This is a genomic window from Amycolatopsis sp. NPDC023774, from assembly GCF_040639695.1.
Lineage (GTDB): Bacteria > Actinomycetota > Actinomycetes > Mycobacteriales > Pseudonocardiaceae > Amycolatopsis.
Map to the genome: position 1 here is coordinate 1 of NZ_JBFAAJ010000026.1, position 56,325 is coordinate 56,325.

Below are 56,325 nucleotides of genomic sequence, written 5' to 3' on the forward strand. Positions count from 1 at the left end.
CCAGAGCTCATCCGGCACCAGCCGCAGCGACAACCGATCCACCATAGTCAAGATCATCGCTCACGAGCGACCGATCACCACGTAAGACACGCTCTTATAAGGCCGCGGCGGAACTTGACCGCTGGAACCACAAGCGTCTCAACAAAGCACAAACCAGGCCGGATTGGACAGCGCTCCAGGTTCACGAATCCACCCAACCCGCGACCCGAGTGGCCGAGGGTCAAACGACACCCCAATGACGCTCAGGAGGAGCGATGGACGAGCAGCCCAGGTCCACGATCCACGAACTCCACGAACTGGTCGACCTCGAACTTGCCGAGGTCGTCAACAGCGTCGACCCCGACTGCGATGACGTGCCAGAACGTGAAGTCTACGAGGCGGAACTACGCAGCTTCCATGACGCTGTTGTGGTCGAGGAGAAGGCGGAGGAGGAACACAACTCCGAAAGTTGATCGTGCGGCACCTACGTTGCCTCCGACCACGCCGCCGCGACCACCGGCGGTGCCCTGCGCGTCGCCGGTGGGGTCGCGAATTCGATTGTTCCACGAGTTTTTTCGTTCGTACAGAAGGGTTTGTGAGTTGACCAGCGTTCCTGTCACCAAGTTGAACAACGGCGTGGAGATGCCGCAGCTCGGCTTCGGCGTCTTCCAGGTGCCGCCCGCCGAGACGAAGGCCGCGGTGAAAACCGCGCTCGACGCCGGCTACCGCAGCATCGACACCGCCACCGCGTACGGAAACGAAGCGGCCGTCGGCGAGGCGCTCGCCGAGTCGGGCATCGCGGCCGACGAGCTGTTCATCACCACCAAACTGTGGAACAGCGACCAGGGCTACGACCAGACGCTGCGCGCCTTCGACGCCAGCATCGCGGCCCTGGGGCTCGACCGGCTCGACCTCTACCTCATCCACTGGCCGCTGCCCGCGCGCGACAAGTACATCGACACGTGGAAGGCACTGGAGAAGCTCTACGCCGACGGTCGTGTGCGCGCCATCGGCGTGTCCAACTTCCAGCCGTCGCACCTGCGCCGCGTGCTCGACGAGGGCAGCGTGGTGCCGGCCGTGAACCAGATCGAGCTGCACCCCTACCTCGTCCAGCAGGAACTGCGTGCCTTCCACGCCGACCACGGCATCGTCACCGAAGCCTGGAGCCCTCTCGCCAAGGGCGGCGACCTCCTGGGCGAATCCGTCGTCACCGACGTGGCCGCACGGCACAGGCGCACGCCCGCCCAAGTGGTGCTGCGGTGGCACCTGCAACTGGGCAACGTGGTGATCCCGAAATCCGTCACACCCTCACGCGTGGCCGAGAACTTCGACGTCTTCGGCTTCACCCTCACCGACACCGAGGTGGCGAGCCTGTCGTCCCTCGACCGTGGCCTGCGCACCGGGCCGGACCCCGACACCTTCGACCTGGTGTGAGGTCTCTTGCCGAAGGGCGGCTCCCCGGCCGTGCCCCTCTTCGCCTCCATCCGCAGAGGGGCCCGGCCATGCAGGCACGCGGAGTGGCTGCTGTTTCTTGATGAAGCCACCCTTCGTGCCGCTGTCTGTACAAGTTGGCCGTGGGGCCGCGCGCACCTGCTCACTGGGGCTTTCCTTCGACGCGCTCTGGCTCGCCCTCACCATCACCGCGACCTTCGCGGCCATCCTGGTGTTCTTCGAAGTCCGGTGTAATCACCTGCAGCTGCAGCTCTTCACCGCCGCGCTGATGACGGTCACACTGGCCTGCACCTTCCGGTACGCGCCCGGCGCATTTTCCGACGCCGACCTCGTCGACCCCATCGACAACCTGATCTACATGGTCGCTATGCGTGCCGTGAGGACGATTGCGGGCAAGATGGCGGGCGCAATAATGCCGCCGTCGAGCGCGAACACGGGGAAGCCGCGAGCGCAACGACGACCCCGGAGGTCAAACCAGCCGCGGCACCGGCGATCGCGATCGACCATGCCTTGAGTCTTCGCCCCAGTTTCAAGTGGAACGGTTTCAATGATCGGAGCTGCGCCGGAGAAGAGCATGAAGTTCCACGCCAGCCCCAACAAGACCAGCGCGACTGCGAACAATGCGATGGACTGCGGGGCATGTCGGGATTGCAAGTTCGTCGCCGTGCCCGCGCCGTAGACTGTCGCGACCTCCGTGCTGCCCGGCATTCCTGTCCGCGCTCGTCCGACTGTTTGTAGACGACGTCGGGTGCTTCCGGTGCCGACCACACAGGAAGCAGGTAGTTCTCCACGGGTTGCTGGACGTTGAGCGTGACGCAGAGCGTTCCGTCTTGGTCCGGAGAAACACGACGCCGGGGCCAGGATCGGACTTCTGGCAGGTCGATGCCTTCGGCACCGGTGGACCCTCGGTCGTGGTTGGGCCCAGGACCAGAACGTCGGCACCTGACGACTCGACCACGTGCTACGGGGCCTGCCCGAAATTCGCAAGGTAGGCCTTCGCGTCCGCGTAACGGGGCAGGCAGGGAACCTGCGATGTCCGCAAACCGGCTCGTCCGGCGTGCGCTGGTGGCGAAGACCCCGTCAGCCGAGACGTCAGGCAGCTGAGCGGCAGGCGACCGTGTCACCCTCGGCGTCCGAGCGGCAGCCCCACGGCGGCCCGGACGCCGGCCGCGAGGGGTCACACCCGGTCCCTCCGCTCGCGGTCGGCCTCGTCGAGCAGTTCCGGGGTGACGTTCTCGTCGTAGCGGTGCAGGGCGAGCGCCCGGGCGTAGCGTTGCGCGATCCGGGTCATCACCGGCTCACTCGGCGCCTCCGTCACACCGAAGACGGTGCCCGGGTAGTTGAGCGGTTCCATCACCGCGGCGATGCGATCCCACTGCTGCGGTGGGACCAGCTGCACCGGATCACCCCCGGCGAACCAGCCGATCGGCACCGCCGTTCCCGGCGGTACCACGGTGTTCACGTGCACCACGGCCCCGAACTCGACATCGGCGCCAGACCCGATGCGGGCGCCGTTGTAGATCATCGCTCCGGTCGCGATTCGCGCATCGCCGTCGATGACACACCCACTGAGGTGGGCGTTGGGCCCGACCAGGACGTGATCGCCGAGCCGAACCGAATGGCGCCGGGAACCGCGCAGCACGGCGTGTTCCATGATCACACAGTGGGCGCCGATCTCGACGGGCCGGCCCTCTGCGGTGAGTACGGCGCCGAAGAGGATCCGGCTGTGCGGGCCGACGGTGACATCCCCGCACAGCACGGCTGTCGGGGCGATGTACGCGGACTTGTCGACCCGCGGGTGCCGGTGCTGGTGTTCGATGAAGACCGCGCCGCGGCCCACGGGATGCAGGTAGTCCTCGGGAAAGGTCATCGCGGCCTCCGATCAGCGGGCACGATCGGTACCGGCGGCAGCGGCGCTGCCGCGCCGGACCCGCACCACAGGGCGACGCTACGCCCGACGTTCACTCAAGACCAGGCCGTGCGGCGGTGCTCGAGGTGGATCGAGGACGCACCTCACTCACCGACCGCCGAGCTCACCTCCAGCACGCGGTTGCCCAGCGGCCGCGGGTCGTCAGCTTCGTCACCCCTCACACGTCGTAGTACAAAGCGAATTCGTACGGGTGCGGGCGCAACCGCAACGGGTCGATTTCGTGCTCCCGCTTGAATTCGACCCACGTCTCGATCACATCCGGGGTGAACACGTCACCTTTGAGGAGGAACTCGTGGTCGGTTTCCAACCGGTCGATCACCGCCTCCAGCGAGCCGGGAACCTGGGCGACATCACGAGCTTCCTCGGGCGGGAGTTCGTAGAGGTCCTTGTCGATCGGGGCCGCCGGCTCGATCTTGTTGCGGATCCCGTCGAGCCCGGCCATCACCATCGCGGCGAACGCGAGGTAGGGGTTGCCGGAGGAGTCGGGGCAGCGGAACTCGATGCGTTTGGCCTGGGGACTGCTGCCGGTGATCGGGATGCGGACGCAGGCGGAGCGGTTGCGCTGGGAGTACACGAGGTTGATCGGCGCCTCGTAACCCGGGACGAGGCGGTGGTAGGAATTCACCGTCGGATTGGTGAAAGCCAGCAGGCTCGGCGCGTGGTGCAGAATGCCGCCGACGTAATGGCGCCCGATGTCGGAAAGGCCGCCGTAACCGGTCTCGTCGTAGAACAGGGGCCCGTTCTCATCCCACAGGGATTGGTGGCAGTGCATGCCGGAACCGTTGTCGCCGAAGAGCGGTTTGGGCATGAAAGTGACAGTCTTGCCGGTCGCCCAGGCAGTGTTCTTCACGATGAACTTGAACAGCTGCAGGTCGTCGGCGGCGTGCAGGAGAGTGTTGAACTTGTAGTTGACCTCGGCTTGGCCGCCGCTGCCGACCTCGTGGTGGGCCTTCTCGACCTCGATTCCGACGCCGGCCAGATTGCGCACGATCTCATCGCGCAGGTCGGCGAAGTGATCACGTGGTGGGACCGGGAAGTAGCCGCCCTTGTAAGGGGTTTTGTAACCCTGGTTCCCGCCGGGTTCGTCGGCACCGGTGTTCCACCAGCCCTCGATCGAGTCGACCTCGTGGAAGGCGCCGTTCTCCGCGGAGTCGAACCGGACGGAGTCGAAGATGTAGAACTCGGCCTCCGGCCCGAAGAACGCACGGTCCGCGATGCTGGATTCAGCGAGGTACTGCTCGGCCTTGCGGGCGATGTTGCGCGGGTCGCGGCTGTACGCCTCACGAGTGAACGGGTCGTGCACGAAGAAGTTCATGGCGAGCGTCTTCTGGACGCGGAACGGGTCGACGCGGGCGGTGACCGGGTCGGGAAGCAACAGCATGTCCGACTCGTGAATGGACTGGAACCCGCGGACCGAGGAGCCGTCGAAGGCGAGCCCGTCGGTGAAGGAGTCCGCGTCGAAGGAGGCCGCCGGAACGGTGAAGTGCTGCATGATGCCGGGCAGGTCGCAGAACTGGACGTCGATGAACCGGACGTCCTCGTCGGCGACGAAGCTCAGGATCTCGTCGGCGTTGGTGAACATGTTCCCCTCTCCTTCGCGGGTATCGATGACGAACAACGGCGAGCTCAGGACATGCCGAGGACGCTGATCGCGATGGGCCGAGACCGCGGTTCGGGTCCGGCGAGACTTACCACTGGGCGCAGATCTGGTGCCGAAGGAGTTTACTGCATTTCGGCGACGTCTTCGGTGCGCTCGGCGAACCGGAACCTGCTGGCCCGCCCACCTGCCGGGACGACGCCTTGCCGCCGCCGGCGACGCTCACGTTCGAGCGAGCGACGCCGGCCGCACGAGGTTGGGTCAGAGGAGCACGATGCCGCTGGCGCAGATCGCGGTGTAGCCGCACGCGAAAAACATGTACGTGATGTGTTCGGCTGGCGGGCCGGAGCCGAGGCCGCCAAAGCCGGGTATTTCCAGCAGCTGGCTTACCGAAACTCGAAGAACCGTCGACGCGACTCCCGGAGCGACAAGTGACCGCGAGCTGCCAGACCAGACTTAACCCGACCAGCCCGGTAACCAGCAAGCCCTCTGCCAGAGCAGTCCCGACGCCAGGTTCAACCCCTGTGATGGGCAGCTTGTGCGCGTTCGTCAGCGGCTGAGGGCCACGTAGCGTTCGATCATCTGCCTGCTGCGCCATCCCGCTGTCCTCATCATGTCCTCGTCGCTCATTCCTGCCACCTTGTTGCGGTGAGTCCAGGCGTGGCGACACAGGTGTGGGAACATACGGGCGATCCCGACCTCCTCGACACGGCGATCGAGCATCGCCCTGATCCCCCACTCGTTCAGCGGCGGAAGTAACGACGCAACGCCTCCCCCACGGCGGGGTTTAACGGACAGGACGTGCACGACGCCCCTTGCCCGAGGCCCCCATCGAACAGAGCTCGAACATGATCGCGCGATCACGAAGCTGCACGAACGACTTGCCCACTGTCGTCGCCAGCAGCGCCTTCAATCCGTGGTCACGCAAGATCGCCGGCGGGCACTTCCATTTTGCAGAAGGGCGAGATCTCGATGATGTCTTCGACGTCGTCGAGCCAGAGTGACTCCCCGGTGCGAAAGTTCGGACGTACCCGCAAATATTCGCAGTAGCGCTGAGTTCTCGCCGGTCGACGTTGGGGGCCGGCATCGATTTGTTCTCGTCGTCGAGGTGGTTCACCGGCATGACGACGTTGCCGAGGTACGCATCGATCGTGGGGTCAGCGCGGTTCTCGGCCCTCAGATGCGCTGTCCAGTCTCCGCGGACCGATGCATCTCGAGGTCCAGCACCTCCCCGGGTGCCACTGCGGCGATCATGAGATGTGTCGTACCCGCATGATCCCTTGGACTCCCAGCGCTGCGCTAGTTGTTGACACTTCGCCAAGAGGCCTGCCAAGATCAACTAATTGCCACGTTCATGCAGGCCAGAGCCACAATGCAAGCTTGAAGAGTGGGCCGGGTCGGGCTCGAACCGACGGCCAAGGGATTATGAGTCCCCTGCTCTAACCAACTGAGCTACCGGCCCCTCACTGACACTCGGTTTGCATAAGCACATGAGCCCCAGTTCGATCCAAAATATCACAGGGCCCCGGGGGGGACCGGCCGAGTAGTCAGATCAGGTTGTAGTTGTCCCGTGGAGCGGGACGCGTCGTCCAGGTGGCAAGGACGTCGCCGCCACGGCCGGGCCCTGGAAGGTTGGGCAATGGGCGCCGCGGCGACGTCCGCCGAGGCCGTGGCTGGTTCGCCGGGCGCTGGTGGACGCGTTGGCCGCCGGGATCGCTGGGGGTTCCTGGCGCGGCACTGACGGGACGTGCTGGTGGTGCCCGCCGCGGGGTCGTGGTGCGGAACTTGAGGCGGGCTCCGGGCGGCTGGATGCGACTCTCGTGGACGAGCTGCCGCGGCGGCTGTCGCCTCGGCCGCGTGGAGAACCGCGCGGAGAACGCAGCCTAGGCGAGACTGTGCGTGACCGTGCAACCGCCGTTACCGTCCATGACGTACTCGGCTTCGGCGGCTTTCGCGAGCGCGGCGGACGACGGCCGCGCAAAGCCCGCCGCGATTCTTCTACCCGACATGCCGAAATTGCCTTCGGGAGAAGCGGAACCGGTACGTCGCCGCTCCACCACTGGATGTCAGCTGGGCCCGCGAAACTCACCCGAACATCGACGCCGCTGAAAAAGCCGCGCCCCGGGGAAAATCACGGGACTTGGTGCATGGAAACGACGTCGAGCCCCAGGACGCGGAACAGGCTCAGCAACCGGTGCAGGCGTTCCTCGTCGGTGACGTGGCAGTAGATGATCGTTTCCGGTGGGGCGGCGGCGACTTCCAGCTCGCCGAAGTCGACGACGGCGTCGGCGGCGCGCTCGGACAGGCGGCCCGAAACGCGGAACACGTAGCTGGACTCCGACACCTGAGCCTCCCGTCTGGCCCTTCGAGCGCCCCTCGCCGCAACGGTCGCGCGTGCACGGGTGGGCGTCCTCGCCCGTGCTGGATGAGCTCGTGTTCGGGCCGCAGGCGTGCGACAGTGGGTAACTGCGGGACCGGAGGGAGAAGAGGGTGTCCCACAACGAAAAGCCGCGCGTGCCGCGGCGCAAGAGGACTGTGCCCGAGCTGCCGGACGGGTACGTGTCCCGGCAGCGGCTGCTGAACGCGCTCGATCGAGCCGCGCCGGAAGCCGCCATGATGGTGTGCGCGCCCGCGGGATCCGGCAAGACCTTGGTCCTCGCGGAATGGCTGCGCAGCGGCGGACTCGGTTCCGCGGCCTGGCTTTCACTCGACGCCGCAGACAACGACCAGTACCGGTTCCGCTCCGCCCTCCTCGATGCGCTCACCCCGGCGGCGCCGGACGTGCACGACTTCGACGCGGCCAGCCCGAGTTTCCTGGCCGACCTCGTCGACGCCCTCGACACCCTGCCCGAACCGCTGCGTTTCGTGCTCGACGACGCGCACGAGCTCGTGGCGACTGAACCGTTGCGCGACGTGGAACAGCTGCTTCGCCTGCGCCCACGCGGGTTGCGGCTCGTGCTGTCGACGCGCTGGGACCCACCGCTCCCCCTCGCTCGGCTGCGGTTGTCCGGCCGGCTCGCCGACTTGCGTTCCGACCACCTGCGCTTCCAACCGGACGAAGCCGCGGCACTGCTCACGTCCGAGGGCGTCCCGATTGGCCCCGAGCAGGTCGACCGGCTCGTCGCGCGCACGGAAGGCTGGGCGAGCGGGCTGCGCCTGGCGGCCGAGACCCTCAGGGGCGGCGCGGAGTTCACCGGCACCGATCCGACGGTGAGCGCCTACCTCGTCGACGAGGTCCTCGCGCCACTGTCCGAAGAGGAGCGTCAGTTCCTCCGCGAGATCAGCGTCTGCGAAAGCGTTTCCGCCTCGCTCGCCACCGCGCTCTCCGATCGCTCCGATGCCGGCGAGCTGCTGGCGCACCTGGAACACCGCACGGCGATGCTGTTCCGCACCGGCGCCGGCCGCCGGATCTACCGCCTGCACACGCTGCTGCGCGCCCACCTGCTCGCCGACCTCATGCTGCGCACGCCCCGCCGGGTGCCCGCGCTGCACCGCCGCGCCGCCGAGTGGCTGCGCGCGCGCCACCAGGCCGGCGACGCCGTCTCGCACGCACTCGAGGCCGGTGACGCCGCGCTCGTCGCGGACCTCCTGCGCCGCCACGCGCTCGACCTGCTGCTCGCCGGCGAACACGACGTGCTGCGCCGGGCCCGCGCCGCGCTCAGCGACGACGTGGTCGGCGACGATCCGTGGCTCGCCCTCACCGGCGCCCTCGAGCACCTCGACGCCGCCCGCCCCGGTGCCGCGCGCGCCCAGGTCACGCTCGCCGAACGCGCGTGGCCCCGCGAGCCGTCGCGCGAGCTGCACGCGCTGCGCGGGCTCGTCGACTCCCGTTTCGCCCACGCCGCGGGCTCCCTCGCAGGCGACATCGACGCCGTGGCCGAGCAGGGTTCCGCGCTCAGCGCCATGACACTGCTGGAGTCCGGCCAGGCGCTGCTCGCCTCGGGCCGCGCCGTCGAGGCCCGCCGGCCCGTGGAGTCGACGCTGGCCTTCGCCCGCGCGCACGGTCACGGGCACCTGGAACAGCAATGCCTCACCGCGCTGGCCGGCGTCGCCGCGGCCACGGGCGACTTCCGCGCCATGGCCGCCCTCGCCCACGACGCCGACGAGCTCGCCGAAACCCACGGCTGGCGCGACACCGTCACCGGCGCGAAAACCTCGCTGATCCTGGCCTCCGGAGCGCTGCTTCGTGCCGACACCTCCGTCTGCCTGGCCGAGGTCGACCGCGCCTCGCGCGTGCTCGCCACGACCGACGGCCTCGGCGACCTCACGCTGCTGGCTGCGACGCTCGAAGGAGCCGCGCGCTTCGACGGCGGGCAACGCTCGGCCGGGCTGCGCCGCATGACCGACGCTCGCGTCGCCGAGGGTCCCGCTCCCCTGCCCGACGGCATCGTCGCCCTCGCCGCCGTGTGCGAGCACGACGCCGCCACGCGCCTCGGCCGCGGCGAAACGGCCCGTGACGTGCTGGCCTGGGCGCGCGAACGGATCCCCTCGGCCGCCGAGATCCTCCTGGTCCGCGCGAGCACGCAGGTCGTGCTCGGCCGCGACGGCCACGCGCGCAACCTGCTGCGCCCCCTGCTCGACGGCGCGGTCGACCCGGTGCTGGCGTGGACACCGGTCACGGCCTGGCTACTCGAAGCGGAGATCGCCCTGCGCTGCGGCGAGGACGTCCGCGCACGGCGCGCCGTCGCGAAGGCGCTCGGCCCGGCCGAACGGCAGGGCGTGCTGCGCCCGCTCGTCACCGCGGCTCCGGAGGTGCTCGACCTGGCGTTGCTCGACGTGCCGGGCGGCCACCGCTTCACCACCGACCTGCGCCAGGCCCGCGCCGTGCGCGGAAGGCAGCCCGACGCCGTCGCGCTGACCGAGCGTGAGCGGACGGTCCTGCGCCTCCTGCCGACGGTCCGCTCGCTCGACGAGATCGCCGGAGACCTCATGGTGTCGCCCAACACCGTGAAAACACACGTCCGCGCTCTGTACCGCAAGCTCGGCGTCGGCTCGCGACGGGAGGCCGTGCGTTCGGCCGTCCGGCGCGGTCTCGTGGACAGTTAGTTGGGACGTTCGGCCCTTACTTCGCCACGGCGACGTCCTACGGTCAAAGGCATGGGTGGAGCCGGCCGGTCGGGGACCAACCGGTGGCGGGTGCCGGGCGCTAAGGTGACAATGCCCTTGCTGCCACCGGATTTCGTGACGCGCCCACGATTGCTCCACGCCCTCGACGCGGCCGCCGGCAGCCCCGTCACGGCCGTCTGCGCGCCCGCCGGCTTCGGCAAGACCGCGCTGCTGGCCGAGTGGGCCACGACCCGCCCCGTCGCGTGGGTCTCGCTCGACGCGGAGGACAACGACCCGCGCCGCTTCTGGTCGGCGATCCTCTGCGCGCTCGACAAAACCGTGCCCGCCGACAGCCGGGTGCACGGCGTCGCGGCACCGGAAGGCGACAGCCGCGCCGATTTCCTCGCCGAGCTGGTCGACGCCCTCGACGCGTTGCCCGCGCCGGTGTGCCTGGTGCTCGACGACTTCCAGGAGATCGTGGACGCCGGCCTGCTGCACGACATGACCGCGCTCATCCGCACCCCGCCCGCCGGGCTGCGCCTCACGCTCGCGGCGCGCGCCGACCCCCGGTTGCAGCTCGCCCGCCTACGGGTGCAGGGCGACCTCGCCCGCGTCGGCGCGGACGACCTCCGCTTCACCACCGCGGAAACCACCCAGCTGCTGCGGGTCACGGGCGTGCGCTGTGGCGAGGACGACATCCGCCGGCTGGTCGAGCGCACGGCGGGCTGGACCGCGGCCGTGCACTGGGCCGCGGTGTCGCTGCGGACCGGGGCAGACGTCGACGCCTTCCTCACCCAGCTCGACGGCGACGACCGATCCGTGGCGGGGTTCCTGGCCGACGAAGTGCTCGCCCGCCTACCGGAAGGGGCGCCCGAGCTGCTGCGCCGCATCAGCGTGTGCGACGCCGTGCCGGCCGCGCTGGCCCGCGAGCTGGCCGAGCGCGAGGACGCCGGTGCCGTGCTTGCCGAGCTGGAGCGACGCACGTTCCTCGTCGCGCGCATCGACGACCCCAGCGCCTCCTACCGCGTGCAGCCGCTGCTGCGCTCCTACCTGCGCGCCGACCTCGACCTGCGCTACCCCGGCCTCGCGAGCGAGCTGCACGCGACCGCCGCGCGCTGGTTCGCGAGCGAGGACCGCATCGGCGAAGCCCTCGAACACGCCGTCGCCGGCCTCGACCGCGACGGCATCGTCAAGCTCCTGCACGCCCACGCCATCCCGTGCCTGCTGGCCGGCGACGACCACGCCGTGCGGGAAACCCTGGCGCACCTGGGTGACGACGTCGATCCCGGCCTGCGCGCGGCCCGCACGCTCGCCGCCGTCCAGAGCGGCGATCCGACCGAACCGCCGGACGACCGCGTGCTCGCCCGCCACCACGCACTGGCCGAGGGCCGCTGTCCCGACGGGCCCCGACCGACCGTGCCGGGCACCTGGGCGGACCTCGACCGCGCGTGGTCCTCGCTCTACCGCGGCGCGTGGCGCGACGCCGCCACGCGCGTCCGCGACGCCCTCGGCACCGCGCGCCGCGACGGCCAGGACTACCTCGTGCTCCACGGCCTGGCGGCGCTCGCCGTGGCCGGCGCCTTCGGCGGCAACCAGGACGTGGCTCGCACGGCCTGCCAGGAAGCCGTCGAGCTCGCCACCCGGCACGGCTGGCCGCGTTCGCCGTGGCTGGCGGTCTGCCGGCTCGTGCTCGCGTGCGACCACCTGCTGCGGCTCGATCCGGCGGCCGCCGCCCGCGAAGCGCGCGACGCGGCGACGTCGCTGGGCGCCTTCCTCGACGGCGCGGCGCAGTTCGACGGCGAGGACCGCCGCGATGGGCTCGAGACCATGCGCCGCGCCCGCCACGAGCTCGGCGAGCTCGCCGCCGGCCCAGCCGCGCTCGTCGCCGTGCTGGAGCACCACGCGGCCGTGTTCCTCGGGGAAGCCCTGCACGCCAACGAAGTGCTGCTGTGGGCCCGCGACCACCTCCCCCACACGCGTGAGCTGGACCTGATGCAGGCGTGGACCCATCTCGCCGCCGGCCGGCCCGACGAGGCGGCGGCCGCGGTGCGCACCCGCCGCGCGGCGATCCTGCCGACCACCCCCGTCGACCTCGAGCTCATCGAAGCCGCGCTCGCCCTGCGCGCCGGGCGCCGCACCGAGGCGCTGCGGACGCTGGAACACGCGCTGGGCCTGGCGATCGGCGGTGACTTCGTGCGGCCGTTCGCGCTGGCCGACCCGGCCGTGCGGCACCTGCTCGTGGACCACTCGGGCGGCTTCGGCCGGCTCGACGGCTTCGCGGCCTCGGTCCGCGACCGCCTGCGCCGCTTCGACCCCGCGCCCGTGGACGACCGCCTTACCGAGCGCGAGCAGGTCGTGCTGCAGCGGCTGCCGTCACAACGCTCACTCGACGAGATCGCGGCGGACCTGACCGTGTCCGTCAACACCGTCAAGACCCACGTGCGCGCGATCTACGTGAAGCTCGGCGTGACCAACCGCCGCGACGCAGTGCTCGTGGCCCGCGAACACGGTCTCGCGTGAGGCTTCATCCGCGACAGATGAGGCCGGACCCGCGCCGGAGTCCGACGCTTTCCGCAAGCCCGGCACGGGCACGGATCCCGCGGACACGAGAGGACTCTCACCATGACCGACACGGGAGCACGAGCGCCGCACACCGAGGCCGGCGGAACCACCGGCCGTCCCCCGGACTCCCAGTCGATACCGAGCGGCTGGACCGGGTGGGTCGCCTTCGCCGCGACCATGATGATGCTGCTGGGCGCGTTCCAGGTGATCGAAGGGCTGGTCGCCCTGCTCAACACCCGGTACTTCGTGGTCGACGAGACGGGCCTCGTCATCTCGGTCAACTACACCACGTGGGGCTGGGTGCACCTCGCGCTCGGCGCGCTCCTGATCGTCGTCGGCATCGGCGTCTTCATGGGCAACCGGGCGGCGCAGATCACCGGCATCGTCCTCGCGGGCCTGAGCGCGATCGTGAACCTCGCGTTCCTGCCGGCGTACCCGCTGTGGTCGATCATCATCATCGCCGTCGACGTGCTCGTGATCTACGCGCTCGCGGTGCACGGCAAGGAGATGCAGAAGATCTGACCGGGGCGCTCAGGCGGGTGCGGGCCCCGGTTCCCCGGGGTCCGCACCGGTGTCCGTCCGCGTTTTCGTCGGCGCTTCGGGCTCCTCGGCCGTCTCTTCGCGGGCCGCCGTCGGGCGGCCGGGGCGCTTGGCGATCATGCGGATGAGCGCGTCGGCCGAGCCCGCCGTCGGGTCGATGTCCACGAACAGCGCCTTGATCAGCAGTGTCGCGGGCACGGCGAGGATCGCGCCCAGCGGGCCGAGCAGCCACGACCAGAAGACCAGGGCGAGCACTGTCACCAGCGTCGACAATCCGACCGAGCCGCCCACGAACCGCGGCTGGATGAGCGACTGCACCACGAAGTTCAGCGCGCAGTAGACCACCACGACGATGATCATCTTCTCCCAGCCGCCGTCGAGCAGGCTCAGCAGCGCCGGCGGGATCACGCCGATCACGAATCCGACATTCGGGATGTAGTTGGTGACGAACGCCAGCAGCCCCCACAGGATCGGCACGGGGACGCCGAGAATCGCCAGCGCGGCCCCGTCGAGCACCGCCACGATGAAACCGAACACGGTGGTCACGAGGATGTAGCTGCGGGTGCCCTCGGCGAAGCGGTGGAACGCGGCGGTGAGCCACGGCCGGTCGGTGTCGATGGCGTCCAGCCGCTGGTCGGCCCAGGTGGCCTCGGTGCTGAGGAACAGCAGCAGCGCCAGCAGGAACACAAGGTTGGTGAGCACGCCGCCGACACCTGTGAGCAGAGAGCCGACGAGGTTCGCGAGCTTGCCGAGATCGAGCGAGGACGCCAAATCCCGCAGCTGCTGCGGTCCCACACCGAACTGGGCGAGCTGGTCGGTGGCGGACCGCAGCAGGTCGCTGGCCTTCGCCGCGTAGGTTGGTAGCAACGTCGCGAGCTGCGCCAGCGACACGATCACCACGAACACCAAGCTCAGGATCACCAGGTAGACCACCGCGACCAGCGCGACCGTCGTGAGCCAGCGCGGCCAGCCCTTGCGCTGCAGCCAGGTCTGCACGGGGCTCGCGGTGACCACGATGACCATCGCCAGGAACACGGGCCCGACGATGAACGCGATCGCCCGCAGGCCGGCCAGCGTGATGACCACCGACGCGGCGCCCACCATGATCACGAGCACCCGCGGCAGCATGCTCCCGGGCGGGAAGGTCGGCGCGACGGGCACCGGGCCGGAGCGCTTGCCCTTCGTGGCACCGCTTCGTCCGCGCAGCTTCACGAGACCACCTCACCCTCGTCCGGGTTGGGGGTACTGCGGCGGTGCCCCGCGTCGACGGGCGACTCCCCGATGTCACTCCGGTGTGGCCGGACCTGCGCGGCGGCTCCGGCCGGTGGGTCCCGGGGATACGGTCACCGTCCGCACACGGCTCGCGCTTCACCCGCGCCGGATGAGACCTGGCCAGCTCGGCGGGAGCGGCGGCGGCGGGGCTTCCGCGCGGGTTCGCGAGGAGACGACGCGCGGGGCGGGCCGTGGAGACGCCGTCATTCGCGCCGGTGGGTCCGTCCACAGGGGACAGTCGTGGCCTCAGCCGGCCAGCTCGCCGGATCCGCCGCCGTAGGTGGCCTGATCACCCGTCCGCCCGGGCCGGGGACACCGGCCGAGGCACGGGATCTGCGCCCACACCGTCTTGCGCTCGAACTCGGTCTCGGGCAACACGCCCCACGTCACCGACAAGCGGTCGACCAGCAGGAGCCCGCGGCCGCGCGGGCCGGGCAGGCGAGACAGGCCCATGGTCGGCTGCACGAGGTTGCGGTCGGCCACCTCGACCCGCACGGTGCACGGGCGCAGGCTGTGCCACAGCTGCAGGTGGCGCGGTCCGTCGCCGTGGTCGTGGGCGTTGGCGAGCAGTTCGGTGGCGACGAGGAGCACGTCGTCGCGGTGCTCGTCACCCAAGGTGTCCAGGTGCTGCGACACCCACCTGCGCATGGTCCGCACCGTCGCCGCCGTGGTGCCGTGCAGCGGCAGCACCCAGGTACCCGGACGGCCGGTGCTTCGGGCCCCGGTCAACGCCACCACCTCCCCGATCCGCGGTAAGCGCACTTCCTGCCGACTTACCCGATCGGGTCACGAATGAATCACCGGGGGTGGACCCGGTCCCAGTGCGGCCAGAGTCCGCAGTCGCCCCGAAGGTCAGCTCGCCGGCACGTTTCCCCTGGCCGGGCGTTCGTGGACCGTTGCGTGGTGCCCGTTCCGGGGTGGGATGTACGTGAAAAATTTCTGCCGGAGTGCGGCTGGGGAGGCCAGGTGCTCGGCGCAGAGCTTCGCTCGACGCCGACCGAGTGGAACACGCGCTTCGTCGAGTGCGGGCCGCCTCCACCCGGTGGTCGCCCGCACGCGGCGGAACAGCGGCTGGTCGCGGAGAGCTCGGCCACCACGCGCGGTGCCCGCGGGTCCTCGGGATCGCGGCCGAGGGCGAGAGCGAGGGCGAGACGCAGCATGCCGACGATCTCCTCGCCGATGCCCGCCCAGTCGTCGTGCCGGACGCGGGCGGACTCGTGGCCCAATGGCCACCGCACGATCACGCGGTTGCGCGCTTGCATGCCGGGGTAGTCCGCGAACACCAGGCACACGACCTGTCGGCGGCGAGCACCCCGGTGTCGCGGCCGAGGAGGATCACGGGCACGCGGCCCAAGCTCGTCGAGCAGGCCGCGCATGCGGGGCCTGCTCGACGAGGGCGTCCGGCGGGGGGCGCTGCTGCGCGCGGGACACGCGCACCAGGCGTCGAGCACCTCGTGCGACGCGGTGAGTCGGTGGCCCTGCTCCAGGCGCGCGTAATAGCCGGCGCTGAGCCCGGCCGGCGCCGCGACCTCCTCGCGCCGCCGCGCGCGCACCCGGCGGCGGGCCGTCTGCGGCAGCCCGACCTGGGCGACGTCGACGCGGGCACGGCGTGCCCACAGGAACTCGCCGAGCTCGGAGCTCCTCGTCGCCATCCGTCTTTTCCTGGTCACAGCGTGCGTCGGCCGGGGCACGGGGCCGTCCGGTGCGGACCGGCGCACCCGCACAGCTGGCCCGGCCGAGGAACGGCGACTCCTGGCTGAGCCCTCTTCTACCCGCGTGGGTCTGGCTTCAGGGCCGTGGGCACCCCGAGGTGCCCGTCGAGGAGGGACACCCGAGCGATGAAGTACGACTGGTGGGCGGGGCACGGCCGGTTCGGTCCTCGCCGCGCGGCTGAGCGAAGACGCGACGACCGTCCTGCTGCTGGAGGCCGGTCCCGCCACCGGGCGGGACGTGATGGGGTGCCGCCCGGTGGCCGGCCTGCAGGGCGACTCGGTCGACCGGAACTTCCACACCACCCCGCCCGCAGCCGGGCCCGCACGGCGTCGAGCTGCCGTACCCGCGCGGGCGCACGCTCGGCGGGTCGAGCTCGATCCACGCCATGGCGCACCTGCGGGGCCACCGCGCCGGCTACGACGTGGGGGGGCGTCGACGACCGGCGCTACGGCGGCCTGCGGCCCTACTCCCGCCGCAGTGAACCGCCGCCCGGCAGCGACCCGACGTAACGCGGCACCGACGGCCCCGTGCGGGTCGCGCCGCCGCCCGTCCGGCATGCCCTGGCCCACACCGCGCGCGCCGGCCGCCGTACCGGGAGCGCGGGTTCCCCGAATCGCCCGACCTCAACGGCGCCGAGCCGGAGGGCGAGAGCCGACTGGAGATGAACATCGTCGACGGCGCGCGCCCGTCCGCAGCCGACGCGTACCAGCGCCCGGCGCTGAACCGGCCGCACCGTGACCGGCGCGCTCGTCACCCGGCTCGTGCTCATGGGCAGCCACTGCACCGGCGTCCGAGTACCGCGTCGGCGACTTCCCGGCTGCTACCGAGGCCGATCGGTCCGTGGTGGCCGCCGACGCGGTCGGCTCACCGCACCGGCTGATGCGCTGGGGCATCGGCGACCCGGCCGCGCTGGAGCAGGCCGGCTTGACGCCGCGGATCCCGCTGACGGGCGTCGGCCGGAACCTGTTGGACCGCCCGTTGACCGGCGCCGGGTACTCGAACGCCCGCGCGTTGCCCGGCGCGCCAGCAACACAGCGACCTCGCCACCGCCGTCTGCAACAGCTCCGACGTCAAATCGCCCGACGTGCAGCTGCTGTTCGTGGACATCCCGTACTTCCGGCCACCCCGGTCCAGTCCGACGACGGGGTTCACCATCGGGCTTCAGTTGTATGTCCCCGCACTCCCGAGGCTCGGCGACGCTCGCGTCACCGAGCCGGCCGTCGCGCCCGCCGTGGGATCCCGCGTTGCTCCGCGACCCGCGCGACCTCGCCGGCACGCTGGCCGGCTTGCGCCTCGCCCGGCACGCCGGCACCGCCACAGCGCTCGACTCATAGCGCGACTAGGGAGTCCTGCCCGGGCCGGCTTCGATGAACCCCGCCGTCGAGGAGGAGGTCCTGAACCAGAGCACGGGCAGCTACTTCCACGCCTGTGGCACCTGTGCGCTGGGCACCGTCGTGGACCCCGCACTGAACGTCCCCGGCGTCACCGGCCTCCGCGTCACCGGCCTCCGCCTCACCGACGCTTCGGTTCGCCCGACCCTGATCGGCGCGAACTCCAACGGCTACTGTTGCCGGTTCCGGGCAGCCACCAGCTCCCTGAGCCGGTAGTGCTGGATCTTCCCGCTCGGGGTCTTCGGCAGCTCCGTCACGAAGTCGATCGCCCGCGGGTACTTGTACGGCGCGATCGCCTGTTTGACGAAAGCCTGCAGAGCGGCGGCGTCCTCGACCGCGCCGGGTCGCAAGTGGACGAAGGCGTGCACGATGGTGCCGCGAGCGGGGTCCGGGGCGGCGACCACGGCGGCCTCCAGCACGTCCGGGTGGGCCAGTAGTGCCTGCTCCACCTCGGGGCCCGCGATGTTGTAGCCGGAGGAGACGATCATGTCGTCGTTGCGGGCCCGATACCAGAAATAACCGTCGGCGTCACGGACGTACGTGTCGCCTGTGAGGTTCCAGCCGTTGTCGACATAGTTCTTCTGGCGGCTGTCGGCGAGGTAGCGGCAGCCCGTGGGTCCCTTCACCGCGAGACGGCCGGGTGTGCCGTCGGGGACGGGCCGGCCGGCGTCGTCGAGGACGGTGGCTTCGAAGCCGGGCACGGCACGGCCCGTGGAGCCCGGGCGGATGTCGTCGTCCGCCGCCGACACGAAAATGTGGAGCATCTCGGTGCCGCCGATGCCGTTGATGATCTTGATCCCGGTGGCGGTGTGAAAATCCTCCCACGTCGACACGGGCAGGTGTTCGCCGGCGGACACGCAGCGTCGGAGTTTCGACAGCGCCGCCGCTTTGCCGGAGGACAGCAGAGCCTTGTACGCGGTGGGGGCGGTGAAGAGCACCGTGACGTGGTGGCGTTCGACCGCGTCGGCGAGTTCTTCCGGGGACGCCTTCTCCAGCAGCAGCGTCGAAGCGCCGAACCGCAGGGGGAACAGGACCAGGCCGCCGAGGCCGAAGGTGAAGCCGATCGGCGGGGTACCGGTGAAGACGTCGTCGGCGACGGGCTTGAGGACGTACCGGGCGAAGGTGTCCGTGGTGGCCAGCACGTCGCGGTGGAAGTGCATGGTGGCTTTGGGTTTTCCGGTGGTGCCGGACGTCGGGGCCAGCAGGGCGACGTCGTCGCCCGCGGTGTCCACGGCGGCGAACGGCTCGCGCACACCGCCTGCCTGAGCTGCCAGGTCGTCAGGACCGTCGGCGCCGTAGGTGACCACCGGCAACGCGACGTGCGCGAGGTCGGCGGTGAAGCGGTGGTCAGTGATGATCAGGCGAGGCCGCGTGAGCTCGACCAGATCGTCGATCTCGCGGGCCCGCAGCAGCGGCATCGTCGTGACGGGCACGGCGCCCGTCTCCAGCACCGCGAACCACGCCGCCACCAGCCACGGGTTGTTCGGCCCGCGCAGCAGCACGCGATTGCCGGGCACCACCCCGAAATCTCGTACGAGCACCTGGGCGACCTGGTCGCTGCGCCGGTCGAGGTCGGCGTAACTCCAGGTTTCGGTGTCCGTGAGCAGGCACGGCCGGTCGGCGCCGAAGCGGCCTATACTCCCGCGCAGAAGCTCGACGGCGCAGTTCAGCTTCGGCGGGTAGGCGAGCTCGGGCAGCGTGAACCGGAACTCGGGCCGGTCCGCCGGCGCGGGGAGGTTGTCGCGGCAGAACGAGTCGACGTGGGCCGATGGGGTGAGCTCCATCTGCGGCCTTCCTGGGAGTCCGTCAGCCGACGGCGGGCGGGACGGGATAAGGGGATTCGGCGTAGCGGCCGGACAGCAGAGCACCGGCGCCGGGCGCGACGGCGGGCAGGCCGAGCGCGCGCATCATCTGGTGGGCGGTGGCGATCGACGCCGAGAGCACGGGTTTGCCGAGTTCGTTCTCGACGATGTCGATCGACGCCAGCGAGGGCATCTGCACGCAGGCCGACAGCACGACGGCGTCGGCACCAGAGTGGTCGAGGTCGCGGGCAAGCGGCACGAGCTCGCGCGGGTCGTGGGCGGCCACCTCGAGGTTGTCGGGGATCTCCAGCGCGGTGTAGTCGGTCACCTCGACGCCCTCGTCGCGGATGTAGTCCACGACGGTCTCGGTCAACGGCTTGAGGTATGGGCAGATCACGGCGATCGACTTCGCCCCCAGCACGTCGAGCGCGTTCACCAGGGCCCCCGCGCTCGTGACGACCGGCGCCGGCGCGTCGTTCTCCTCGGTGATCCGCGCGAGCGTCGACTCCGACGTGCGGTGGTAACCGTGACCCAGGCTCATGATGGCGACCAGGCACGCGTAGCCAAGCACGTCGACGTGCGCGTCCGACAGCTCGGCCGCGCACCGACCGGAGTCGGCGTCCATCGCCGCGAGCTCCTCCTTGCGCACGTGTTTCATCCGCATGCGGCTGGAGTGGAAGGTGAACCGCTCCGGCGCGACGGTTTCGCGCGCCCGGAAGATCGCCGGGATCTCCGTCTCCATCGTGACGTTGGAACTCGGCACGATCTGGCCGATGCGGTAGGTCCGCGCGGTCATCGGGCGTCCACCACGGGGTTGCGCAGCGTGCCGATGTCCTGAATGGACGCTTCCACGACGTCGCCGGGCTTCAGGAACTGCTGCGGCGTGAAGCTCGCGCCCACCCCGGCGGGCGAGCCGGTCGCGATCACGTCGCCCGGCTCCAGCGTCATGCCGGAACTGATGTCGGCGATGAGCTCGGCGATGCGGAACAGCAGGTACTTGGTGCTCGACTTCTGTTTCACGTCGCCGTTCACGCGCAGCGACAGCTCCAGCGCGTACGGGTCGGCCACGTCGTCGGCGGTCCGGATCGCCGGGCCGAACGGCGCGTAGGAGTCCTGCCCCTTGGAGAAGAACCACTGCCCCGAACGCCGCTGGTCACGGGCGCTGATGTCGTTGACGATGCTGTAGCCGAACACGTGGTCCATCGCGTCCTCCGCCGGCACGCGCTTCGCCGTCTTCCCGATCACCACGGCGAGCTCGCACTCCCAGTCCAGCTGCGCAGTGAGGTCACCGTTGTGCCGAATCGGCTCCCCCGGGCCGACGACGGCGGTGGCCGGCTTGCTGAACAGCACCGGGCGCTGCGGAAGCTCCTTCTCGGTGTCGAGTGTCCGCGCGGACTCCGCGACGTGCTCGGTGTAGTTGAGCCCGACGCCCACGATCTTGCCCGGCCGCAGCGGCGCGCGCAGGGTCACTGTCTCCAGTGGACTCCGTAGGGGGGAATCCACCAGGGACTCCAGCGCCGCGGTGCCGGCCTGGATCACGTCGAGCATCGACGCCGGGGCGATGATTCCGCGGTCGGTCGCCGCGGCCCGGACGTCGACGACGTCGGTGCCGTCGTGGATCCCGAGCCGGTCCTGTCCGTCAGGACCGGCGAACGTGACGAGCAACATGAAGGAACTCCGTTCGAAGTGGACAGTGAGCTCAGGCGAGCGACTGGTGACCGTCGTTGTCCGAATAGGCTTCCTCGCGGAAGAAGCCGAGTGAGCGCATCACCGGGAAGTCGTTGAACGAGAACAGGCACGCGTCGTCCGAGCGGCTGGCGTTGGCGTGCTCGTGCCACGCCCAGGACGGGACGCAGAAGATGTCGCCTTCGGACCAGTCGATCCGCTTGCCCGCGACGATCGAGGTGCCGCTGCCCTTGGCGGCGGTGTAGATCTTCGACCCCACCTGGCGGTGGGCGAGCGTGGATTCACCGGCACGCAGCAGCTGCATGTGCGCGCTCATGGTCGGCATCACCGAACCGCCGGTGAGCGGGTTGCTGTACTCCATGATGATGCCGTCGTACGGCGAACCGTCGCTCGCCTTCGCCGCGTTGAGCAGCGCTTCGTACGTCGGTTCCCACGGGTAGGCCAGCAGCGGCGAGTGGTTCTTGTGCCACGTGTCGCCGAACGGGCGCAGCTGCCCGGCGCCGTAGGTCAGCAGCGAGGAGTTCACGACCCCGTCCTGCTTCTGGTAGACGTCCGGGTGCACCTCGTAGAACGGCGCGTCGAGCGCGTTGACCAGCGGGATGTCCAGGCCGTCCTGCCAGATCACCGGGCCGTCGACGCCTTCGAGGCCCTCGTTGCCGTGCTCGTGCCAGGTCCAGTTCGGGGTGATGGCGAAGTCGCGCGGGCCGACCTTGAGCTTCTGCCCGTCGACGACCGTCCACGCGCCGGTGCCCTCCAGCACGAACCGCAGTGCGGCGGCCTGGTGCCGGTGCGCGGTCATCGACTCGCCGGGCGCCATCACCTGCAAGCCGGTGTACAGGAGTCCCACCGTGGCCGCGATGTCGCGCCGCAGCGGGTTGTACAGCGCCACCACCCGGCGGCCGGCGTCGTCACCACTGACCAGGTTGAGCGCTTCGAGCACCAGCGGGCGCAGCTGCTCGTAGCTCCACTTGAGCGGTACGGACTGCGGCTGCGGGTACCACGGCTCGATCTTGTTCGCGATCGTCCACAGTGCACCGGCGTCGAGCTGTTCCAGCTTCTCGTAGTACGCCCGCAGATCTTCGTTGTCCGTCACCCGTGCGCGGCCCAGCTGGTCGTCGCTGTGTGTGGTCATCGCGCCTTCCCATCCGTATGTCGTTTTCTTGACGACAGTCATAGTTCAGCTATACCGTTCGTGATGTCAAGGGCGCCAGGAGGAAAACTCATGCCGACATCCCCTTCCGCGGGTTCTCCCCCGCTCGACGGTCTCGAGACCACGATCGATCGACGGGTCGAATGGCACGACACCGATGCGTCGGGCCACCAGCACAACTCCGTGGTCCTGCGCTGGGCCGAAGAGGCCGAAGCAGATCTGTTGCGGGGCAAGGACCTCGCGTGGCTTTTCGGCCGCACCCCTCGGGTGCGCCACGAGGTGAACTACCGGGGCCGGCTGTGGTTCGGCGACCCCGTCCGCGTCACGTTCCGCGTCGCCCAGCTCGGGCGTACGTCACTCACGTTCGCCTTCGTGGTCCACGGCCCGAACGGGATCGCGGCCGACGGTTCCGTCGTCGTGGTCCACGCCGAACCCGACGCGCCGGCCGCCACACCGTGGCCCGACGCGGTGCGGACCGCGCTCACGAGGGAGGTGCCGGCGCGATGAGGATCGCCATCGTGGGCGGCGGGCCCGGCGGGCTGTACTTCGCCGCGCTCGCCAAGCAGCTCGACCCGAGCCGCGAGGTCACCGTCTGGGAACGCAACGCCGCCGACGACACGTTCGGCTTCGGCGTCGTCTTCTCCAACGAGACGCTCGAAGGCATCACCAACGCCGACCCCACCGTATTCTCCTCGATGGAGCGGGAGTTCGCCCGGTGGAGCGACATCGACGTGCACTACCGCGGCACCACGCAGACTTCGAGCGGCCACGGCTTCGCGGCCATTGCCCGCAAACGCTTGTTGGAGATCCTGCAGCGCCGCTGCCACGACCTCGGCGTCGACGTCCGGTTCCGCACCGAGGCGCCCGACGTCGAGCGGCTCGCCGCCGACCACGACCTCGTGATCGCGGCCGACGGCGTGAACTCCGCCATCCGCAAGCGCTTCGAGCATGTGTTCCGCCCCTCGCTCGACGTGCGCCGGTGCCATTACATGTGGCTGGCCACCGACCGCGTGCTGGAGGCGTTCACCTTCCTGGTCGAGGAGACCGAGTTCGGCCCGGTGCAGGTGCACGCCTACCCCTTCAGCGCAGACCGCAGCACGTTCATCGTCGAGATGAACGACCACACGTGGCGCCGCGCCGGGTTCACCGACGGCACCTTCGGTCCCGGCGTCAGCGACACGGCGAGCGTCGAACGCTGCCGCGAACTGTTGCACGGTTTCCTCGGCGACGCGGAACTGCTCACGAACAACTCGAAGTGGCTGCGCTTCACGACCGTGCGCAACAAGACGTGGCGGCACGGCAACGTCGTGCTGCTCGGCGACGCCGCCCACACCGCGCACTTCTCCATCGGCTCGGGTACCAAACTGGCCATGGAGGATGCGCTGGCGCTCGCCGCCGCGCTGGAGGCCACGCCCGGCGACCTCGCCGCGGCGCTGGAGCACTACGAGACCGAACGCCGGCCCGTCGTCGAGTCCACGCAGCGCGCGGCACAGGCGAGCCTGGAGTGGTTCGAGACGATCGACCACGTCGTGGGCCAGGAACCGCCGCAGTTCGCGTTCAACCTCCTCACGCGCAGCCGCCGCGTCACCTACGACAACCTGCGCCTGCGCGACCCCGCCTACATCCGCTCGGTCGACCGCTGGTTCGACGCGGTCACCCCCGGCGGCCGCGAAGACGGCACGCCGCCGCTGTTCCAGCCGCTCGTCCTGGCCGGACGGCACCTGCGCAACCGCATCGTCGCCGCGCCCATCGCGACGTACAGCGCGGTCGACGGCGTTCCCGGCGAAGCAGAACTGCTGCACCTTTCGGGCAAAGCCCTCGGCGGCGCCGGTCTCGTGCTCACCGGGATGACCGCCGCGACCGCGCACGGCCGCGTCACGCCCGCGTGCCCCGGCCTGTACACCGACGAGCAGGCCACGGCGTGGCGCCGCATAACGAACGCCGTGCACGCGCACACCGGCGCGCTGATCGGCGTGCAGCTCAGCCACTCCGGGCCCAAGGGCTCCACGACGGTGCCCGACGCGGCACCGCTGGGCCCGGCCCTGGCCGCCAACGGCTGGCGGACCGTCGCCCCCTCGGCGCTGGCGCACGGCGACCTCCCCGTGCCGCACGAGCTCGCGGAACCCGAGCTCCAGGTGCTGATCGAGGACTTCGCCGCGGCCGCGCGCCGGGCCGACGAGGCGGGCTTCGACGTTCTCGAACCGCAGGCCGGACACGGTTTCCTGCTCTCGACGTTCCTGTCGCCGCTCACGAACCGCCGCACCGACGGCTACGGCGGGAGCCTGGAGAACCGCCTGCGCTTCCCGCTCGCCGTCGTCTCCGCGGTGCGCGCCGTCTGGCCGCACTACAAACCGCTGCTCGTGCGGCTCTCGGCCGTCGACTGGGCCGAGGGCGGCACGACGATCGAGGACAGCGTGCGGATCGCCACCGCACTCGCCGAACTCGGGGCGGACGCGATCGACGTGTCCAGCGGCGAGGTCGTCGCGCACGAACGACCGGCATACGGCCGTAGCTACCAGACGCCGTTCGCCGAACGGATCCGCGCCGACGTCGGCGTGCCGACGATCGCCGTCGGCGGCATCTCCAGCTGCGACGACGCGAACTCGATCGTGCTCGCCGGCCGTGCGGACCTCGTCGGCATCGGCCGGGCACAGCTGCACGATCCGTCGTGGGCGCTGCACGCGGCGGCCGAGCTCGGCTACTCCGGGCCCGGCGCGTACTGGCCGCCCATCCAGGCCGGCGGCGAGGCCAAACCGCCCAGCGGCGGCCGCGCCCGCCCGTTGCTCACCTTGCGCGCGAACGAACCCTCGCCGGCCCGTTCGCGCTGGACCCCCGTACCCGCCGGAACCCCGAACAGGAGCGTCTGAACCGTGGAAGACTTCCCCCGTTTCACCGCCGCCGCCGTGCAGGCCGCGCCCGTGTACCTCGACACCGCCGCGACGGTCGCCAAGGCCGTGTCGCTCATCACCGAAGCCGCTTCGCACGGCGCCTCCCTCATCGCGTTCCCCGAGGTGTTCGTGCCCGGCTACCCGTACTGGAACTGGACGATGAACCCGGTGCAGGGCTCGCCGTGGTACGAGCGCCTCTACCGCACCGCCATCGACATCCCCGGCCCGCACCTCGACGCCCTGCGCGCCGCCGCCGCGGCGACGAAGACCACGGTGGTCATCGGCGTCAACGAACGCAGCCGCCACAGCCTCGGGCTGATCTACAACAGCGTCGTCACGATCGGCCCCGACGGCTCGGTCCTCAACGTCCACCGCAAGCTCGTGCCGACGTGGGCCGAAAAGCTCACGTGGGGCGGCGGCGACGGCAGCACCGTGCGCGTGCTCGACTCCGCCGTCGGCCCGCTCGGCGCGCTGGCGTGCGGCGAGAACACCAACACGCTCGCCCGGTTCTCCCTGCTGGCGCAAGGAGAACTGGTCCACGTCGCCAGCTACATCTCCCTGCCCGTCGCGCCCGCCGACTACGACATGGCCCAGGCGATCGCCGTGCGCAGCGCCGCCCACGCCTTCGAGGGCAAGCTGTTCTCCGTGGTCGCCTGCTCCACCATCACCGACGAGATGATCGAGATCGCCGCGGGCGACGACGCGGGCATAGCCGAGCTGATGCGCCGCCCGAACAGCGCGCTGTCGGGCATCTTCGGCCCCGACGGCAACCCCGTCGTCGAGCCGCTCGTCGACGAAGAGGGCATTGTCTACGCCGAGATCGACCTGGCCCGCTGCATCCAGCCGAAGCAGATGCACGACATCGTCGGTGCCTACAACCGCTTCGACGTCTTCCAGCTGCACCACGACACCACGCCGCGCCGGCCGGTCGTGTTCGGCGACCGGCCGGCGGGCGAGGGCTTCGGCTCAGCGGGACCCGTCATCGGCCCCTGGGACCCGGACGAGAGCGCCGCGCGCAGCGCGTGAACCGGCCGGCCGGTCCGGCGCGAACCACACCGCGGCGAAGGAGATCCCGCAGACGGCGATCGCGTACAGCGCAATGGAACCCGACCAGTTCGTGCCGGCCAGCAGGGCGGTCGCGATGATCGGGGCGAACGCACCACCGAGCACGGAGCCGATCTGGTAGCCGAGCGAGATGCCGGTGTAGCGCACGCGTTCGCCGAACAGCTCGGCGAACAGGGCGGGCGCCGGGCCGTAGGTCATCGCGAAGAACACCTGGCCGACCACGAGCCCGAGCCCGACGAGCACGGGCGAGCCTGTCTCGACGAGCCGGAGGAGCGGGAACGCCCACAGCGCGAAGAGGACCGCGCCCGTCAGGAAGATACGGCGCCGGCCGACCACGTCGGACCACGCGGCGAACGCGGGCATCGCGACCACGCACACGGCGGCCGAGACCAGCACTCCGACGAGGACGGTGCCGCGCGGCTGGTGCAGGTGGTCGGTGGCGTACGAAACCAGGTACACCGCCAGCAGGTAGTAGCTGGTGCCACCGACCATCGTCGCTCCGGCCGCGAGCACGATCTGGCGCGGGTAGCGGCGCAGGAGCTCGACCAGTGGCGCGCGGCCGCCGCCGCGGGGTGCGGCAGGCGTGTGCTCCGCGACCCGGCTCTGCGCGTACAACGCGACCGCGACGAGGAGAATGCTGAGCAGGAAGGGAATCCGCCAACCCCAGGTGAGGAAGGCGTCCTCGGGCAACGCCTTGGCGGCCACGAGGAACACGACGTTCGCGAGGATCAACGCGATCGGCACCCCGAGCTGCGCGAAACTGCCGTAGAACCCGCGCCGGCCCGGCGGCGCGTTCTCGGTCACGAGCAGCACGGCCCCACCCCACTGACCGCCGAGCGCGAGGCCCTGCACCAAACGGAGCACAACAAGCAGAACCGGTGCGGCCGCGCCGATCGACGCGTACGGCGGCACGAGCCCGACCGCGGTGGTGGCGAGCCCCATCGTGAGCATCGCCGTGACGAGAGCGGGTTTGCGGCCCACGCGGTCGCCGAAGTGGCCGAACAGCGCGGCGCCCACGGGCCGGACGACGAAGCCGACCGCGAAAGTGCTGAACGCGAGGAGGGTGCCGGCGAGCGGATCACTGGCCGGGAAGAAGATCTTGCCGAACACGAGCGCGGTCGCTGAGGCGTAGACGAAGAAGTCGTACCACTCGATGGCGGAGCCGGCGAGGCTGACGAGGACAGATCTGCGCAGCGTGGAAGCCGCGGCGGTGCGGGACATGGACACTCCGGTGGGTCGCACGGGCGCAAGGGGAAGAGGGGGAAGGGGCACCCGGTCGCGGCCGGGTGCCCCTGGTCGGGACTCAGCTTTCGAGCTCCTTCACCGGGTCGGTGCCGGCGACGTAGGGCGGGCAGTAGATCACGACGAACTCGAGGTCCACGTCCCCGGTGTTGGAGAACCCGTGCGGCAGCCCGGCCGGGATCTTCACGACGCTGCCCGGCTCCACGTCCCAGCTGTCCTTGCCGATGCGGACCGAACCGGTGCCGGCGGTGACGTAGAACGCGTGGTTGTACGGATCCCGGTGCAGCTTCGACTTCCCGCCCGGCCCGATCTTCGAGAGCTGGACACTGTAGACGGAGGTGTAGTCGTCGTCGACCACGCTTTCGCTGAACTGGAACCCGATGCCGGGGAACCCCGGCTTCTCGAGGCGGTGCCAGGCGATGTCGGCCGGGTTGAGGACGTAGTTCATGGCGGCTCCTATCACTGGGTCTTGGCGGACAGATGCTGGAGTTCTTCGCACAACTCGGCGAACGGCTTCGCGGCCGCGAGGGCACGCCGGCAGTCGGCGAGTGCTTTCGGCCAGTTGACGACCACGGCGCCCGTCGGCCGGCCGCCGGCGCCGAAGACCATCGCGAACGCGTCGCCGGAGCGGTCGAACAGCCGGTTTTCGGTGCCGGCCCGGGGATCGCCGACGATCTGCACCTTCCAGTCGTACTGGTCGGTCCAGACGTACTCGGCCGGTTCGTGCGCGCGGGGGTCACCCGGGTGCGCGAGGGTGTGGGCGACGCACGCGGCCTGTTCGACCGCGTTGGTCCAGTGCTCGAACCGCACCGCGCGGCCGCGGCGGGCGATCTGCCGGCGGGAGACGTCGCCGACCGCGAACACGTGCGGCGCTGCGCGGCCGAACGGGTCGCAGACGACACCGTCCTCGACCTTCAGCCCGGAACCGGTCACCCACGCGTCGTTCGGCACGGCCCCGATGCCGACGACCACGGTGGCGGCGTCCACTTCGGACCCATCGTCGAGCCTGATCCGCAGCCGGGCGCGGCTCTGCTCGACCGTGGCGACGCGGGCGCCGAGCCGCACCCGGACTCCGTGCCGCCGGTGCAGGTCCGCCAGCCGGTCGCCGAACACTTCCGGCACCGCGCGGGACAGCAACGCCGGCGTGGCGTCGAGCACGGTCACGTCGGGCAGGCCGAGCCGGTTCGCGGTGGCCGCGACCTCCGCGCCGATGAAGCCGCCGCCGATCACGACCACCGGGCCGCCGCCGTCGAGGTCCTCCCGCAGCCCCCGGGCGTCGGCCGCCGTGCGCAGCGAGTGGACGCCGTCGAGGTGCTCCCAGCCGGCGGGCCGGGCGCTCGCGCCGGTGGCGATCACCAGGTCGTCGAAGCCGAGGGCGGACCCGTCGGCCAGGTGCACGCGGGATCCGAGCAGGTCAAGCCGGGTCGCGGCCTGACCGAGCTCGAGTTCTATCTCCGCATCGGCCGCTTCGCGTTCGGTGAGCAGCCGGACGTCGTCGAGCGCGGCCGAGCCGGCGAGCACCGCCTTGGACAGCGGTGGCTTGTCGTACGGGAGCTCGTCTTCCTGCCCGACCAGCACGACGCGGCCCTCGTAGCCGTACGACCGCAGCGCCTGGGCCACGCGCACCCCGGCGACGGACGCACCGACGACGACCGTGCGCGGCCTCATGCCCCGTCCACGCCAGCGCGGCTTCGGGGCACCGGCGCGCGACCTCGCCGACGCGCCCGACCTCGTGCGGTCCGATGGCTTCGCGCAGCAGCGTGACGACGCCGTCGTCGTCGATGTCGAACACGTCGTCGGCGCCCGCCACGCAGTTGGCCCAGCCCCGGCATTTCCCCCGATCCGCGTGAACGATGGCCATCCCGTTCTCCTTTCATATGTCGTCTCCGTGACGACCGCAATAGGAAGAGTAGCCTTCTGCAGAGCAGAATGACCACACCCCACGTCGGCTTTCCGCCGGTCAGGTGAGGTCGGACACCCGGGTCCGGGGCGTCAAAAAACGGCGGTGACCTGGGCGTCTGGCCCAGGTCACCGCCGTCCGGAAAGCAGGGACTCAGCTGTGCAGCAGCGGCGTCGCCTCCCGCACGATCGCCTGGAGCGCCGTCGCGACGATGAGTTGCTGTGACTCGGGCATGCGGCTCGCTGGCACGGCGACGTTGAACGAGATCCGGCCGGCCCCCACCGTCACCGGAAAGGCGACCGCCACCGAGGACACCCCGGCCTCGCTCTCCTCGGCGCTGGTGGCGTAGCCCCGCTCCCGCACCCGCGCGAGCTCGGCTTCGAGGTCACCGCGGGTGCGGATGCTGCGGTCGGTGAGCCCGGTGATCCGCTCGTCCGGGTAGAGCACCCGCAGCTGATCGGTGGTGAGACCGGCCAGCATCGCCTTGCCCGACGACGTCGAGCTCGCCGGCAGCGAGCTGCCCAGCCGCGACCCGACGCGGACCGCCTGCGGGCTCTCGATCGCGTCGACGAACCGCACGCTCGTGCCGTCGAGCACGCCTAGGTGGACAGTCTCGCGCAGCTCGGCGTTGAGGCGTTCGAGGTAGGGCCGCAGCACCTGGCGGAAGTCGAACCGCTCGAGGATCGAGAACGCCACGCCGGTCAGTGCCGTACCCGGCTCGTAGGCCTTCGTGGCCGCGTTCTGCCGCACGAACCCGCGGTAGAGCAGCATCGCCATGAGCCGGTGCGCCGTGGACGAGGCGACGCCGAGGTACTCGCTCACCTCCGCCAGCCGCACCTCCGACCGCTCCCCGAACAGCAGCAGCAGCTTGAGCGCGTTGTCGACGGATTCGATCGGGTACTGCGGCGGATTGACGCCCGCCACGCCCTCACTTGTGCTCATGCGGAGGACTGTATTCCGCTCGGCGAAGGCGCCGCGAACCTCCCGGTTGTGCGGGTGTCGACGGACTCCCCGGACGTCAGTTCGCCAGCAGGTGCCGTGTCGACGGCGGTTCCAGCGAGAACTTCGCGGCCTCGCCGTAGAGGCCGGCGTCCTGGCCGGTGATGCGTTCGTGGTGCTGGCGCAGGTGTTCGGCCCAGGTCGCGACCTCGAACACCTCGACGTAGCGGCCCGGCACGCCGAGGTCGCGGTAGGCGCTCCACCGGCGCGCGCCCGTGCGCTGCCGCGAGACACCGACGCGCGCGAGGGCGGCCAGGAACTCGGCCGAGCGTTCGGCCGGGACGTGGTAGGAGACCTCGACCAGCACCGGCCCCGCGGCGGGATCGAGGGCTTCCTCGTCGCCGGTGAGGACGGCGATCTCCGGTTCCGGCCACGGCGTGACGATCGTGCGGTCCAGCTCGCCCGTGCGGGCGTGGATCGGGAGCACGAACAGCGACGCCGCGCCCAGCACGAGCAGCACACCGGAGACGGCAAGCGTCGTCGCCGCGCCCGCCGCGGCGGCGACCAGCCCCCAGATGAGCGCACCGACGCCCTGGCCGCCCAGGAAGATCATCAGGTACACCGCCAGCGCCCGCGCGCGGACCCAGGCCGGTAGCGCGAGCTGCAATGTGGTGTTCAAAGTGGACAGTCCCGCCAGCCAGCCGGCGCCGCCCGGCACGAGCAGGAGCGCGACCACCACGGCACTCGGCAGCAGCGCGGCGGCGAACACCCCGACCGCGTACGCGATGGTGGCGGCCCCCAGCAGCGTGTTGCGGCCGAACCGCGCGCGCATCGGCCGCATCAGCACCGCGCCGCCCACCGCGCCGAGGCCGAGTGCGCCGAGCAGCACGCCGTAGCCGCCGGAACCGAGACCGAGCCGGGCAGCGGCGACGACCGGCAGCAGACCCCACAACGCCGACGCGGGCAGTACGAAGACCAAGGCGCGCACCAGGATCCGGCGGACACCGGGCGCATACCGCACATACCGGATACCCGCGCGCAAGGCGGGCAGCAGGGGTTCCGCCGGGCCGGCCAGCTCCGTGGTGGCGCGGCGCCACGTCAAGACCGCCGCCAGGATCAGCAGGTCCGACCCGGCGTTGATGCCGAACACCACCGCCGGCCCGGTCAGCGCCAGCACGAACCCGGCCAGCGCCGGCCCGATCGCCCGCGCGATGTTGACGTTGAGACTGCCCAGCGCCGCCGCGGCCGGCAGCTCCTCGCGCGGCACCAGCTCGGGCTGGATCGCCTGCCACGCGGGGCTCATCAGCGCCTGGCACACGCCGAGCAGCAGCGTGATCGTGATCAGCGTTGCCGGTGTCACGAGGTCCTGGCTGCTCAGCACCGCCAGGAGCCCCGTGATCACGACCATCACCGCCGTGAGCACCGCGATGATCCGCCGCCGGTCGAGCACGTCGGCCAGCACGCCCGCGGGCAACGACACGAACAGCACGGGGATCAGGCTCGCGGCCTGCACGATCGAGGTCAGGGTGGCCGCGCCCGGCTGGTGCACGACCGTCCACTGCGCACCGACCGACTGCATCCAGCTGCCGACGTTCGAGCCCAGTTGCGCGAACCACAGGGCACGGAACACGTGCCGGCGCAGCGGCGCCCACGTGGAGGAAGCGGGAGCGGACGGTGCGGCCGACAACGGCGACTCCTCGGGCCGGGCGCGCGGAGGAGTCCGCGTGCGAGCCGCCGTATCGTACGTCGGCCGGGCGCCGGCCGGAGGCCGCTACTTCCCGCGTGCGGCGAGACGAGCGCCCGCGCGGCGGGCGCGACCTCCTCGCCGAACCGGTGGATGACGTCGCCTCGCCCACGCGGTAGAGCAGGGAGGTGCTGACCCGCTCGGTCAGCGTGAGCTCGCCCAGCTGCTCGGCCCATGTTTCGGGGGACCGGTAAGGAAACCGGTACCGAAGAACCCGCGACGTGGCAGAGCCGGCGCACCACGGCGGCCGGCCTGCTCCGCCGCGTCGTCGACGACCTGGTTGGCCGCTGCGAACGCCGCGGGCGGGAAGAACGGCGAGCCGGGCAGCCGGCCGTCGCCGAAACGACCGAACGCGCCCGGCATCCGCGGCTGGTCGGCGCCGAGCGTGATGCCGATGCGGTGGGCACGGCGGCGCCTGTCCCGCGAGGTGATCGAGCAGCGCCGCCTTCCGACGCCCGCCTCCCCACGCACCACGAGCACCAGGACTGCCCCGCGCGCACGTCACGCAGCAGCTCATCAAGCACACCGCAGGCCCGCTCACGTCCCCACAGGATCCCGGCCCCGTCCACGGCCACCTCCCGGCGGACGCTCCACGCGCGGCGTCAGACCGGGGACACCCGGAACACGGGCCAGCCGATCTCCGTGCGCCACGACCGCGGATCCGGGTCGTCACGCGGGCCGCACAGGTACATCTCGTGCACGGGACCGGCCACCGCGAGCGCGTGCTGCACCACCCAGTCGCCCAGCCGGCCGTAGGTGACGTCGATGTCGTCGTGCTCGCCGACGTGCACCGTCACGGCGAGATCGGTGGCCGGAATCGTGCGCGGCGCAACGCGACCGACAGCCGGTGCGTCGAGCACCGGCCGGTAGACCATGGCAGTGCCGCGGCCGGCGGTGAACAGCTCGTTGTCGTACAGGCCACCCGGCGGCGCGAAGCCCTCGCGCCCGGTGAGGGCGGCGTCCAGTTCGGACATCGCCGCGTCGTACCACTCCAGCACGTCGTCGAGGTCCACAGTGGCCTCGATCGCCGCGACGGTTCGCGCGGGCACCGAGCGCAGCTCGACTGCCGGCTCCTCGAGGTCCGGCTTCAGCAGCTGCCGCAACGACGCGACCGCGGCGCGCGTGCGATCGAGCCGGTCCTCCAGCCGCCGCAGGTGCCCGGCAACAAGGTCGGCGCGCGTTCGCGAATCACTCGTCGCGAGGATGTGCTTCACCTCGGCGAGCGGCACGTCGAGCTCGCGCAGCCGGTGGATCACCTGGGCGTTGGGGATCTGCTCGCGCGCGTAGTAGCGGTAGCCCGTGGCGTCGTCGACCGACGCGGGCGCCAGCAGCCCCGCCTCGTGATACCGGCGCAGCGTGCGCACGCTCAAGCGCGTGAGCTGGGCGAACTCGCCGATCGTCAGACCTGACCGCATGAGACCACTGTGCACCTTCTCCCGGGGAGAGGGTCGACTCGGATTTGACCCTCTCCCCGGGAGAGGGCCGACGGTGGTGCCGTCCCTCGCAACCGAACCCAGGAGACCCGCATGACCACCCACTGCCCCGGCCGATCACCGAGTACCTCGCCGCGCACGAAACTCGCGACACCGAGCGCGCGCTGCCGCGCTTCACGCCCGCCGCCACCGTCACCGACGACGGCCACACCTACCACGGCCACGCCCAAATCCGTGCCTGGCTCGAGGGCACCGCGACCGGATACACCTACACCAGTACGTTGATCGCCACCGAGCAGATCGACGACGGCCGCTTCGTCGCCACGCACCACCTGGAAGGCGACTTCCCCGGCGGTCAGGTCGACCTGCACTTCCGCTTCACGCTCGACAAAACGGGCTGATCTCGCGGCTGGTCATCGAACCCTGACCCGGTCTGGGAAAAACCTCGCGACACCACCGGATCCGCCGGGCTACAGTGATCGCACGCTCCCGGGTTCGCCGAGGAGCCGGAGGTTCAGCTGTGCCCGGTGCGCGGGCAACGGTTACTTCACTGGTGCTCGCAGGTTCGATTCCTGTACACCGTCGCCGATCTTTCTCGGGCGCACCTGAACCGGATCGAGAGCTTATCCGGCTCCCACCACCGAACACACCACACAGAGGGGGTCGACCCATGGCCAAGTTCAACATCCTCGGCGCGCTGCGGGCGGCCCGCTCGCCGATCTCCAGCGAGGCCGTCGCGAGCGGGCGCACCCACGAAGGCGGGGCCGGCTACGCGCGCGATGCCAAGAGCGAACTGTTCCTGCTCGCGGTGACCAACCTGGTCGGCGAGCACACCTTCTACGAGAGCGCCGAGCAGCGCGACACCCGGTACGCCGCGCTGGTGCGCGCTGCGACGCTGGCCGATCCCGAGTGGACGGTGCGCTTCCTCGCGTGGCTGCGCCGGGACGCGAACCTGCGGACGGCGGCGCTCGTCGGCGCCGCCGAGTTCGCGGCGGCACGGCGGGAGGCCGGCCTCGAAGGTCTCTCGCGCCAGGTCGTGAACAGCGTCCTGCAGCGCGCCGACGAGCCGGGTGAGCTGCTGGCCTACTGGACCGGCGTCCACGGCCGCACGGTGCCCAAGCCGGTGAAGCGCGGTGTCGCCGACGCCGTCCAGCGCCTCTACACCGAGAGCTCCTACCTCAAGTGGGACTCCGACGCACGCGGGTTCCGGTTCGCCGACGTCCTCGGGCTGACGCACCCCGGCCCGCGCGCCGGCTGGCAGGACGCGCTGTTCGAGCACGTCCTCGACGTCCGGTTCCACGCCGGCCGCGAGATCCCCGCCGTGCTGGGGACTCTCGGCGCGCACCGGGAGCTGATGGCGTGGCCGGTCGAGCGGCGGCGTGAGCTGGTTGAGTCCGCGACGGCGCCCGAGGCGCTGCGCCGCGCCGGGATGACGTGGGAGTCGCTTGCCGGGTGGCTCCAGGGGCCGCTGACCGCGGCCGCGTGGGAGTCGATGATCCCGTCGATGGGCTACATGGCACTGCTGCGCAACCTGCGCAACTTCGACCAGTCCGGGGTTTCCGACGAGGTGGCACAGGCCGTCGCCACGCGGCTCGCCGATCCGGAGCAGGTCTCGAAGTCGCGGCAGCTGCCGATGCGGTTCCTCTCGGCCTACCGGGCGGCACCGTCGCTGCGGTGGGCGTGGGCGCTGGAACAGGCGATCACGCACTCGCTCGCCAACGTCCCGGCGCTGCCGGGCCGCACCCTGATCCTGGTGGACACCTCGTGGTCGATGACCTCGCGGTTCTCGAAGGACGGCACGCTGAAGCGGTGGGACGCGGCCGCGGTGTTTGGGCTCGCGCTCGGGCAGCGGTGCGAAAAGGCCGATGTCGTCTCGTTCTCCGATGACACCCGCGAGTTCCCGCTACGGCAGCGGGAGTCGCTGCTGAAGTCGGTGGACCGCTGGACCGCCGACGGGTACTTCCTCGGCAACGGCACCGACACTCAGCTGGCCGTCGGGAAGCACGAGCGCGGCCACGACCGCGTCGTGATCCTCACCGACGAGCAGGCCTCGCACGGCGACGTCGGGACGGCGGTGCCCGCGGCCACGCCTCTCTACACGTGGAACCTCGCCGGATACGAGCGTGGCCACGCACCCAGCGGCGGCCGCAACCGGCACACGTTCGGCGGCCTGACCGACCAGGCCTTCCGGATGATCCCGCTGCTGGAGGCCGGGCGCGACGCCGACTGGCCGTTCTGACCGTCGCGATCGGACGGTGGTCCCGGATGACCAACGTCCGATCGCGACAGTGTGTCCGCCGGCGCCGTTGCCGACCGGTACAGGAAATCGGGCTTCGATTGGTCCGGTCACTGGTGCAGACACGGACCTAACCTGGCCGTATGATCCTTTCACCCGACTCAGGCAGCACCTACGACAACCTGCTCACGCGCACGCCGCCGTTCGTCCCCGAAGGCGCGCATTTCATGGTCGGCACCGTCTCCGTCCCGCCGGGCGACCCCGGCAGCGGTCCGCACCGGCACTCCGGCCCCGTGTTCGGCTACGTGCTCGAGGGCGAGATCCTGTTCGAACTCGAAGGCGAGGAGCCCTACCCGATCAAGGCCGGGGAGGCGTTCTGGGAGCCCGGCGGCGACGTCGTGCACTACCAGGCCGGCAATCTGCGCGAGGACATCGCGAGCAAGTTCGTGGTCTGCATGGTCTGCGCGCCCGACGTGCCGATGCTCACGTTCCTCGACGAGGACGAGATCCGCGAGCGCGACCACCTGCGTCATCCGAAGGCCCGTCGCCCGGCCTGAACTTCTGTCCGGCCTGCGGCCTCCGACCTGGAGGCGGCAGGCCGTTCTCGTCAGGTGCGCCCGTAGGCCTTGCGGGCCAGCCGGGCGGCCGAAGGAGCGTGGCTGTCGGCTTCGGCCCGGATGTCGGCGATCGTCTTGGCCGCCAGGGCTTTGCGCCACTGGTGCTCGGCGTGCTGCATGGCCGAGTCGACCGCGCACTTGCGGCGGAACGCGCTCTGCGGCGCCTCCTGACCCATCCCGTGCTGCCGGATCTCGGTGCACTGGAACGCGGGATCCCGGCCTTCGATGGCGGCGACCACGTCCATCAGCGTGATGTCCTCAGGCCGGCGCGCGAGCACGAACCCGCCGCGCGCGCCCGGGAGCGAACGCAGCAGCCCCGCACGCACCAGGGCCTGCAGCTGCTTGTTCAGGTACGCCACGGGAAGCTCGTAGCTGGCCGCGAGAGACGCGGTGGACACCGGTTCGTCGTCGTCGAGCCACGTGAGCGACAGTAGGACGTGGACGGACCACTCGACACCCTGGTTCATCCGCACGGCCGCCACCCTAGACAATCTGGACCCTGGAAGTCAAGGTTCCGGTTGCGGGCACGGGAGCGCACCTGCCACCATCGGAATCCCCTGCAGCGCACGAGGAGCGGAGGAGTGACCGAAGTGGCCGGTGGCGGACTGACCGACGCGGTGGCGGCGTTCGAAGCCGCGCGCCCGCGCCTGTTCGGCGTCGCCTACCGGCTGCTGGGCACGGCGGCCGACGCGGAGGACGTGGTGCAGGACACGTGGATCCGCTGGCAGGGCACGGATCGCGGTGCGGTGCGCAACGCCGAGGCGTTCCTCGTCACCACCGCGAGCCGCCTGGCGCTGACCGCCGCGACCTCGGCCCGGGCGCGCCGCGAGCTCTACGTCGGCCCGTGGCTGCCCGAGCCGATCCCGACCGCCGACAGCACCGACGTCACGGTGGAGCGCGGCGAGGTGCTCGAGCTCGCCGTGCTGGTCCTGCTCGAACGGCTGACGCCGCAGGAGCGCGCGGTGTACGTGCTGAAGGAGGCCTTCGACTACCCCTACCGCGACATCGCCGGGTTCCTCGACATCAGCGAGCAGCACGCCCGCCAGCTGGGCCACCGGGCGCGGGGCCACGTCACCCGCGAACGCCGCGCGCGTGAGCCCGGCCGAGCGCGACCGGTTGCTGCGGGCGTTCCTCGCGGCAGCGGAGCGAGGCGACCTCGAAGGCCTGCAGAGCCTGCTGGCCGAGCAGGCCGTGGCCTACTCGGACGGCGGCGGCGTGGCGACGGCCGCGCGCAAGCCGGTCCGCGGCCGCGATCGAGTGGCACAGTACCTGGTGCGGGCGGTCGGGATCCACGGGCAGCAGGCCGACACTTCCGTCGTGACGGCGAACGGACAGCACGTGGTGCTCGTCTCGCGCGACGGCGAACCGCTCGCGGCGTGCTGGGTGGACGCGTCGCCGCGGGGCATCGACCAGGTGTTCTTCGTCGTGAACCCGGCGAAGCTCGCCCGGCTGGCCGCGGCGGTCGCGGGGTGAGCTCGCTCGGGATCGACCTGCACCTCGAGGCCGGCGGCGAACCGCGGGCGCGTTCGATCGAGGCCGCGCTGCGCGAAGCGGTGACGTCCGGGCGGCTGCCGGCCGGCACGCGCCTGCCCGGCACCCGCAGCCTGGCCGACGACCTGGGGATCGCGCGCGGCACCGTCGTGGAGGCCTACGCACAGCTCGCGGCCGAGGGCTGGCTCGTGAGCACGACCGGGTCGGGCACCCGCGTCGCCGAAACCAGGCTCCCCGCGGCGAAAGCGGTACCGGAGGTCGAGCCGCGCCTGCTCGACCTGCGGCCGGGGCGGCCGGATCTGAGCCTGTTCCCGCACGCGCTGTGGTCGGCCGGCGTGAAACGCGCCCTGGCAGCGGCGGGACCGTCCAGTTTGGACTACGGCGACCCGGCCGGCTCGCGTCTTCTGCGCGAAGCGGTGGCCACTTACGTGTCACGGACGCGGGGCGTCCGCGCCGAGGCCGAGGCGGTCGTGATCACGAGCGGCTTCACCCACGGCCTCGCCTTGCTGGCGCGCGCGTTGCGGGAGTCGGGGATGTCCGTGATCGGCACCGAGGACCCCGGCCTGGTCCACCACCGGCGCCTCATCCACGGTGCCGGCCTCGCGACCGCACTTCTTCCCGTGGGTCCGCTCGGCGCGGACCCCGCCGATCTGGGCCCGGACGTTCGCGCCGTCCTGCTCACGCCTGCCCACCAGCATCCGCGCGGCGTCGTACTGAGCCCCGGTCTGCGCACGGCCTTCCTCGACTGGGCCCGCGTCCGCGACGGCTTCGTCATCGAGGACGACTACGACGGCGAGTTCCGCTACGACAAAAAACCCGTGGGCGCGCTGCAGGCACTGGACCCGTCGCGCGTGGTCTTCGCGGGTAGCACCAGCAAGTCGCTGGCGCCCGGCCTGCGCCTCGGCTGGCTCGTGCTGCCACCGCGGCTGCGCATCCCGGTGCTCGACGCGCTGGCCGTCACCGGCGCGTCCGTCGGCATCCCCGACCAGCTCGCCCTCGCCGACCTGCTCCAGCGCGGCGACTACGACCGCCACGTCCGCCGCGCCCGCCACACCTACCGGAAGCGGCGCGCCGAGCTGGCCACCCGCCTCGCCACCCTCACCGATGTCCCCCTCGACGGCGTCCCCGCCGGCCTTCACACCCTGCTGCCCCTGAGGTCCCGGCACGAGGAAAAGCGCCTCATCGACGCCGGCCTCCACGCGGGCGTCCGCCTGCTGGGCCTGCACACCGCGAGCTACTGGCACGGCACCGACGACCGCGCCGGTCTGGTCCTCGGCTACGCCACCCCACCGCAACACTCGTGGCGCCCGGCGCTGGACACACTGGCGGGGCTCCTGGAGGGCGCCGAGATCACCCCGTGGTGACGAGACTGGGCGGCTGGGGCATGCCGGTCCAACGGCTCACGCCGAGCCGCACCCGTGGCCGTTGCCCTTGCCGTTGCCGCCGGGCCGCGCTGGTGCCACCCTTCGCCGCGCCGAGTGACCCGGACCGCGCCGCGTGTGCTGGGGCAGCGATCGGCCCATTCGAAGCCCTTCCGCCACGCCCGCGGAAGGCCCGCCCGGCCCCTGGACCGCACCGGTACGTCGTTCTCCCCTCAGCAACCGACCGAACCGCGCCACGCCTGCGCAGCGCCGGGTTCCCCGACCCGAGTCGAAGCCCTCCCACCACACCCGCGGACGGCCCCGCCCGGCCCCTGGACCGCACCGGTACGTCGTTCTCCCCTCAGAAACCGACCGAACCGCGCCACTCCGGCCACCTCCAGCCCGGGGTCAAAGCACTCCCGCCCCGCCGGCCCACGGCCAGTGGCGCGCCAGGCCACGCCTGCGCCGAGCAAGCTCAGGCCCGCGCCGTTCGCCGCCTCGACGGTCAGCCCAGCTTGAAGCCCTCCCGCCACGAAGTCCGGCTCGGGAGCCAGCCCAGGTCCTTCCGAGCGTGCGAGTTGTCGGCAGCCCGGGCCCAAGGCGTGCGTTCGCCGTCGGTCCGGGCAGGGGGCGGCGCGCCAACTGAGGCGCAGAACGCCGGGACCCACTCGTGGCCCGCGGCGGGGTCGTCGTCGCAGATGTTGACCGGGCCGGTGGGCCAGGTGAGGGCGGCGAGCGCGGCCGAGGCGGCGTCGTCGATGTGGAGGAAGCTGGTGACGTCCGCAGTGGCCGGGAGGTTGCCGGCCGCGGCGAGCTGGGCCATGAGGGCGCCGGCGGTGTACCAGGTGCCCGGGCCGTAGAGGGTGCCGTAGCGCAGGACCACCCATTCGGGCAATTCCGACACCGCCGTCTCCAGGCTGGCGACGCCCGACACCGAACCGAGCCGGTCGGGCGCGCCGGCCAGGTCGAGCGGCGTGTCCTCGGTCGCGGGCGCGGCGCCGGGCTCGTAGGCCCACGAGATGCTCTGCGCGACGATCCGCCGCACCCCGGCGGCCTTCGCCGCGTCGACGAGGTTGCGCGTGCCGACCGTGCGCACGTGGGCGTTCGCGGTGCGGTCGCCCGAGCCGAGGTCCGTCAGCTGATGCATCACGACGTCCGGCGCGGCGGCGCGGACGAGCTCGGCCAGCGCGGGGGCGTCGTACACGTCGCCGAGCACGGCCGTCGCGCCGAGCGCGGTGATCCGGTCGGCCGAGGCCGCTCCGCGCGCCAGCCCGACCACCTCGTGGCCCTCCCCGAGCAGCGCCGGCACCACCTGGCGCCCGACAACGCCGGACGCACCGGCGAGGAAGATCCGCATCTTTCCCTCTCAACGATCTCGTGTGGACAACTGCGGCGAGGTCCAGTCAACCCGCGCCCGCGCCGGAGCGGTAGTCCACTTCACCCTCGCCCCGCTGGACCGGTTCACGGCACCCGGAGGTGTGGATCACACACCGGCCTGTCACGTTCGCCGGACCTGCGCAGTCTGGGCAGTGATCCACACCCGAGACGAAATGAGGCAAGACCGATGCGAGTGGCTGTCGCCGGCGGGACCGGGCTGATCGGCGCGCAGGTGGTGCGGAAGCTGACCGCGGCCGGGCACGAGCCGGTGGTGCTCGCGCGTTCGCGTGGCGTCGACCTGACGACCGGCGCCGGGCTCGGCGGCAAGCTCGACGGCTGCGAAGAAGTCGTCGACGTCACCAACGTGATGTCCGTGCGCAGGAAGCCCGCGGTCGGGTTCTTCGCCGCCGCCACGCGCAACCTCCTGGACGCCGCCGCGACGGCCGGGGCGCGGCACGTGATCACGCTCTCGATCGTCGGCGTGGACGAGGTCGACCTCGGCTACTACTCGGCAAGCGCAAGCAGGAAGAGCTCGTGCGCACCGGCCCGGTGCCGTGGACGATCCTGCGGGCCACCCAGTTCCACGAATTTCCGGAGCCCCTTGTGGACGGTGCCCGCGGGCCGTTCGTGGTGGTGCCGCGGGAACTGTCCCAGCCGGTCTCGGCCGACGAGGTCGCGAGCGCGCTGGCCGCGCGGGTCGGGCAGGAGCCCGGCGGCTACGTGCGGCCGCTCGCCGGGCCCGAGCAGCTCCAGATGGCCGACATGGCCCGCCGGCTGGTCAAAGCCCGCGGGTCCCGCAAGATCGTGCTGCCGGTGCGCCTGCCGGGCGCGGTCGGCAAGGCCATGACCGGCGGCGCGCTGCTCCCGCGCGAAGACCACACCCGGGGCGAGCGCACGTTCGCCGAGTACCTGCGCCGCGTCGCGAACCGACTTTCCTGAAAGGATTCCCATGAACACCCTCGCCATCCGGGCGGCCCTGGTGATCCCGTTCCTCCTCTCGGTGGTCGTCGGCGGCTGGAACCAGCTGTTCCCCGAAAGCTTCTACACCACGTTCCCCACGGTGGACCTGAACCCGCCGTTCAGCGAACACTTCGCCCGCGACTTCGGCGGTGCGACACTGGCCGTCGCGCTGGTGCTCGGCCTCGCGCTGGTCAAGCCGAAGACGCACTACGTCGTGCCCGCCGCGGGGGCGTTCTCGCTCTTCGCCGTGCCGCACTTCTTCTTCCACCTGTTCGGCACGCACCCGCCGGTGATGTGGCAGGCCATCGTGCTCACCACAGCCAACGCCCTGGTGGCGCTCCTCGGCCTGGCCGCGATCCTCCTGGCCCTGCTGCGCGACCGGCGCGGATCCGTAGGCGGCGGAAGCCGTTGAGCCAGGCGAAGGTGCGTTCGCCTGGCCGGCGGACGGTGCCCAGGCCAAAGCCCGTGCCCGGCGCCGCGGCGGGCGATCATGGGGATGCTGCCGCGGTCGCGGGCCAGTGTCGATTTGACCGCGAGCGGAGTGCCGTGCGCGTCGGCGATCAGACGATGCGTGGCGCCCAGCTTGCGGCGATCGACCCGACTCGCCCCGCGTGTTCACCCGTTGAGCGCGTGCGGATGCGGGCAATCCACCAGAGCTGCCGACAGGTCGAGCAGGCCGGCGCCGCGAAGCTCGGCGAGCAGCTGTTCATGCAGTTGCCGCCACACCCCGACCTCGATTCACTCGGTCAACCGGCGCCGGCAGGTCGCGCCGAAAGCACCGAACAGAGCGGTGGGTAACCGGTTCCAGCCGATCCCGGTACGCATACAGGACTCCTTCCCGGGCCGCACGATCATCCGCGCGCTTGCGGCCTGGATAGCGGAAACGCCGTTCACGAACCGGAATCAGCGGCTCAAGCGAGCCCACAGTCCGTCGGTCACGATCTCCTCACACCCTGAGAACCTCACATAGCCGCGGAGCAGCCCGAACACCACGACGTTGAAGGCTCGGCAGCATCCACCGCGACCGGCAACACGCGCGGGCACCACGAGGAGCCCTGAAAATCGCGTCATGCCTCACCGCGCCGGCCCTGGCGGCTGCCCGCCGTGCTGGCGCGCCGGGAACGGCAAACCGCCGTGAGTCCTCGTCGCGAGCGCGGGGATCCGTAGGTCCGTCGTTGTCCGACGTCGTCATCCGCCGCGGCCCCCGTCGTCCGCGCGAGCCCGCTCCCTACCGAGGGAAACGCCCGCGCAGCCGAAGGCCGGCGCGAAATCAGACCGGTCCCAGATCCGAGGACAGCCAGTGTTGCGGCCGCATCGAAATGACGATGTGCTCCCCGATGTGGGTTCGCTCGAAGTCCAGGAAGGGCGCGACTTTCTCCGGCGGCAGGTACCGCGACACCATTTCCCGCGTGCGGTCGTCGGTGCTGGGCCCGGTTCCGGTGACCGGGCCTTCTACCGAGACGTACCGAACGGTGGGCGAGATTCGTTGCGCCATCAGGGTGAAGCGCCCCACTGCCTCGATCGCGCGGGCTTTGCGCGCGCCCGGGGTTGCGCGGATCCACAGGTCACCGCCCGGGGTGTACTGGTACCAGATGGGCACGACGAGCGGGGCCCGGTCGGGGCGTTCGACCACCGACAACGCGCCGACGTGCGGCTCGGCCAGGAACTGCTCGCGCATCTCAGCTGTCAACACCATGACTGCGCAGGCTACGCCAGGGGCCCGACAAAAACCTTCGCTCCGCACGGAATAGTCTACTGTGGACATACCGCCTCTCCGGCCGACACAACCTCTGTAACGCTCATGAAAGCCTCCGCGACAGAACTGGGGTAACCCTTTCGCGACGCCGAGAGGAACGGGAAGTGACACTCGCCAAAACAGATGACCGCGACCTGACGCTCGCACCGTGACCGCGTCCGGGCAGGACACCGTGCTGGTCGTGGGGGCCGGACCAGTGGGCTTGACCGCCGCCGCCGAGCTGGTGCGCCAGGGCGCGCGCGTGCGCGTGGTCGACCAGCTGGCGGAGCCCACCACGGAGTCCCGCGCGGTCGTCGTGCACCCGCGCACGCAGGAACACCTGGCCGCCATGGGCGTTCTCCCTCGGCTGGCGCGCGAGGCGTGCGCCATGACCGCGCTGGAGATCTACGCCGGCCGCGACCCGAAGCAGCCCACCGTACGACTGGACACCGAGCACCTCGCCACCCGCTACCGCCGCATTCTCGACCTCGCCCAGCCGCGCACCGAGGCGCTGCTCGCCGAACACGCGGCCAACCTGGGCGTCCGGGTCGAACGCGGTGTGACGCTGGAAACCCTCCAGCAGGACTCGACGGGCGTCACGGCCACCTTCACCTCCGCGGCCGGGCGCGACCGGTCCCGCTACGCCTGGGTGGTCGGCGCCGACGGCGCGCACAGCACCACGCGCACGGCCGTCGGCACCCGGATCGAGGGCGTGTTCGAAGGTCAACATTTCTTGTTCGCCGACGTCGTCGCCGAGTCCGAACACTCACCCGACACCGTGCGAATGTTCGCGCACCGCGACGGCATCGCCGGCGTGTTCCCCCTGCCCGAGGGCCGCACGCGGCTGTTGTTCGAAGTCGAACGCCCGGCGGCCGGCACAGTCCCGACGATCGCCGAGACGCAACAGCTCGTCGACCAGCGCGCGGGCGGCGCCTGGCACGTGTCGGACGCCCACTGGCTCACGTACTTCGAGGTACACCACGGCCAGGTGCCCCGCTACCGGCACGGCCGCGTGCTGCTGGCCGGCGACGCCGCGCACATCCACAGCCCCGCCGGCGGTCAGGGCATGAACACCGGCATCCAGGACGCGGTCAACCTCGCGTGGAAGCTCGCCCTGGTCACCTCCGGCCGTGCCGATCCCGCGCTGCTCGATTCCTACCACGCCGAACGCCACCGGATCGGCGCGTCCGTGGTCAAGCAGACGACGCGCATGACCGACGTGATGACGGTGAACGGCCCCGAACGCGGGCTGCGCAACCTCGCGTTGTTCCTCGTGGGCCACGTCCCGCCCGTGCGCGAGGAGGTGCTCTCCGGCATCGCCGAGGTCGACATCCACTACCGCGGCAGCCCCATCGTCACCGGCCGCGCGACCTCCCGACGGCACCCGCACCCCGGCGACCACGCGCCCGACCTGCCCGGCCTGCGCACCGCCGACGGCGCGCCGACCTCACTCGACGAGCTGCTCCGCCAACCCGGCCACTTACTCTTCACGAGCAGCCGGGACCCGGCGGTCCTCGACGAGTTCCGCGCGGCCCTGGCCGGGCTCGGCACCGTCGCCCCCGTCGGGCCCAGCGGCCTCCAGGACCCGGACGACTCGTTCACCGACCGCTACGGCACCGGCGACCACGGCCTCGCCCTCGTGCGCCCCGACGGTTACCTCGGCCTCATCACCCGTGAGGGAACTCCCCAAAAGCTGTCCGCATACGCACAACACCTGATGCACGGCGCTCAGGCTTCGTTGCCCGGTGGCAAGTCCCGCACATCCTGAAACCCGAGCTGCCGGCCGCCGCTCGTCGCGACGGCGAACGGGCTCAGCAGGTACCCGACGTGGTCGCCGGTGTCGTGGCGTGACAGGACTTCGCCGGCGAACCAGTCGGGGCAACCGTCGAGCAGCGGAAGACCACGCGGCCCGGAATGCCAGGCGCACAAGGAGAACTTGTCGACGTCGAAGCCGCTGCGCGAACCGAACAGCCGGGCCAGCTCCGCCGCGTCCCGCGTCAGCCGGTGCACGACGAGCTCCCCCACGCCCGCCGCGACCTCCGTCGTGTGGTTCTCCTTCGACAGCCACACCATGAACCGCGGCGGCGAGATGCTGCACTGCGCCGCGAACCCCACCAGGCAGCCTGCCTGCCGCTCACCGTCGCGGCACGTCACGACGTACATTGGGTAGTCCAGCTGTCCCACCCAGCTGTCGAACCGTTCGTCGGCCATGGCCCTCCTCGTCGGACGGACAGTCAGCGTAGTGGCGCGGCTGCGAGCCCGGCGCAGGTCGCTGCCAGCAGCCGGGTCAGCGTCGGGGTGAAATCACCGGGGCCGACGAGCGACAACGACGCGTCCGCCCGGTACGCCGCCGCGAGCTCGGCCCCGGGATGGGTGACCTGCCACAGTGTGGCCGCGAGGGCGTTGGCCGCGGTGACGACGTCGATCGCCGCGGCGGCGAGGGAAGGCGTCGCGGCGCCGAGGGCCGCAGTCAGGATGTCGATCGCCTCACGACTGGTCCGCTTGAACTCCACGACGTGGTCGACGTCGACGTCCTGCTCCAGGTGCAGCGGGACGTTGGCGAACAGGTCGCACAGCAACGGATCTGCGGCCAGGTGCGCGACGAGCACCTCCGCCAACTCCTCAGGCGAGACCGTGCGCCCGCGCAGCTCCCCGGCGACCGCGTCCGCCCAGCTCGCCCAGCCGTCCGCCGCGAGCCGCAACAGCACGTGCTTGTGCGAGGGGAAATAGCGGCGCATCGCCGAATGGTGCACGCCGACCTGATCGGCGATCGCCGTCAGCCTGACCGACGCGACGCCCCGCTCCCGCGCGAGCGTGCGTGCGGCGTCGACCAGGGCTTCCGCACGCCGGCGTTTGCTCTCGGGCGAACGGGCGCGCTGAAAGGAAGTCACCGGCGCAGCATAACGCACGACGTGTGCGTTGCCAGAACACGCGGCGCTGCCGGCGTCTGATCAACGCACAAGGTGTGTGCACAAGGCAGGCGGCTTCCCATGGCCAGCAAGGTCCGCTTCGTCACCGGCACCACGGCGGGTTGGGCGCACGATCGCCCTCGACGCCGCGGCGGCCGGATACACCGTCGTGGCCACCGGGCGCGACGAGCAGCGCATGGCCGAGCCGGCCGAAAACGCGAGGGCTTGCGGGGGCGAGCTCGAGATCCGGTTCCTCGAGATCACCGACCACCCCGCCGTGTACGCCCGAGATCGACGACGTGGCCCGAGCCCACGGCCGTCTCGACTCGGTGGTCTCTCAGGCCGGGGCATCTTCGCCCTCGGCACGGCGGAGCAGATCACGATGGACGGCTTCCGCTTCGTCCTCGAGACGAACTTCTTCGGCAACCTCGCCGTCATGAAGGCCGCGCTGCCGCACCTGCGCGCGAGCAAGGGCCGGCCGATCGTCACGACCAGTGCCGACGGGCTGGTGGGCGCGCCGTACAACCACGGGTGCGCGGCTTCGAAGTTCGCGCTGGAAGGAGCTGTCAAGTCGCTCGCTCCGGGTCGACCGCCGCTGCGGTTCCGGGCCGCGCAGTGGGCCCAGGAGTTCGTCGCGCCGAAGCTGTGCGAGGACCTCGACGGCAAGGAGGTCTACGAGGCTTCGGAGGCGGACATCGCCCTCGCCGGGGTAGTGCTACGGCAGCAGTGGTACGGGAAGCGCCCGGCGGTGCCGCGTGACGAACTGCCATACGAGGAAACCCAGTGCCACCAACAGGTAGCTGTTGCCGATCACGTGGTCCAGCGGCCCCCACGACAGCTCGCGGAAGTCGTCGTCGGGCAGCAGCGAATGCGGCGCGACGATGAAGATCGCGATCACGGCCACCAGACCCGCCACCGCACGGCCGGTCGTGGCGCGGCCGGCCAGCACGATCGTCGCGGGGACGATCCAGACCCAGTGGTGCGACCACGAGATGGGTGAGCACACGAGGACCGCGGCGGCGTTGAGGAGGAAGGCGACCGGTTCGTCGGCCCGGCGCATGGCCGCCGCCGCGAGCAGCAAGGCGGCCAGGGTCCCCGCGGCGACCAGGACCAGCGCGGGCGTCGCGGGGAGGCCGAAGCGGTGGACGGCGCCCTGGATGGACTGGTTGGTGGCGAAGATCGAACCGCTCATCCCTGACGCGCCGGTCAGCCCACCGTCGAACCAGTAGGCCGCGGAAGCTTGCGGGGCCACCACAAAGCCGACCACGCCGGCCGCGGCGAACGTGCCGAGCGCGGTGGCGAGCGCGCGGAAGTCCTTCCTCAGCAAGAAGAACAGCAGAAACCCGGCCGGCGTGATCTTCACGGCCGCGGCCAGACCCACCAGCACCCCGCGCGGCAGGCGGGTTTTGTGCCCCAGGCAGTCGATCACGACCAGCGCCATGAGCACGAGGTTGACCTGCCCGAACCACAGCGTCTCGCGCACGGGCTCAAACGCCAGCGACGCCGCCCCGACCACGACCGCGGCCAGCCCCGCCGTACGCCTTCCGGCGCGCGGCCGCACGACGACGTAAACGGTGACACCCAGAGCGGTCAGCGAAATCGCCAGCATCAGGATCGCCGCCACCGGCGTGGGCACCGCGGCCGGCACGAGGAACAGGATGGCGGCGAACGGCGGGTAGATGAACGGCAGCAGCATCCCCGACCGTGTCGGCGGCAGCGGGCCGTAGAGGTCGCGGCCGTGCGCCAGCGCCTGGGCGCCGAAGCGGTAGACCTCCAGATCCACCGGCCACAGCGTGCACACGACCGCGAGCACGCCCGCCACGAAGACGACCGCCGCCGCCACCAGCGCCACCACCGCTCCCCGGCGAACGGCCGCCTCGTCGAACAGGTGTTTCAGCACTCCGGCCGGTGTCGCGTGCCCCCCAGGGCCTCGGAACGTGATCACCCCGTGATCATCCACGGCGTGTGATCGTTTCCCCGAGTCGGGGGCTGCTCGTCACGACGAAGCCGCTGGGACGACCCTGCCGGGCCTTCGCCCAGACGGTGGTGCACACCATGCGCTGGGGCTCGACCCGGCGCCGGAACCAGCGCGGCCATCGTGCAGGCGCGCCGCCGGGTCAGGGACCCTGGTTCACCCGCCGCCGCGTCAGGCGCTCCGGCGTGCCGCCGCCGACACCATCCCCAGCGCCAGGTCGGCGTAGTACTCCCCCAGCTCCTCAGGCGAGTCCGCCCCGTCCAGCCGGTACCAGCGGACCAGGTCGACGCCCAGCGAGAGGATCGCGCGCACGACCCGGTGCGCGTCGACGTCGGGGAAGGCGCCGGTGGTGGTGCCGTGGGTGAGGGCGTCGTGGAAGACAGAGGTGGACCGGCGGCGCAGGCCGACGATCACGTCGTAGTGCGCGGGGGTCAGCGCGCCCAGTTCGTACTGGCTGACGCGCGCGGCGACGTGGTGGCGGGCGTGCCACGAGACGAAGGCGGCGACGAGGGCGCGCAGGTGCGCTGAGGGGTCGGCGCCGGGCGGGACGCGGTTCAGCACGTCTAGTGAACTCTTGTGCCCGGCGCGGGTGATCTCGAACAGCACTTCCTCCTTGGAGCTGAAGTGCACGTACAGCGCGGCGGGCGAGAGTCCGGCCGCGGCGGTGATGTCCCGGGTCGTGGTGGCGTGGAAGCCCTGGGCGGCGAAGCAGCGCACGCCGCCGGTGAGCAGGCCGCGCGCGGCTTTGCCGAAGCCGGCGTCCCAGAGGTCGGGCGAGTCGTCCGCCAGGTCGGGGAGCGCGGATCGCTGGGCGCTCATCGGAGGTCCTTTCCGTCGGAAGCGCTGCCGGGCAGGCCTTGCTCCGCCCCTCGGGTGTGTGTATCGTCCCACACCACCAGCGATTATGACTATGCGCTTAGTCATTGTCCCAGGTAGACGTTCTGCCGCGATCCGTCGTCGATCGGGAGGAGGACACCGTGGACGTGTCCTGCGCGTTCCCCACCGCCCTGGACTCTCCGGTGAAAATCGCACTCGCCGAGCGACTCGGCTACCACCGGGCGTGGGTGTACGACACACCCCAGCAAAGCCCCGACGTGTGGATGACCCTCGCGCTCGCCGCCGACCGCACCGAGCGCATCGGACTCGGCCCGGGCGTGCTCGTGCCCAGCCTGCGCCACCCGATGGTCAACGCCGCCGCCACCGCGACCCTCGCCGCGCTCGCGCCCGGCCGCGTGGCGGTCGCGTTCGGCACCGGCTTCTCCGGCCGCCGGGCAATGGGTTACGGCGCCGTGCGCTGGGCGTTCATGGAGTCCTACATTCGCGCGTACCGCGGGCTGCTACGCGGCGAAACCGTGGAGTGGGAGGGCGCGCGGATGCGGATGCTGCACCCCGATGGCCACGCTCCGGCCCGGCCCGTCGACGTGCCGATCCTGGTCGGCGCGCTGGGCCCCAAGGGCAACAAGGTCGCGAGCGAACTCGGCGACGGGCTGTTCGCCACGCTGCAGACGCCCGAGTTCATGAAGGACCACCCCTGGGTCGCGTTCCTCGAGTGGGGCACGGTGCTCGACGAGGGCGAGCCCACCGACTCCGCCCACGCGCGCTCCGCCGCCGGCCCGGGCTGGGCGCTGTCCTTCCACGGTGCCTACGAGTTCGGCGGCCCCGACGCGGTGCGTACCCTGCCCGGCGGGGCGGAATGGCTCGAGGTGGTGGAGAAAACACCAGAGGAACACCGCCACCTCACCGTCCACTCAGGGCACTGTGTCGACCTCAACGAAGCCGACGGCGTCGCTTGGCAGGCCGGCGGCGACTCCACGCTGCGCGAGGTGACGCTGAGCGGGACCCGCGACGAGGTCCGCCGCAAGGTCGACGACTACGCCTCCCGCGGCGTCACCGAGATCGTTTTCCAGCCGTGCGGCCCCGACCTCGAACGCGAGCTCGAGCGTTTCCTCGACGCCGCCGCCGGCTGACCCGAACCCACACCGTCCACAGGGGAATCATGAGCCGCGAGACGACCACCATCCTAGAAGGACTGTCCTACCTGGAGTGCCCACGCTGGCACGAGAACCGCATCTGGTTCGCCGATTTCTACACCCACCGCGTGTGCTCGGCCGCCGAAGACGGCACCGACCTGCGCACGGAAGCCGAGGTCCCGCAGCAGCCCTCGGGCCTCGGCTGGCTGCCCGACGGCCGGCTGCTGGTCGTGTCGATGCGCGACCGCCTGCTGCTGCGCCGCGAACCGGACGGCACGCTCGTGCCCCACGCCGACCTGTCGGGCCAGGTCAAGGGTCACCCCAACGACATGGTCGTCGACGCCCGCGGCCGCGCGTTCGTCGGCGAGTTCGGCTTCGACCTCATGGGCGGCGCCCCGCTCGAATCCGCGTCGCTGCTGCGGGCCGACCCGGACGGCACCGTCACCACCGTCGCGCGGGACCTGTGGTTCCCCAACGGAAGCGTGCTCACCGACGACGGCGTGCTCCTGGTCAACGAGACCTTCGGCAACCGCGTCACGGCGTTCGACGTCGCCGACGACGGGTCGCTGAGCAACCGCCGGATCTGGGCGCAGTTCGGTGACGTGCCGACGGGCGAGGACCTCCCGGCCGCGATCGCGCAGGTGGTCGTCGGCGCCGACGGCTGCTGCCTCGACGCCGAGGGCGCGCTCTGGATCGCCGACGCCGTGGGCGCCCGCGTGATCCGCGTGCGCGAGGGCGGCGAGATCACCGGCGAGATCCCCACGGGCACCGGCGTGTTCGCCTGCATGCTCGGTGGCGCCGACGGCCGCACCCTCTACCTGTGCACTGCGCCCGACTTCGACGAGAACGCCCGGAAGAACGCCCGCGAAGGTCGCCTCGCCACGGTCCGGGTGGACGTGCCGCACGCCGGGCTTCCCTGACCCGTCGGGGTTCCAGCCGCACCTTGCCGGAGAACACGATGGTGGGCAACGGTTCCACCATCTCCTCCCCGCGGCTCCGCGAACAGGTTTTGTTCGATCACGTACACCCCTAAGCGTCCGCGCACACCGGCCGACGCGGAAGCCGCGTCGGCCGGTGGATGAGCTTGGTACAGCTCGGTGATCTGGTCGGTCCGCGCCTCCCGTTCCCGGCACCCGATTCGGCTCGACCACCGTCACGTCCTCGGTGTACACGCGGCCGAGCGCTGCCGCCCGCTCTTGGGCGTCGGCGATCAGCCAGACGTCCCGGCGCCCCTTGACCAGCCAAACCGCACCGCGGGCGTGCCCGTTCGGTAAATGCTCATGTCGGCGGGGCCGGCCCAGCCGACGTACGCGAATCACGGATCACCCCTGATTGCGGCCTGATGAACGACTTTCTCCGCGGGCCGCGCCGGTCTACGATGGACGATTCTCCTGGGGAGGAGGGTGGGCGAGGGATGTTCCAGATTCCGGTGACCGCGGACATGCGGCGGTGGACGGTCCGGCTGTGCCAGGACATCGCGGTGTTCGCGTGCACACCGCTGGTCGAGGACCACACGGCGGCGCGCGCGCTGCCGCGGGCCTGGGACGGGCGCGGCCTCGGCCTGCCGGAGCACGACGTCGCGGCGTTCGCCGCGGCGCTGGGTGAGATCATGAAGACGCCGCTGTTCTGGCGCGCCTACCGCGGCACGGCTCGCGGCCCGGAGCAGCTGTGGGCCGAGCCGCACCGCGACGACGAGGACGGGTTCGTGTACCTGAGCGGGCCGTGCGGCGAGGCGTCCGAGGTCGTCGGCTACCGGCCCGTGTACAGCTTCACCATCTCGCTGGCCGACCTGCGCGGGCTGCGGATCCGGGTGGCCGCGTACCTGCGCGACAGCCCGGTCCGCGCCTGATCGTTACCCCGGTTCGCCGGAGGCGGATGGGAGGGTGCGGTGGCGCTCCGTGGACAACCTGGACGCCGACCCCGCGTGGTCGGTGACCCGCAGCCCGACGCACGGGCAGTGGGTCACGGCGGAGTGGGCGTCGGGCCCGCGGCGGGTCGGCCTGGCCCCCGTCGGCTCCGGCGTGGTGGCGGCCGCCCTCTGGTCAGACGACGACGTGGCCGGTCACGCGCGCGGCAGCGAAGCGGCGAGGTGCACAGGAGGCCGCACCGGCACCCCCGGCGCGACGCCGCAGAGCTCGGCGTTTGACGATCGTCAGCGCCACCCCGGCCACAAGAGCCTGCGGCCGGCCGGTCACGTCAGCCGGTAGACGCGTTCGGCGTTGCCGCCGAGCACCGCGTCGAGCACACTCGGCGCGAGTCCGAGGCCGGCCACGGCCTTGAGGTTGACGCCGATGCCGGGGGACGCGGGCCAGTCCGTGCCGAAGATCCACTTCGCCGCGATGCGGTCGAGGTCGAACCGGTCGTAGTACTGCGGCAGCTTGCGCGGCGGCAGGCCGGCGATGTCGAGCCAGACGTTCGGCCGGGCCAGCGCCATGAAGCCGGCGACCTCGTAGCTCCAGCCGCGGCCGCCGTGCGCGAGCACGACGGTGAGGTCCGGGAAGTCGCGCAGCACGTCGTCCATCAGCACCGGGTCCCCGCGGCGGCCGCTCGCGCCGGGGAACGAGCTGGGGCCGGTGTGCGTGATCACCGGGATTCCGCGTTGCTCGCATTCGGCGTAGGCCGGGTAGAGCTCCCGGTCGTTCGGCGCGAAGTTGCCGTGGACCGGGTGGATCTTCAGGGCGACGGCGCCCAGGTCCAGCTGCCGGCGCAGCTCGGTCACGACCGGGTAGTGCAGGTGCGGGTTGACGTTGGCGACCAGGCGGAACCGCGTCGGGTTGTAGTCGAGGACCGGGAGCAGGTCCTCGGGGGGCTGGATGCCCGTGACCCGCGGGCTGTGCTCGGTGAACAGCAGCGCGCGGTCCACCCCGTCGGCGGCGAACAGCGCGTCGATCCGCTCCGGGACGATCGCGCCGTCCGGCCCGTACACGGACGCCACCTCCGCCCGGTCCGAGGCGGGGCTGAGCCAGGTGTCCCAGTCGAGCTTCAACGTCGGGAGCCGCGCCAGGTGCACATGAGCGTCGACGATCATCCGCGCGATCCTGCCAGTCGGGTTCCGGTGAAGGGTCAGCTGGTTCTACCACGGGAAGGTTCCCGGAGCGCCACGAACGACGTCGACGACATCGCGCGCAGAACTACGCCGTGACCCCCACCAGCCGGAGCGCGAACCGGCTGTACTGCCACACCAGCGCGTCCTCGCTCTGTTCGCCGTCGGCGCGGTACCAGACCGCGACGCCCATGCCCAGGTCGAGGATCGCGTACGAGGCCAGGCGGACGGAGTCCACCTGGAACACGCCCGCGTCCACACCGGACTGGACGACCGCGCGGAAACAGGCCTCGTACTCGGTGCGCAGGGCGAGCACGCGAGTCAGGTGCGGCTCGGCGAGGCTGCGGATCTCGCGGGTGCCGACGAAGGCCTCCAGCCGGTGCCGGGCGTGGTAGCGGACGTGGGCCTCGGTGGCACGGCGGAGGCGTTCGACCGGGTCGGTGACACCGGAGACGGCGGCGCGGTGCGCGGCGAGCAGATCCTCCATGGTCGTGACCATGATCGCCACCAGCAGGTCCTGCTTCGCGGCGACGTGCTTGTACAGGCTGGGGCCGCGGATCCCCACGGCGGCGCCGATGTCGCCCATGGTGGTGCTCTCGAACCCCTTGCGGGTGAACAGCTCGAGCGCGGCCTCACGGATGTGGCCGGACCGGTCCACGCGACCTCCCTTCGGCTAACGCAGGATAGCCGACGTGCCTCCACGGGGGTGACTGATGCCACCGCACTGTGACACCGCCGGAGAACCCACCTATAGTCATCGGCTACTAGTCATTAGCCGATGGGAGAGCGCCGTGGCCGTCGACCTCTCGCCCGGGCCGGAGGTCGCCGACCTCGCCGAGCGCACCGCGAAGTTCGTCCGCGACGTGGTGATCCCCGTCGAAGAAGAGCACAAGGGCGTGGTCCATTCCGACGACGTCCGCCGGCAACTGCAGCAGGCCGCGAAGGACGCGGGCGTCTTCGCCCCGCACGTCAGCGCCGAGTACGGCGGCCACGGTCTCGACATGCGCGGCCGCGCCGCTGTGTTCGAGGAGGCCGGCTACTCGCTGCTCGGCCCGCTCGCGCTCAACATCGCCGCGCCCGACGAGGGCAACATGCACATGCTCGAGGCGATCGCGACCGACGAGCAGAAGGACCGCTACCTGCGGCCGCTCGCGACCGGCGAGATCCGCTCCTGCTTCGCGATGACGGAGCCCGCCCCGGGTGCCGGGTCCGACCCGGGCGCCCTGGCCACGCTGGCGGAACGCGTCGAGGACGGCTGGCGCATCACCGGCCGCAAATGGTTCATCACCGGGGCCGAGGGCTCCGGGTTCACGATCTGCATGGCCCGCACGTCCGGCGAGCCCGGCCACACCGGCGGCGCGACGATGTTCCTCGTCGACGCGGACAACCCCGGCATGAAGGTGGTCCGGCACATCGACACGCTCGACGAGAGCCTCTTCGGCGGCCACATCGAGCTCGACTTCGACGGCTGCGTCGTGCCCGAGGACGCGGTGCTCGGCGAGGTGGACGAAGGCTTCCGTTACGCGCAGGTCCGCCTCGGCCCCGCGCGGATGACCCACTGCATGCGCTGGCTCGGCATCGCCCGCCGCGCCCAGGACATCGCCGTCGCCCGGGCGGCCGAGCGTGAGCTGTTCGGCTCGCGGCTCGGTGACCTGGGCATGGTGCAGCAGATGATCGCCGACAACGAGATCGACATCGCCGCGTCGCGCGGCCTCATCCTGCAGGCGTGCTGGGAGCTCGACCGGGGCGGGCACGCGTCGCAGGAGACGGCGATCGCGAAGACGTTCTGCGCCGAGGCGATCTGGCGCGTGGTCGACCGCGCGGTGCAGATCTGCGGCTCGCTCGGCATCTCCGGCGACGTGCTGCTCGGCCGGTTCCTTCGGGAGGTCCGCCCGTTCCGCATCTACGACGGCCCGTCGGAGACCCACCGCTGGGCCATCGCGCGCCGCGTGCTGCGCCGCCAGTCGAAGGCGGCGCGATGACGTCTGCAGTGGACGGTCTCGAGCTGAAGGCGCTCGAAGCGTTCTTCGCCGCCGAGGTCCCCGGCTTCGGCGGTCACCTCAGCGCGGAAATGCTGCAGGGCGGCCGGTCCAACCTCACCTACGTGCTCACCGACGGCCGCAGCCGCTGGGTGCTGCGCCGCCCGCCGCTGGGCGGGCTCACGCCCTCGGCCCACGACATGGGCCGCGAATACCGTGTCGTGGCGGCGTTGCGTCATAGCGACGTACCCGTCGCCCGCGCCGTGGTGCTGGGCGGCGAAGAAGTGCTCGGGGTGCCGTTCTCGGTGGTGGAGCACGTCGACGGCGTCGTCATCCGGACCACGGAACAGCTGAACGCGCTGACCGACGACGACATCCGGCGCTGCGCCGAGGGTCTCGTCGACGTGCTGGCCCGCCTGCACGCGGTCGACCCGCACGCCGTCGGGCTCGGCGACTTCGGCCGGCCCGACGGGTACCTGGGCCGCCAGGTCCGCCGCTGGCACGACCAGTGGTTACGGGTCCGGACGCGCCCGTTGCCCGACATCGAGGCGCTGCACGCGCGCCTGGCCGAGACCTGCCCGGCCGAGAGCGGTGCGTCGATCGTGCACGGCGACTACCGCATCGACAACATCATCCTCGCCCCGGACGACCCGGCGACGGCCCGCGCGGTCGTGGACTGGGAGATGGCGACGCTGGGCGATCCGCTCGCCGACCTCGGCCTGCACCTGGTCTACTCGGACCCGGCGTTCGCGCCCGTGCTCGCCGGCGCGGCCGCGTCCACGAGCGACCGGCTGCCCGCGACGGGTGACCTCGCGCAGCGCTACGCCACGATCAGCGGCCGCGACCTGGGCCGGCTCGACTTCTACCTCGCGCTCGGCTACTTCAAGATCGCCGTGATCGCCGAGGGCATCCACGCGCGCTACCGGCAGGGACTGACGCGCGGCTCGGGTTTCGAGTCCGTGGGCGGCGCCGTCGCGCCGCTCGCCGCCGCCGGGCTGCGCGCCGCCGCGCGGATCGGCCGGGTGTGACCGTGGCCGGGGTGCTCGATCTGTTCCGCCTCGACGGCAAGGTCGCCGTCGTCACCGGCGCCAGTTCGGGGCTGGGCGCGGGGTTCGCCTGCGCGCTGGCCGAAGCCGGCGCCGACGTCGTCCTGGCCGCCCGCCGCACCGACCGCCTCGCCGAGGTCGCCGCAAGCGTCCGAGACCTGGGCCGGCGCGCCGCCGTGGTGGCCGCCGACGTCTCGGATCCGGCCGGCTGCGACGCCCTCGTGCAGGCCGCTCTCGCCGAGTTCGGGCGCATCGACGTGCTCGTGAACAACGCCGGCGTCGGCACCGCCGTGCC

Annotated in this window: 54 protein-coding genes, 1 tRNA gene and 4 pseudogenes (1 of these 59 only partly in view); 31 read left to right on the top strand and 28 right to left on the bottom strand. The window is 71.3% G+C overall.

The features are described 5' to 3' along the window. The first annotated feature begins 254 nt into the window (after window positions 1-254). From AB0F91_RS35810 to AB0F91_RS35820, 3 genes are all read left to right on the top strand, one after another. The gene (locus tag AB0F91_RS35810; RefSeq protein ID WP_360604928.1) at window positions 255-452 is read left to right on the top strand and encodes a hypothetical protein; all 198 of its coding nucleotides are present in this window, start codon (window positions 255-257) and stop codon (window positions 450-452) included. A 127-nt stretch (window positions 453-579) separates the two neighbouring features. Continuing rightward, the gene (locus AB0F91_RS35815) at window positions 580-1,413 is read left to right on the top strand and encodes an aldo/keto reductase (protein ID WP_360604930.1); all 834 of its coding nucleotides are present in this window, start codon (window positions 580-582) and stop codon (window positions 1,411-1,413) included. Between the two features lie 100 nt (window positions 1,414-1,513). Then, on the top strand, window positions 1,514-1,945 hold the full coding sequence (locus tag AB0F91_RS35820) for a hypothetical protein (protein WP_360604932.1): 432 nt from the start codon (window positions 1,514-1,516) through the stop codon (window positions 1,943-1,945). Between the two features lie 663 nt (window positions 1,946-2,608). Here AB0F91_RS35820 and AB0F91_RS35825 read toward each other — a convergent pair. Both AB0F91_RS35825 and glnA read right to left on the bottom strand, forming a co-directional pair. Next, window positions 2,609-3,301 carry a gamma carbonic anhydrase family protein gene (locus tag AB0F91_RS35825; RefSeq protein ID WP_360604934.1) on the bottom strand — a complete coding sequence of 231 codons (693 nt, stop codon included), beginning with the start codon at window positions 3,299-3,301 and terminating at the stop codon, window positions 2,609-2,611. A 217-nt stretch (window positions 3,302-3,518) separates the two neighbouring features. Then, a complete protein-coding gene (glnA, locus tag AB0F91_RS35830; protein ID WP_360604936.1) occupies window positions 3,519-4,943 on the bottom strand; it encodes a type I glutamate--ammonia ligase in 1,425 nt (474 codons plus the stop codon). A gap of 830 nt (window positions 4,944-5,773) precedes the next feature. Here glnA and AB0F91_RS35835 point away from each other — a divergent pair. Then, window positions 5,774-5,962, top strand: a complete 189-nt coding sequence (locus tag AB0F91_RS35835; RefSeq protein ID WP_360604938.1) for a hypothetical protein — start codon at window positions 5,774-5,776, stop codon at window positions 5,960-5,962. Window positions 5,963-6,346: 384 nt separating this feature from the next. Here AB0F91_RS35835 and AB0F91_RS35840 read toward each other — a convergent pair. After that, window positions 6,347-6,420 (bottom strand) — tRNA-Ile (locus AB0F91_RS35840). A gap of 669 nt (window positions 6,421-7,089) precedes the next feature. Next, the gene (locus AB0F91_RS35845; protein ID WP_360604940.1) at window positions 7,090-7,302 is read right to left on the bottom strand and encodes a hypothetical protein; all 213 of its coding nucleotides are present in this window, start codon (window positions 7,300-7,302) and stop codon (window positions 7,090-7,092) included. Between the two features lie 146 nt (window positions 7,303-7,448). Between AB0F91_RS35845 and AB0F91_RS35850 the strand changes: the two genes are divergently transcribed. The 3 genes from AB0F91_RS35850 to AB0F91_RS35860 all read left to right on the top strand — a co-directional run bounded on the left by AB0F91_RS35850 (window position 7,449) and on the right by AB0F91_RS35860 (window position 13,088). Then, window positions 7,449-10,004: a LuxR C-terminal-related transcriptional regulator gene (locus AB0F91_RS35850; protein WP_360604942.1), complete on the top strand. Its 2,556-nt coding sequence runs from the start codon at window positions 7,449-7,451 to the stop codon at window positions 10,002-10,004. A gap of 111 nt (window positions 10,005-10,115) precedes the next feature. Next, window positions 10,116-12,524, top strand: coding sequence for a LuxR C-terminal-related transcriptional regulator (locus tag AB0F91_RS35855; RefSeq protein WP_360604944.1), 2,409 nt, complete (start codon window positions 10,116-10,118; stop codon window positions 12,522-12,524). Window positions 12,525-12,626: 102 nt separating this feature from the next. Next, the gene (locus AB0F91_RS35860) at window positions 12,627-13,088 is read left to right on the top strand and encodes a hypothetical protein (protein ID WP_360604946.1); all 462 of its coding nucleotides are present in this window, start codon (window positions 12,627-12,629) and stop codon (window positions 13,086-13,088) included. Between the two features lie 9 nt (window positions 13,089-13,097). Here the strand turns inward: AB0F91_RS35860 and AB0F91_RS35865 are convergent, their stop codons facing one another. The 3 genes from AB0F91_RS35865 to AB0F91_RS35875 form a co-directional block, all read right to left on the bottom strand. Continuing rightward, window positions 13,098-14,318, bottom strand: a complete 1,221-nt coding sequence (locus tag AB0F91_RS35865) for an AI-2E family transporter (RefSeq protein ID WP_360604948.1) — start codon at window positions 14,316-14,318, stop codon at window positions 13,098-13,100. A gap of 306 nt (window positions 14,319-14,624) precedes the next feature. Then, window positions 14,625-15,107 carry an ATP-binding protein gene (locus tag AB0F91_RS35870; RefSeq protein ID WP_360604950.1) on the bottom strand — a complete coding sequence of 161 codons (483 nt, stop codon included), beginning with the start codon at window positions 15,105-15,107 and terminating at the stop codon, window positions 14,625-14,627. A 68-nt stretch (window positions 15,108-15,175) separates the two neighbouring features. Beyond that, complete coding sequence (locus tag AB0F91_RS35875) at window positions 15,176-16,030, bottom strand: hypothetical protein (protein ID WP_360604952.1); 855 nt, start codon at window positions 16,028-16,030, stop codon at window positions 15,176-15,178. 1,230 nt (window positions 16,031-17,260) lie between these two features. On the opposite strand from AB0F91_RS35875, the gene AB0F91_RS35880 reads away from it, so the two are divergent. Both AB0F91_RS35880 and AB0F91_RS35885 read left to right on the top strand, forming a co-directional pair. Next, window positions 17,261-17,425, top strand: a complete 165-nt coding sequence (locus tag AB0F91_RS35880) for a hypothetical protein (RefSeq protein WP_360604954.1) — start codon at window positions 17,261-17,263, stop codon at window positions 17,423-17,425. A gap of 33 nt (window positions 17,426-17,458) precedes the next feature. Beyond that, window positions 17,459-17,698, top strand: coding sequence for a GMC oxidoreductase (locus AB0F91_RS35885; protein ID WP_360604956.1), 240 nt, complete (start codon window positions 17,459-17,461; stop codon window positions 17,696-17,698). Here the strand turns inward: AB0F91_RS35885 and AB0F91_RS35890 are convergent. From AB0F91_RS35890 to AB0F91_RS35905, 4 genes are read right to left on the bottom strand one after another with little or no spacing between them, the layout of a single operon-like run. Beyond that, a complete protein-coding gene (locus AB0F91_RS35890; RefSeq protein ID WP_360604958.1) occupies window positions 17,653-19,266 on the bottom strand; it encodes an AMP-binding protein in 1,614 nt (537 codons plus the stop codon). The two genes, AB0F91_RS35885 and AB0F91_RS35890, sit on opposite strands and share 46 nt — an antisense overlap. Window positions 19,267-19,288: 22 nt before the next feature. After that, window positions 19,289-20,080, bottom strand: a complete 792-nt coding sequence (locus AB0F91_RS35895; RefSeq protein WP_360604960.1) for an Asp/Glu racemase — start codon at window positions 20,078-20,080, stop codon at window positions 19,289-19,291. Continuing rightward, complete coding sequence (locus AB0F91_RS35900) at window positions 20,077-20,952, bottom strand: fumarylacetoacetate hydrolase family protein (RefSeq protein ID WP_360604962.1); 876 nt, start codon at window positions 20,950-20,952, stop codon at window positions 20,077-20,079. The genes AB0F91_RS35895 and AB0F91_RS35900 overlap by 4 nt, the downstream gene beginning before the upstream one ends. A gap of 31 nt (window positions 20,953-20,983) precedes the next feature. After that, entirely contained in the window at window positions 20,984-22,102 is a 1,119-nt protein-coding gene (locus AB0F91_RS35905) for a cupin domain-containing protein (RefSeq protein ID WP_360604964.1), read from the bottom strand. Between the two features lie 90 nt (window positions 22,103-22,192). On the opposite strand from AB0F91_RS35905, the gene AB0F91_RS35910 reads away from it, so the two are divergent. The 3 genes from AB0F91_RS35910 to AB0F91_RS35920 are packed head-to-tail and all read left to right on the top strand — an operon-like array spanning window position 22,193 to window position 26,034. Beyond that, the gene (locus AB0F91_RS35910; protein ID WP_360604966.1) at window positions 22,193-22,627 is read left to right on the top strand and encodes a thioesterase family protein; all 435 of its coding nucleotides are present in this window, start codon (window positions 22,193-22,195) and stop codon (window positions 22,625-22,627) included. Then, window positions 22,624-24,987 carry an FAD-dependent monooxygenase gene (locus AB0F91_RS35915; protein WP_360604968.1) on the top strand — a complete coding sequence of 788 codons (2,364 nt, stop codon included), beginning with the start codon at window positions 22,624-22,626 and terminating at the stop codon, window positions 24,985-24,987. The genes AB0F91_RS35910 and AB0F91_RS35915 overlap by 4 nt, the downstream gene beginning before the upstream one ends. A 3-nt stretch (window positions 24,988-24,990) precedes the next feature. Next, window positions 24,991-26,034 (top strand): carbon-nitrogen hydrolase family protein, encoded by a 1,044-nt coding sequence (locus AB0F91_RS35920; protein ID WP_360604970.1) that lies wholly within the window; start codon window positions 24,991-24,993, stop codon window positions 26,032-26,034. Here AB0F91_RS35920 and AB0F91_RS35925 read toward each other — a convergent pair. The 8 genes and pseudogenes from AB0F91_RS35925 to AB0F91_RS35960 form a co-directional block, all read right to left on the bottom strand. Further along, the gene (locus tag AB0F91_RS35925) at window positions 25,975-27,294 is read right to left on the bottom strand and encodes an MFS transporter (protein ID WP_360604972.1); all 1,320 of its coding nucleotides are present in this window, start codon (window positions 27,292-27,294) and stop codon (window positions 25,975-25,977) included. The genes AB0F91_RS35920 and AB0F91_RS35925 overlap by 60 nt on opposite strands. Window positions 27,295-27,376: 82 nt before the next feature. Next, entirely contained in the window at window positions 27,377-27,763 is a 387-nt protein-coding gene (locus AB0F91_RS35930) for a cupin domain-containing protein (RefSeq protein WP_360604974.1), read from the bottom strand. A gap of 11 nt (window positions 27,764-27,774) precedes the next feature. Next, window positions 27,775-28,983: an FAD-dependent oxidoreductase gene (locus AB0F91_RS35935; protein ID WP_360604976.1), complete on the bottom strand. Its 1,209-nt coding sequence runs from the start codon at window positions 28,981-28,983 to the stop codon at window positions 27,775-27,777. A 19-nt stretch (window positions 28,984-29,002) separates the two neighbouring features. Next, window positions 29,003-29,176: pseudogene (locus AB0F91_RS35940) on the bottom strand (ferredoxin); the annotation flags it as partial. Between the two features lie 192 nt (window positions 29,177-29,368). Then, window positions 29,369-30,157: an IclR family transcriptional regulator gene (locus tag AB0F91_RS35945; RefSeq protein ID WP_360604978.1), complete on the bottom strand. Its 789-nt coding sequence runs from the start codon at window positions 30,155-30,157 to the stop codon at window positions 29,369-29,371. Window positions 30,158-30,233: 76 nt separating this feature from the next. Further along, entirely contained in the window at window positions 30,234-31,841 is a 1,608-nt protein-coding gene (locus AB0F91_RS35950; RefSeq protein ID WP_360604980.1) for an MFS transporter, read from the bottom strand. A 201-nt stretch (window positions 31,842-32,042) separates the two neighbouring features. Next, window positions 32,043-32,378, bottom strand: coding sequence for a hypothetical protein (locus tag AB0F91_RS35955; protein ID WP_360604982.1), 336 nt, complete (start codon window positions 32,376-32,378; stop codon window positions 32,043-32,045). 122 nt (window positions 32,379-32,500) lie between these two features. Continuing rightward, a complete protein-coding gene (locus tag AB0F91_RS35960) occupies window positions 32,501-33,313 on the bottom strand; it encodes a MerR family transcriptional regulator (RefSeq protein WP_360604984.1) in 813 nt (270 codons plus the stop codon). 44 nt (window positions 33,314-33,357) lie between these two features. Here AB0F91_RS35960 and AB0F91_RS35965 point away from each other — a divergent pair, with 44 nt between their 5' ends. The 3 genes from AB0F91_RS35965 to AB0F91_RS35975 all read left to right on the top strand — a co-directional run bounded on the left by AB0F91_RS35965 (window position 33,358) and on the right by AB0F91_RS35975 (window position 36,124). After that, entirely contained in the window at window positions 33,358-33,732 is a 375-nt protein-coding gene (locus AB0F91_RS35965) for a nuclear transport factor 2 family protein (RefSeq protein WP_360604986.1), read from the top strand. Between the two features lie 269 nt (window positions 33,733-34,001). Continuing rightward, entirely contained in the window at window positions 34,002-35,570 is a 1,569-nt protein-coding gene (locus AB0F91_RS35970) for a TROVE domain-containing protein (RefSeq protein ID WP_360604988.1), read from the top strand. A 140-nt stretch (window positions 35,571-35,710) separates the two neighbouring features. After that, entirely contained in the window at window positions 35,711-36,124 is a 414-nt protein-coding gene (locus AB0F91_RS35975) for a cupin domain-containing protein (protein WP_360604990.1), read from the top strand. Window positions 36,125-36,174: 50 nt separating this feature from the next. Here the strand turns inward: AB0F91_RS35975 and AB0F91_RS35980 are convergent, their stop codons facing one another. Then, the gene (locus AB0F91_RS35980) at window positions 36,175-36,651 is read right to left on the bottom strand and encodes an Rrf2 family transcriptional regulator (protein ID WP_360605120.1); all 477 of its coding nucleotides are present in this window, start codon (window positions 36,649-36,651) and stop codon (window positions 36,175-36,177) included. 150 nt (window positions 36,652-36,801) lie between these two features. Between AB0F91_RS35980 and AB0F91_RS35985 the strand changes: the two are divergent. The 3 genes and pseudogenes from AB0F91_RS35985 to AB0F91_RS35995 form a co-directional block, all read left to right on the top strand. Further along, a pseudogene (locus AB0F91_RS35985) lies at window positions 36,802-37,194 on the top strand (sigma factor); the annotation flags it as partial. Between the two features lie 82 nt (window positions 37,195-37,276). Next, entirely contained in the window at window positions 37,277-37,657 is a 381-nt protein-coding gene (locus tag AB0F91_RS35990; protein WP_360605122.1) for a nuclear transport factor 2 family protein, read from the top strand. Beyond that, a complete protein-coding gene (locus tag AB0F91_RS35995) occupies window positions 37,654-39,039 on the top strand; it encodes a PLP-dependent aminotransferase family protein (protein ID WP_360605124.1) in 1,386 nt (461 codons plus the stop codon). Before AB0F91_RS35990 ends, AB0F91_RS35995 begins: the two co-directional genes overlap by 4 nt. A 502-nt stretch (window positions 39,040-39,541) precedes the next feature. Here AB0F91_RS35995 and AB0F91_RS36000 read toward each other — a convergent pair. Next, entirely contained in the window at window positions 39,542-40,393 is an 852-nt protein-coding gene (locus AB0F91_RS36000) for an NAD(P)-dependent oxidoreductase (RefSeq protein ID WP_360604992.1), read from the bottom strand. A gap of 207 nt (window positions 40,394-40,600) precedes the next feature. Between AB0F91_RS36000 and AB0F91_RS36005 the strand changes: the two are divergent. From AB0F91_RS36005 to AB0F91_RS36020, 4 genes and pseudogenes are all read left to right on the top strand, one after another. Then, a pseudogene (locus tag AB0F91_RS36005) lies at window positions 40,601-40,873 on the top strand (NAD-dependent epimerase/dehydratase family protein); the annotation flags it as partial. 74 nt (window positions 40,874-40,947) lie between these two features. Next, window positions 40,948-41,352: a hypothetical protein gene (locus tag AB0F91_RS36010; protein WP_360605131.1), complete on the top strand. Its 405-nt coding sequence runs from the start codon at window positions 40,948-40,950 to the stop codon at window positions 41,350-41,352. Window positions 41,353-41,362: 10 nt separating this feature from the next. Beyond that, on the top strand, window positions 41,363-41,785 hold the full coding sequence (locus AB0F91_RS36015; protein WP_360604994.1) for a hypothetical protein: 423 nt from the start codon (window positions 41,363-41,365) through the stop codon (window positions 41,783-41,785). Window positions 41,786-41,838: 53 nt separating this feature from the next. After that, window positions 41,839-42,171 (top strand): hypothetical protein, encoded by a 333-nt coding sequence (locus tag AB0F91_RS36020; RefSeq protein WP_360604996.1) that lies wholly within the window; start codon window positions 41,839-41,841, stop codon window positions 42,169-42,171. Window positions 42,172-42,643: 472 nt separating this feature from the next. Here AB0F91_RS36020 and AB0F91_RS36025 read toward each other — a convergent pair whose 3' ends face one another. Further along, window positions 42,644-43,069: a pyridoxamine 5'-phosphate oxidase family protein gene (locus tag AB0F91_RS36025; RefSeq protein ID WP_360604998.1), complete on the bottom strand. Its 426-nt coding sequence runs from the start codon at window positions 43,067-43,069 to the stop codon at window positions 42,644-42,646. Between the two features lie 208 nt (window positions 43,070-43,277). On the opposite strand from AB0F91_RS36025, the gene AB0F91_RS36030 reads away from it, so the two are divergent. Next, window positions 43,278-44,876, top strand: coding sequence for an FAD-dependent monooxygenase (locus AB0F91_RS36030; protein ID WP_360605000.1), 1,599 nt, complete (start codon window positions 43,278-43,280; stop codon window positions 44,874-44,876). On the opposite strand, the gene AB0F91_RS36035 is transcribed toward AB0F91_RS36030, so the two are convergent. Then, entirely contained in the window at window positions 44,837-45,319 is a 483-nt protein-coding gene (locus AB0F91_RS36035) for a flavin reductase family protein (RefSeq protein ID WP_360605002.1), read from the bottom strand. The genes AB0F91_RS36030 and AB0F91_RS36035 overlap by 40 nt on opposite strands. Window positions 45,320-45,342: 23 nt before the next feature. After that, window positions 45,343-45,999 (bottom strand): TetR family transcriptional regulator, encoded by a 657-nt coding sequence (locus tag AB0F91_RS36040; RefSeq protein ID WP_360605004.1) that lies wholly within the window; start codon window positions 45,997-45,999, stop codon window positions 45,343-45,345. Between the two features lie 76 nt (window positions 46,000-46,075). On the opposite strand from AB0F91_RS36040, the pseudogene AB0F91_RS36045 reads away from it, so the two are divergent. Continuing rightward, a pseudogene (locus AB0F91_RS36045) lies at window positions 46,076-46,588 on the top strand (SDR family NAD(P)-dependent oxidoreductase); the annotation flags it as partial. Between the two features lie 144 nt (window positions 46,589-46,732). Here AB0F91_RS36045 and AB0F91_RS36050 read toward each other — a convergent pair. After that, window positions 46,733-47,962 carry a glycosyltransferase 87 family protein gene (locus tag AB0F91_RS36050; RefSeq protein ID WP_360605006.1) on the bottom strand — a complete coding sequence of 410 codons (1,230 nt, stop codon included), beginning with the start codon at window positions 47,960-47,962 and terminating at the stop codon, window positions 46,733-46,735. Between the two features lie 201 nt (window positions 47,963-48,163). Continuing rightward, window positions 48,164-48,811 carry a TetR/AcrR family transcriptional regulator gene (locus AB0F91_RS36055; RefSeq protein WP_360605008.1) on the bottom strand — a complete coding sequence of 216 codons (648 nt, stop codon included), beginning with the start codon at window positions 48,809-48,811 and terminating at the stop codon, window positions 48,164-48,166. Between the two features lie 158 nt (window positions 48,812-48,969). On the opposite strand from AB0F91_RS36055, the gene AB0F91_RS36060 reads away from it, so the two are divergent. The 4 genes from AB0F91_RS36060 to AB0F91_RS36075 all read left to right on the top strand — a co-directional run bounded on the left by AB0F91_RS36060 (window position 48,970) and on the right by AB0F91_RS36075 (window position 52,169). Continuing rightward, window positions 48,970-49,959, top strand: coding sequence for an LLM class flavin-dependent oxidoreductase (locus AB0F91_RS36060; protein ID WP_360605010.1), 990 nt, complete (start codon window positions 48,970-48,972; stop codon window positions 49,957-49,959). 29 nt (window positions 49,960-49,988) lie between these two features. Beyond that, window positions 49,989-50,882: an SMP-30/gluconolactonase/LRE family protein gene (locus AB0F91_RS36065; protein ID WP_360605012.1), complete on the top strand. Its 894-nt coding sequence runs from the start codon at window positions 49,989-49,991 to the stop codon at window positions 50,880-50,882. 494 nt (window positions 50,883-51,376) lie between these two features. Then, window positions 51,377-51,811, top strand: a complete 435-nt coding sequence (locus AB0F91_RS36070) for a hypothetical protein (protein ID WP_360605014.1) — start codon at window positions 51,377-51,379, stop codon at window positions 51,809-51,811. Window positions 51,812-51,860: 49 nt separating this feature from the next. Next, the gene (locus AB0F91_RS36075) at window positions 51,861-52,169 is read left to right on the top strand and encodes a hypothetical protein (RefSeq protein ID WP_360605016.1); all 309 of its coding nucleotides are present in this window, start codon (window positions 51,861-51,863) and stop codon (window positions 52,167-52,169) included. On the opposite strand, the gene AB0F91_RS36080 is transcribed toward AB0F91_RS36075, so the two are convergent. After that, a complete protein-coding gene (locus AB0F91_RS36080) occupies window positions 52,154-52,990 on the bottom strand; it encodes an amidohydrolase family protein (RefSeq protein WP_360605018.1) in 837 nt (278 codons plus the stop codon). The genes AB0F91_RS36075 and AB0F91_RS36080 overlap by 16 nt on opposite strands. Before the next feature lie 103 nt (window positions 52,991-53,093). After that, window positions 53,094-53,663 carry a TetR/AcrR family transcriptional regulator gene (locus AB0F91_RS36085; RefSeq protein WP_360605020.1) on the bottom strand — a complete coding sequence of 190 codons (570 nt, stop codon included), beginning with the start codon at window positions 53,661-53,663 and terminating at the stop codon, window positions 53,094-53,096. A 133-nt stretch (window positions 53,664-53,796) separates the two neighbouring features. Between AB0F91_RS36085 and AB0F91_RS36090 the strand changes: the two genes are divergently transcribed. The 3 genes in view from AB0F91_RS36090 to AB0F91_RS36100 are tightly spaced (at most 2 nt apart) and all read left to right on the top strand, a layout consistent with a single transcriptional unit that may run on beyond the window. Beyond that, window positions 53,797-54,987, top strand: a complete 1,191-nt coding sequence (locus AB0F91_RS36090) for an acyl-CoA dehydrogenase family protein (protein ID WP_360605022.1) — start codon at window positions 53,797-53,799, stop codon at window positions 54,985-54,987. Further along, window positions 54,984-56,012, top strand: a complete 1,029-nt coding sequence (locus AB0F91_RS36095; RefSeq protein WP_360605024.1) for a phosphotransferase family protein — start codon at window positions 54,984-54,986, stop codon at window positions 56,010-56,012. The genes AB0F91_RS36090 and AB0F91_RS36095 overlap by 4 nt, the downstream gene beginning before the upstream one ends. A gap of 2 nt (window positions 56,013-56,014) precedes the next feature. Next, window positions 56,015-56,325, top strand: partial view of a glucose 1-dehydrogenase gene (locus AB0F91_RS36100; protein ID WP_360605026.1) — the 5' end (the start) only. It continues 457 nt past the right edge of the window; 311 of the gene's 768 nt are visible here — the first part of the coding sequence; its start codon is at window positions 56,015-56,017; the stop codon falls past the right edge of the window.

Coding starts and splice junctions, on each gene's coding strand:
- AB0F91_RS35810 (WP_360604928.1), top strand. CDS start 255: ATGGACGAGCAGCCCAGGTCCACGATCCACGAACTCCACGAACTGGTC.
- AB0F91_RS35820 (WP_360604932.1), top strand. CDS start 1,514: ATGAAGCCACCCTTCGTGCCGCTGTCTGTACAAGTTGGCCGTGGGGCC.
- AB0F91_RS35825 (WP_360604934.1), bottom strand. CDS start 3,301: ATGACCTTTCCCGAGGACTACCTGCATCCCGTGGGCCGCGGCGCGGTC.
- glnA (WP_360604936.1), bottom strand. CDS start 4,943: ATGTTCACCAACGCCGACGAGATCCTGAGCTTCGTCGCCGACGAGGAC.
- AB0F91_RS35855 (WP_360604944.1), top strand. CDS start 10,116: ATGCCCTTGCTGCCACCGGATTTCGTGACGCGCCCACGATTGCTCCAC.
- AB0F91_RS35860 (WP_360604946.1), top strand. CDS start 12,627: ATGACCGACACGGGAGCACGAGCGCCGCACACCGAGGCCGGCGGAACC.
- AB0F91_RS35875 (WP_360604952.1), bottom strand. CDS start 16,030: ATGGCGACGAGGAGCTCCGAGCTCGGCGAGTTCCTGTGGGCACGCCGT.
- AB0F91_RS35880 (WP_360604954.1), top strand. CDS start 17,261: ATGTCCCCGCACTCCCGAGGCTCGGCGACGCTCGCGTCACCGAGCCGG.
- AB0F91_RS35885 (WP_360604956.1), top strand. CDS start 17,459: ATGAACCCCGCCGTCGAGGAGGAGGTCCTGAACCAGAGCACGGGCAGC.
- AB0F91_RS35890 (WP_360604958.1), bottom strand. CDS start 19,266: ATGGAGCTCACCCCATCGGCCCACGTCGACTCGTTCTGCCGCGACAAC.
- AB0F91_RS35895 (WP_360604960.1), bottom strand. CDS start 20,080: ATGACCGCGCGGACCTACCGCATCGGCCAGATCGTGCCGAGTTCCAAC.
- AB0F91_RS35900 (WP_360604962.1), bottom strand. CDS start 20,952: ATGTTGCTCGTCACGTTCGCCGGTCCTGACGGACAGGACCGGCTCGGG.
- AB0F91_RS35905 (WP_360604964.1), bottom strand. CDS start 22,102: ATGACCACACACAGCGACGACCAGCTGGGCCGCGCACGGGTGACGGAC.
- AB0F91_RS35910 (WP_360604966.1), top strand. CDS start 22,193: ATGCCGACATCCCCTTCCGCGGGTTCTCCCCCGCTCGACGGTCTCGAG.
- AB0F91_RS35915 (WP_360604968.1), top strand. CDS start 22,624: ATGAGGATCGCCATCGTGGGCGGCGGGCCCGGCGGGCTGTACTTCGCC.
- AB0F91_RS35925 (WP_360604972.1), bottom strand. CDS start 27,294: ATGTCCCGCACCGCCGCGGCTTCCACGCTGCGCAGATCTGTCCTCGTC.
- AB0F91_RS35930 (WP_360604974.1), bottom strand. CDS start 27,763: ATGAACTACGTCCTCAACCCGGCCGACATCGCCTGGCACCGCCTCGAG.
- AB0F91_RS35935 (WP_360604976.1), bottom strand. CDS start 28,983: ATGAGGCCGCGCACGGTCGTCGTCGGTGCGTCCGTCGCCGGGGTGCGC.
- AB0F91_RS35945 (WP_360604978.1), bottom strand. CDS start 30,157: ATGAGCACAAGTGAGGGCGTGGCGGGCGTCAATCCGCCGCAGTACCCG.
- AB0F91_RS35960 (WP_360604984.1), bottom strand. CDS start 33,313: ATGCGGTCAGGTCTGACGATCGGCGAGTTCGCCCAGCTCACGCGCTTG.
- AB0F91_RS35970 (WP_360604988.1), top strand. CDS start 34,002: ATGGCCAAGTTCAACATCCTCGGCGCGCTGCGGGCGGCCCGCTCGCCG.
- AB0F91_RS35975 (WP_360604990.1), top strand. CDS start 35,711: ATGATCCTTTCACCCGACTCAGGCAGCACCTACGACAACCTGCTCACG.
- AB0F91_RS35980 (WP_360605120.1), bottom strand. CDS start 36,651: ATGAACCAGGGTGTCGAGTGGTCCGTCCACGTCCTACTGTCGCTCACG.
- AB0F91_RS36000 (WP_360604992.1), bottom strand. CDS start 40,393: ATGCGGATCTTCCTCGCCGGTGCGTCCGGCGTTGTCGGGCGCCAGGTG.
- AB0F91_RS36015 (WP_360604994.1), top strand. CDS start 41,363: ATGAACACCCTCGCCATCCGGGCGGCCCTGGTGATCCCGTTCCTCCTC.
- AB0F91_RS36025 (WP_360604998.1), bottom strand. CDS start 43,069: ATGGTGTTGACAGCTGAGATGCGCGAGCAGTTCCTGGCCGAGCCGCAC.
- AB0F91_RS36035 (WP_360605002.1), bottom strand. CDS start 45,319: ATGGCCGACGAACGGTTCGACAGCTGGGTGGGACAGCTGGACTACCCA.
- AB0F91_RS36055 (WP_360605008.1), bottom strand. CDS start 48,811: ATGAGCGCCCAGCGATCCGCGCTCCCCGACCTGGCGGACGACTCGCCC.
- AB0F91_RS36065 (WP_360605012.1), top strand. CDS start 49,989: ATGAGCCGCGAGACGACCACCATCCTAGAAGGACTGTCCTACCTGGAG.
- AB0F91_RS36070 (WP_360605014.1), top strand. CDS start 51,377: ATGTTCCAGATTCCGGTGACCGCGGACATGCGGCGGTGGACGGTCCGG.
- AB0F91_RS36080 (WP_360605018.1), bottom strand. CDS start 52,990: ATGATCGTCGACGCTCATGTGCACCTGGCGCGGCTCCCGACGTTGAAG.
- AB0F91_RS36095 (WP_360605024.1), top strand. CDS start 54,984: ATGACGTCTGCAGTGGACGGTCTCGAGCTGAAGGCGCTCGAAGCGTTC.